The sequence below is a fragment of the Yersinia rohdei ATCC 43380 genome (assembly GCF_000173775.1).
Taxonomy (GTDB): Bacteria; Pseudomonadota; Gammaproteobacteria; order Enterobacterales; family Enterobacteriaceae; genus Yersinia; species Yersinia rohdei.
In genome coordinates this window covers 1-57,151 of sequence record NZ_ACCD01000028.1, presented here as the reverse complement: position 1 = coordinate 57,151, position 57,151 = coordinate 1, and the positions used below count along the sequence as shown (strand labels likewise).

Sequence of the window (57,151 nt, the reverse complement as noted above, 5' to 3'; positions counted from 1 at the left end):
GAAGTCAGTGAGCTCCGATTGATGAGTACCTTGTTGTAGGTAGCCCAGTTGGCTATTTTGAACTTTTGTTTTGCCACGTGATATCGCTGCAGGATCAGGAGTGTGGTGATCTGATCCTGACTACGGTCAAAAGCTCGATTTATTCAATAAAGCCACGCAGTATGTGAGTTTGATAGGGTTTAATGCAACAAAGATTGCTATTGGCCGGAGTGCCATATCCTCACCCTATTTCTAAGTTTGAAATATGGCGAGGATGATGGGCAAAAATAAACTACTCGTGGTGATTAGAACAGATAACGTGCACCTAGCGTGAATTCACTGGAGATCAAATGAGCTTTCATTTGTTCATCTTGCAATCTTCTGGCATTAGTAAAATTATTGTAACCACTTTCCACGTTACCCATATCTACGTAACGGTAACCTAAATCGATACTGAGGTTATTCATCACGGCGTAACTGACCCCAGCCCCTACAGAGTAAGCCAGATTAGTTTGTGTATTTTCCGTATATTGGCGTGATGTATTTCCTTGCCAGCCGCTTGATTCTACTTTAGCTAACCCTAACCCCAAAGTGCCGTAAATTGAAATATCGTAACCCAGTGCATAGTCACGATAAACATTAAGCATTAAGCGCTGTACATCAACTTTATGATGATTATAGCTGGTAGCGAATATGCTGGAACCACTGGTGTATTCACTTTTTTTCTTGAAGACATATTCCCCTTCAGTGCGCCAGCCATTACCAAACTGATAACCCGCAGCAAGAGAACCATTATAGAAATTATGTTTTTCTTCACCACTGACAAACTCCCCCACCCCCGGGCGGCTGCTGGTGTTCATATTTTCCGCAGACTGCCGAGCATGGAGTAATTTTAAAGAACCATAATATCCAGATAATGTATTATCGGCAAAAGCATTAGCAGAAATAGCAGCCAGAGAAGCAACCAGTAAAAAATTTTTAATCATCATGTATTTCTCACTTAAAAAGTATATCCGTCATAGTTTACGTCTCCGCAATATTGGCTGCTTATGACGTAAATAACATAAGGTACTTGGTGATATATTTTAAATATTTGTCTATTAGACAATAATAACACCTGACTTTTAAATAAAAGTTAATACAAAATAGCCAATATAAAACAAATGCACAATTAGAATAGTTACTTAATATCATAGGTATTTTCACCTATAGCGTTAATTTTAAATCTTCATGGGGGGGTATATCGAGGAGTTTACTTAAATGGTTTTACCGCATTCAACTGTCGTCTATAAGATAGAGCCGGAGCGGTAGATTTATCGTAGGCAGAACAGTTTTATCTGTTATCTGCCTAAAGAATAGATAATATAAATTTTACTAACTTGCCTTTGTTAATTCGGCCGGGCCCATTTCAAATTTAAATAGTAACACATATAAAATGAGGGCTAAGATCAGGAGAAATGCAAGATAAAATGATTTAACACCATAATTCACTGATAAAAATGCCCCTAATGCCCCGCCTAAAATAAATGAAAATACCGTGATAATTAATGTCACTTTTTTTTTGCCATTAATATCATTATCAAAAAAACACTTTATTATAGATGTTGTCATCCCGGTGATATAGGTCGAATGTGCATCAATTGATTCAATTTTACTAAAGAATCCATTCTGAATACCCATTGATAAACTTATCAATGCAACACATATTACATCCAAATAACTTGACTCAAATGAATTTTTAATTATCAAGAATGACGTAAAAATACAAAGAATTATGATCAAAACCAATAGTGGGAATGTTGTCAGTTTCTTTGAACCATTAAATAGCACACCTAAAAAAGAGCCGGTGAAAAATAAAGTCAAAGATGTAATTGAAAGAAAGAAAAGGTGAAAATCTAATTTAGAAAGATGAACAAGGCTTAATATGCTATTCCCAGTAAGATGGCCTGTAAACACATTAAATACAACAACTGAGCTAGCATCAACAAAGCCACCATTGAATGCCAATATTATAAAGAAAAATATCTTTTTATTAAAAGAGGACATTTCGTCACCTCCAAGCCTAATAACCCAATGCAAAACATAGCATTAGGTTATTAATTATGACTATTGAATTATCAAATCATTAACTTTCTACACTGCTTCTACCGGTACATAAACTGGCCACCAAGCGGCTTCTCTTACCAGTTCCACATCCGACTGATTGGTATCTACTTTTGACAATCCTTGAGACTGGGCTGTCCTTAATACGTTTAGAGCAACAATACTAGAAGTCACTCTCAGATCTGCATTAGATGGCAGCAAAGAAGCACCTTCAGCACCCAGAGTTGCTTGGCTTGCTACTGCTTCTACAGCGGCAAATATCATTTCATCTGTAATCTTGCTTGCTTTAGAAACGATAGCACCGAAGCCCAATCCCGGATAAAGAGCTGCGTTATTCGCTTGCCCTATTTTATAGGTGATACCTTTATAATTTACATCATCAAAAGGTGCACCTGTTGCTGTAAATACCTTACCATCTGTCCATTCTATTAGATGTTGTGGTGTTGCTTCATGTAATAACGTTGGATTAGATAGAGGGAAAATAATAGGTCTTTCAACATTACTGACCATATCACGGACAATACTTTCTGTGAATGCTCCTGGAGTTGTTGAAGTTCCAATCAACACTGTTGGTTTTACTTTATTAACAACAGCGGCTAAATCGATTATCCCTTTATCGCTATTCTGTTTAATTAAAATGTTTGCCATTTCTGGGAAGCGAGTCCGTGACTCAACAGATATATCAACTTTTGTTCTAGGATAACTTGAGACGTCTGCTATATTTTTTGCATAATCTCTTTGGTAAAATAGCAAATCATCAGTCATATCAGAGGTGATAAGCCCTGGTAAGTCGACTAACCAAATACGTGATATAGCTTCTTCTTTAGAAAGACCACTTTTCATCATTTGGTCGCGTATTTGATCTGCTATCCCACAACCGGCAGTCCCTGAACCAAAAATAACAACACGTTGTTCAGTCCATGGTGTTTTACTTAGCTTAACTGCATTAAGCAAACCGGCTAAAACAATAGCTCCTGTTCCTTGCATATCATCATTAAAGGTTGCAAAGTTATCACGATATTTATTGATAATACGACGCGCATTTGTTGAACCGAAGTCTTCCCAATGCAACACAGCTTCCGGGTAAATATTTCTTACTGCTTTGACATAAGAATCTATAAAATCGTCATAAACTTGGCCTGTAATGCGTTCGTGACGATTCCCAACATAAGCGGGATCATTTAAAAGCTTTTCGTTGTTTGTTCCGACATCTAAAACAACGGGGATCACACTATGAGGATCAACCCCTGCTGCTGCGGTATAAACAGCCAATTTACCTACAGAAATATCGATACCATTAGAACCCCAGTCCCCAATACCTAGAATTTCCTCTGCATCAGTTGTTACCAATAATCTTATTTCTTCAGGCTGTGCGCCAAATGCACGTAGTTTTTCTTCAATAAGTTCAGGTTCATTAATACTAATGAATATACCACGAGGACGAGTTTCAATTTCACTATAGTTTTCTATCGCATCACCAACTACGGGATCATAAACAACAGGAAGCATCTCTAACATATGGCGCTGTAATAAAGCATAAAACAATGTTGAATTATTGTCATGTAACTGCCACATATATACATGTTTCTCAAGATCTGACTTATGTGAGTGATATACGTTATAACTTCTGTTTAATTGAACTTCCATATCACTTGTTATAACTGGAGGGAGAATACCATTTAGCCCCAAACGCTCACGTTCCTCTTTAGTGAAAGAGGAACCTTTATTAAGTGACGGGTCACGTAATACATTATATCCTCTGGCTGTTGTTTGGATTTTTCTTTTGCCATTTTCAACAATAACTTTAGCTTGACGCATATTAACATCCTCTTTAGTTTATGTTCTATATTAAATAAAATTAAGACTTAAGCACCAGACAAACCATTGCCTGTCATAGCGATGGCATTTACATACTTATCAAAATCTTCTTCGCTTATTTTTCCTGAAGAAATAGCTGACTCTTTCAATGTGATATTTTTCTGTATTGCATTCTCTGCAATATGGGCCGAGTTTTGATAACCAATTATAGGTGATAACGCAGTAACTAACATGACACTATCATCTACATATTCTTTGATTTTTTCATTATTCAGAGTAGTTCCTTCAACTGAAAACTCTCTAAATTTCTGGCAACCATCAGCTAAAATCAAAATTGAATGTAGCAAATTATTAATAATAACCGGGCGCATGGCATTTAATTCAAAGTTACCTTGGCTACCAGAAATGGAAATAGCAGTGTCATTCCCCATAACTTGGATGCCTATCATTACAACTGCTTCACATTGGGTAGGGTTTACTTTTCCTGGCATAATCGAAGAACCAGGTTCATTAGAAGGCAAAATGAGTTCACTCAACCCACAACGAGGGCCTGATGCTAACCACCTCATGTCATTGGCTATTTTTATAAGAGAAACGGCTAATCCTTTTATAGCGGAATGAGCACGGACAAGAGCATCAAGAGAACCCTGTGCAGTGAATTTGTTTGGGGCGGTAATAAAAGGTTTTTGTGTAAGCTCGGCTATTTTTGCTGCCACATCTTTTGAGAAACCTTTAGGGGCATTTAATCCTGTACCTACTGCAGTTCCTCCTACAGCCAGCTTATACAAATCGGTTTTACTGCGCTTGATATCATCTAATGAATCTCTTAATTGACCAGCCCAACCATACCACTCCTGGCCAACAGTTAAAGGGACTGCATCTTCTAAGTGAGTGCGTCCAATTTTAACCACATTCATCCATGAAGCTGCTTTACTTTCTATTATGTCTATTAGCTGTTGAATACTTGGGATTAATTTTTCATCAAGGGAAAAAATAACCGCGATATGCATAGCCGTTGGAAAGGTATCATTTGATGATTGGCCCATATTTACATCGTCGTTTGGACCAATAGGGTCTTGAGTACCCAGGGAACCACCTAATAATTGAATCGCACGATTAGAAATAACCTCATTAACATTCATATTTGATTGTGTGCCAGATCCGGTTTGCCACACATAAAGCGGATAATGATCATCTAAATTACCGCTAATTGTTTCATCGGCAGCCTGAATAATTGCATCTTTTTTCCAATCAACTAATCTACCCGCCTCAAAATTAACGAGTGCACAAGCTTTCTTTATATATCCATACGCGTGATAAACATCTTTTGGCATTAAATCATTGCCAATGTTAAAATGCTGTAATGAGCGTTGAGTTTGAGCGCCCCAATAACGATCAGCAGGGACACTAACTTCTCCCATACTATCGAATTCTTGGCGTACACCAGACGAATTAATTCCTATTTTAATATTTTTATCTAGTGTGTGTTTAATTGAGTTATCTGCAGCCATAACAATATCACCTTAATTAAGTAAAGGATTAAAAGCATATGTTAACTACAATATACTAATGTAATCAGTCTGATTTGGTATATGGTATTTATTGTTTATCCAAATATGAAATATAGTCCAAAAAAAATATTTTTCTTAATTTAAGAGTGATTTTTTTAAAAAAAATATAATAAAATGCTGTGACTAACCTGCGGCGAATACTAACATACTGTTAATATTATATTTTTATCAATTATTATGGCCAAGATATAATTCAATTTCATTACAGATATTCAGTCGAATTAATGACAACGAAAGTATTTTTGTCTATTATCTGAGCAGATAATGAACAAAATGGTTCTCTCCGTGATATATCCCAGCATGGCATGTATCCGTCGTTTGATATTTTGCTGCCCCTGATCTAACAGGTTATTTTGACGAATTTTAATACTCCATCCTTTTACTTTTCAGCACTTAGGACAGTTCGGACTAATACTCTTCCCCTTTCAGTTCACCATTTTGTCGGATAAAGGCCGTGAACTGCATCAGCAGGTTGACCCAACCAAGCTGATGAATGATTTTTTTGCCGCAATAACGTTTTTGATGGCTGATAGGAGCAACACCGGCAAGGTTGGTATTACGGCTTTTGTTATGGGGGTGGCGTCGCCAATGCTGCGGCAGTGGCCTATCCCTGCGCGCTCAGCAGATTTGAGCGATTTTCATTCTAATTTACTGATAGAGATCAAGATCTTTAGCCTGCATTATTGATTAAATGCTTATGATTATCATTTGATTTATCATCTACAACTTAATGAGCAGACTATGAATATTGATCTGATGCCATATCATGCCAGGCAAGGGCCGCAGCCTTTTCCCAAGCGATGGGCCACGATGCCGTGGCGCGACAGCCGCCCGCTCCCTGCCGAGTCACTTCAGGATAGCTGGCAATCACTGTTACAACAGCCCCTCCCCCCTAATAAGCGATTGCTTTACTTACATATTCCGTTCTGTGCCACTCACTGCACTTTCTGTGGTTTCTATCAAAATCCTCTGCAACCCGAAAGTACCGCGCGCTATACCGATTATTTGTTGCAGGAGCTGAATATGGAAGCTGCCAGCCCACTGCTACAAGGTGGGCCAATTCATGCAATTTACTTCGGAGGCGGCACACCAAGCGCACTATCAGCAGAACAATTACACCGAATTATCAGCCAGTTGCGTCAGAATTTACCCCTAGCACCCGACTGCGAGATTACTGTCGAGGGGCGAATTTTTAATTTTGATGATGAACGGATTGATGCTTGCCTGGAGGCGGGCGCTAATCGTTTCTCCGTGGGTATTCAAACCTTTAACACTCGTATTCGCCAACGAATGGGACGGAAAGCCGACCGCGACCAGGCCATTCGTTTTCTCACTGATTTAGCTCGCCGGGATCGCGCAGCCGTGGTGTGTGACCTGATGTTCGGTTTACCTCACCAAACACCGGAGACCTGGCAAGAAGATTTGGCCATTGTCCGCCAGCTCCCGCTGGATGGCGTCGACCTGTATGCCCTCAATCTATTGCCCACCACCCCACTGGCCAAATCGGTCGAAAACAATCGGGTGGAACTGCCGACTCTGGCACAGCAATGCGATTTTTACTGTAGTGGTGCTGATAGCCTCGCGCAGGCAGGTTGGCATCAGCTAAGTAATAGCCATTGGGCGCGCACCACTCGTGAACGTAACCTTTATAACCTGTTGATTAAACAAGGGGCTGATTGCCTTGCATTGGGCAGTGGTGCCGGTGGTTCGTTACAAGGGCACGCCTATATGCAGCACCGCAGTTTGGATAATTATTACCGCTCAATTGATAGCGGGCAAAAGCCGCTGATGATGATGACGCAAACCAGTGGCGAGCATCCGTGGCGCGCCAAATTGCAAAGCGGTATTGAGGTCGGCCGCTTAGATCTGAGCGAATTAATCACAAACCCGAATCCATTGATGCCATTAATTGCACAATGGCATCAATGTCATTTACTGAAAGATAATAGCTTTTGCCTACGGCTTACTGATAGCGGACGTTTTTGGGCCAGCAATATGATGCAGGCGCTGCAACAACTTATTCCCTCACTTATTACAACGGAAAATCACTTATGAATACCCCACAGCCTGAAAATACATTGCCACTCGCCGAATTCCTTGCCACTCAACCGGATGGCACCCTAGAGCAAATTGCACAGGATTATCACGTCAGTCTGCTTGAAGTGGTGCGCGCATTGCCGCAGCGAGTATTGGCGGATGCCGAGCAGTTTGACCGCATATGGGACAGCATGACGGAATGGGGCGATGTCACCATCCTGGTGCATACCGCCGATATCATTTTGGAGCACAAAGGGCCATTACCGAGCGGTTTTCATCGTCATGGTTATTTTAATCTTAGGGATAAACAAGGTGTTAGCGGTCATATCAAAGCACAGAACTGCCAGGCAATCGCCCTACTGGAGCGCCCGTTTATGGGCATGGCAACGGCGTCCGTGCAATTTTTTAATCAGCAAGGCGAAGCTATGCTGAAAGTCTATGTTGGCCGTGATGAGCATCGCCAATTACGCGCTGACGGCCTGGCCGCCTTCCATCAATTAGCGCAGCAGCTCAGTGCCGAGCAGCAAGTGCTGCCAGAATCCGCAGAGGAAACGCCATGAAACCTTGGCTAATCTTTGGGGCGGGTCAGGGCGTGGGGGCGCATTTATTGGCACTGGCAAACCAACATGAGAATGCCGCATTACATCCTCGCCCGGTCACTCTCTTGATACGCAATCCGCAGCAAGCACAAGCGTTGCGCAGTAACAATCTGACGGTGGTGTGTGGCGATGCCTGTGACCCACAAAGTGTGTTAGAAGCCTGTCAATTAGCAGGCCCAGAGGCCGCAATCATTTCAACATTAGGTAGTCGCAGCGCTGATTATCAGGGAAACCGCTTGATCGTCGATACCGCCGAGAAACTGGGCTTGAAACGTATGCTTTTGGTTACATCAATCGGCTGCGGTGATAGTTGGTCAACACTGTCCCCCAGAGCCAAAGCCGCTTTTGGTCAGGCGGTACGAGAGAAATCACTGGCCGAGAGTTGGTTACAGACCAGCAACTTGATTTACACCCTAATCCGGCCCGGTGGCTTGTTGGATAAGCCCGCAACAAATAATGCTATACGCCTGCAAACTGAAGCCCACGGTATGGTCACCCGTGAAGATGTGGCTCGTCACCTCAGCCAAATGATCGAAGATCCAACAACCTATTACCAAATCTACGCCTTAATCGAGCCAAAATTAGCTAACTAAATATAAACAGGTTAACAATAAATATTTCTTGATGTAACATCCAAATATGATTGATAATGATTATCATATTGATATTGGTTATCATTACATTACTGATTATATGGATAAACAGTTGAATAAAGTGCCAATGCTGAACGATGAACCGGCTGCCGAACCTCTGGCGGTAAGCAAACCTTTGTCTATTACTAGCGAACAATTGCTGGGAGAGCACAGCGTGGCTTTTATCATCCATCAGGGCGAATGTTATCAACTGCGTCAGACCAAGGCCGGAAAACTGATACTGACAAAATAATTTGTCCTAACCCAATAAATAAAAATCGCCCCGATGTCATTGGCGTGCCCGCAATGCGGCGCTGTCATGGCGAGGGTTAATGCAAGCCACCCAGATTCTCGAATCAAGGCAGCCAGCAACCTATCTATTTGTTTTGCATATAAATTTATTGCATAGAAATTATGGAGAATTGCCGACATGCCACGTTTTACCTCTGACCGCTTCCGCTGGTCTTCACTCAGTTTGGCAATCGCTTGCGCCTTGCCTCTTGCTGCTCAAGCAGCAGATACCACCACCTCAACAAGCAATAAAAAACACACTAACGACACGATGGTGGTCACTGCGACGGGTAATGAGCGCAGCAGTTTTGAAGCACCAATGATGGTGACAGTGATTGAGGGCAACTCCCCCACCAGCGAAACCGCCACTTCGGCGGCTGATATGTTGCGCAAGGTTCCGGGGCTGACAGTCACTGGCAGCGGACGGGTCAATGGCCAGGATGTGACACTGCGAGGTTATGGCAAGCAAGGCGTCCTCACGTTGGTTGATGGTATTCGCCAAGGCACGGATACCGGCCATCTGAACTCAACTTTCCTCGATCCGGCGCTGGTAAAACGTATTGAAGTGGTTCGTGGCCCGTCGGCACTACTGTATGGTAGCGGCGCTTTGGGCGGGGTGATTTCTTACGAAACCGTGGATGCGGCCGATTTACTGTTACCGGGTGAAAATACCGGTTATCGCGTTTACAGCTCCGCGGCTACCGGCGATCACAGCTTTGGTCTGGGAGCCAGTGCATATGGCCGTACTGACGATGTCGATGGCATTCTCTCTTTCGGCACCCGTGATATCGGGAATATCCGCCAGAGTGATGGATTTAACGCACCCAATGATGAAACCATCAGTAATGTGTTAGCAAAAGGGACTTGGCGGATTGACCAGACTCAGTCTTTGAGCGCCAATTTGCGCTATTACGACAACAATGCAATTGAGCCGAAAAACCCGCAAGCCAGCGCCGCGTCCAGCAGTAATGTCCTGACAAACCGCTCGACAATTCAACGCGATGCCCAGCTTAGCTACAATATTAAGCCACTTGACCAGGAATGGTTGAATGCCACGGCGCAAGTGTATTATTCCGAAGTGGAAATCAATGCACAGCCAACAGGCTCGAATGCAGAGGAGCGCAAGCAAACGACCCAAGGCGGTAAGCTGGAAAACCGCACCCGTCTGTTTACAGATAGCTTTGCTTCTCACTTACTGACTTACGGCACTGAAGCCTACAAACAGGAACAAACGCCGGGCGGAGCAACTGAAAGCTTCCCGCATGCCGATATTCGTTTTGGTTCTGGCTGGTTGCAAGATGAAATTACCCTGCGCGACCTGCCAGTTTCGCTCTTGGCCGGTACCCGTTATGACAACTATCGCGGCAGCAGCGACGGCTATGCCGACGTAGATGCGGATAAATGGTCATCACGTGGTGCAGTTAGCATTATGCCAACTGACTGGCTGATGCTGTTCGGTTCTTATGCCCAAGCATTCCGCGCCCCAACGATGGGTGAAATGTACAACGATTCGAAACACTTTTCGATTCCAATCGGCCGAGGCCGGGTTATCACCAACTATTGGGTACCAAATCCAAACCTGAAACCGGAAACCAACGAAACACAGGAATACGGTTTTGGTCTGCGCTTTAACAACCTGTTACTGGCTGATGATGATCTGCAATTCAAAGCCAGCTACTTCGATACCAATGCGAAAGACTATATCAGCACCAAGGTGAACATGACGTCCATGACCACCACCTCGGTGAATATCGATCGGGCCAAAATCTGGGGTTGGGATGCCACTATGAGCTACCAGACATCCTTATTTAACTGGGATCTGGCCTATAACCGCACCCGTGGTAAAGACCAAAACACCAACGCATGGCTCGAATCGATTAACCCGGATACCGTCACCAGCACCTTAGATGTCCCTGTTGCTAACAGCGGCTTTGCGGTGGGCTGGATTGCCACCTTCGCCGATCGCTCCCAACCGTCCAGCACTGGCCAACGCCAAGCGGGTTATGGCGTCAATGACTTCTATGTCAGCTATAAAGGCCAGGAACAGCTGAAAGGCATGACCACCACCGTCGTTCTGGGTAACGCATTTGAGAAAGAATATTACGCGCCGCAGGGCGTACCACAAGATGGCCGTAACGCGAAATTCTTCGTGAGCTATCAGTGGTAGCCGCTAGAAAAAAAGATTGTCTGAAATAACAACTCCGGTAATCCAATTTGTGGATTACCGGATTATCATTTAACGCTGTCACCTGCATATAAAAAATCAATAGAAAGAGGAAGTTATTATGAGCAAGTCTATCTATGAGCAGTATGTTCAAGCCAAAGCCGACAACCCAGGCAAATATGCGCGCGATTTAGCCACCTTAATGGGAATTTCAGAAGCTGAACTCACCCACAGCCGGGTTGGACATGATGCAAAACCTTTACAGGCTGATGCTCGCGCCCTGCTCGCCGCATTGGAAGCTGTCGGTGAAGTCAAAGCTATCACTCGCAACACCTATGCTGTGCATGAGCAAATGGGCCGTTACGAGAATCAACATCTGAATGGTCATGCCGGTTTGATCCTCAATCCACGTGATTTGGATTTACGTTTGTTCCTCAACCAGTGGGCCAGCGCCTTTACTCTGACAGAAGAAACACGCCACGGCGTGCGCCATAGTATTCAGTTCTTCGACCATCAAGGCGATGCATTACATAAAGTGTATGCCACTGAACAAACTGACATGGCAGCTTGGGAAGCATTACTGGCCAAATTCATCAGCCCAGCCAACCCTGCATTGCAGTTAGAACCATCAGCCCCGGCCGATGTCACTGAGCCGACCGCCACAGATGCCGCTGTGGATACCGAATGGCGTGCCATGACCGATGTGCACCAGTTCTTCCAATTACTTAAGCGCCATAACCTCACCCGTCAACAAGCCTTCCGTGCCGTAGGCGATGACCTGGCTTATAAAGTTGATAACAACTCACTGACACAACTGCTGAACATTGCCCAGCAGGATCAGAATGAAATCATGATCTTCGTCGGCAACCGTGGTTGTGTGCAAATCTTCACCGGCATGATTGAAAAAGTCACACCGCACCAAGACTGGATTAATGTTTTCAACAAGCGTTTTACCCTGCATTTGATCGAAACCACCATTGCTGAAAGCTGGATTACACGCAAACCCACCAAAGATGGTTTTGTCACCAGTTTGGAGCTTTTTGCTGCCGATGGCACCCAAATTGCCCAACTTTATGGCCAACGCACTGAAGGGCAGCCAGAACAAAGCCAATGGCGTGAGCAAATTGCCCGCTTAGCTAACAAGGATATCGCCGCATGAGACTAAGGCTGCTGTCACTCCCTTTCATTCTGTCACTGAGCGCCTGCCTGCTGTCGCTGAATTCCTTCGCCGCAGAACGTATTGTCACCATCGGTGGTGATGTAACAGAAATCGCCTATGCACTCGGTGCTGGTGGCGAGATTGTGGCCCGTGACAGTACCAGTCTACAGCCTCAGGCAGTGCAGAAGCTGCCTGATGTTGGTTACATGCGCATGCTGAATGCCGAAGGCATTCTGGCAATGAAGCCCACCATGTTGTTGGTCAGTGAGCTAGCGCAGCCTTCTTTGGTGCTAAAACAAGTCGCTGACAGTGGTGTAAATGTCGTTACCGTCCCCGGACAAACCACACCAGAAAGCGTGGCAGTGAAAATAAATGCCGTTGCCACCGCGCTTAATCAGCAAGAGCAAGGTCAAAAACTGATTACAGACTATCAGCAACGTTTGAGTGCTGTGAATAACACACCGCTACCCGTCAAAGTGCTGTTTGTCATGAGCCACGGCGGCTTAACGCCGATGGCCGCAGGCCAAAATACCGCAGCCGATGCCATGATCCGTGCTGCTGGTGGCAGTAATGCGATGCAAGGATTCAGCCGCTATCGCCCATTATCACAAGAAGGGGTTATCGCCAGCGCACCGGATTTATTACTGATAACCAGTGATGGTGTTAGAGCGCTGGGCGGCAATGAAGGCATCTGGAAATTACCGGGTCTGGCATTGACGCCAGCAGGTAAAAATAAACGCCTGTTAGTCGTGGATGATATGGCATTACTGGGCTTTGGTCTGGAAACACCTCAAGTGCTGGCGCAACTGCGCAAAGGCATGGAACAAGCGCAATGAATTGCCGTGTCCATCCGCGCCTGATGTTAAGTATCTTGCTAATGATTCTGATTATATTAGCGCTAGGCTCGGCCAATATGGGAGCATTAACACTCTCGTTTCGGACCTTATGGCATGCTTCATTAGATGATGCCATGTGGCATATCTGGCTGAATATCCGCCTGCCGCGCGTGCTACTCGCCGTCGTGGTCGGCTGCGCGCTGGCGGTATCCGGTGCCATCATGCAAGGGTTATTTCGCAACCCACTGGCAGATCCCGGATTATTGGGTATCAGTAGCGGTGCCGCTTTGTGTGTTGGGCTGATTATTGTCATGCCATTCAGCTTACCGCCGCTGCTGGCACTTTATAGCCACATGGTGGGAGCCTTTATTGGTAGCCTGGCCATTTCCGCTATTATTTTCACCCTCAGCCGCTGGGGGCATGGCAATTTATCGCGTTTATTGTTGGCTGGTATTGCGATAAATGCCTTATGTGGCGCGGCGGTCGGGGTTTTAACCTATATCAGTGACGACCAGCAATTACGCCAATTCTCCCTATGGAGCATGGGCAGTTTGGGTCAGGCGCAGTGGTCGACACTGCTGGTCGCCACGTCGTTAATTCTGCCTGCTTGTGTGCTCGGCTTGTTGCAAGCGCGCCAGTTGAATCTCTTGCAGTTAGGAGATGAAGAAGCCCATTACCTCGGCGTTAATGTCCGTCAAGCTAAACTCCGCCTGCTGTTAATCAGCGCGATATTGATTGGTGCCGCCGTGGCGGTCAGTGGCGTAATTGGTTTTATCGGGCTGGTCGTACCGCATCTCATCCGCATGCAAATTGGTGCTGATCACCGCTGGTTATTACCTGGGTCTGCACTGGGTGGCGCTTGCCTGTTACTGACCGCAGATACACTGGCTCGAACCTTAGTTGCTCCGGCTGAAATGCCTGTCGGGTTAATAACCAGCCTGCTGGGTGGCCCTTATTTCCTATGGCTGATTTTACGTCAGCGGGAGCAACGCCGTGGATAATAAGACTATGACACCGCCCGCATTGTTAGAAGCCAACCAGCTTTCCTACCACGTGCTAGGGAAGAAACTGATCAATAACGTTTCGCTACACATTGCTAGTGGTGAAATGGTGGCGATAATCGGGCCAAACGGCGCGGGTAAATCCACGCTGCTGCGGCTGCTAACCGGCTATCTTGCTCCCTCTGGTGGCGAGTGCCATTTGCTCGGGAAAAACCTCAATAGTTGGTTGCCGCAAGCATTAGCCCGCACCCGCGCAGTAATGCGTCAATACAGTGATTTGGCGTTTCCATTTAGTGTTAGTGAAGTCATTCAGATGGGCAGAGCACCTTATGCTGCGGCGCAAAATCGGCAAGCACTACAAGAAGTTATGGCACAAACGGATTGCCTGGAACTGGCACAGCGAGACTATCGTATGCTGTCCGGCGGTGAGCAACAACGCGTACAACTTGCCCGAGTACTGGCACAATTGTGGCAACCGGAACCCACGCCGCGCTGGCTATTTCTTGATGAGCCGACATCAGCATTAGATTTATATCATCAACAGCATACCTTGCGCCTACTGCGCCAACTCACCCACCAAGAACCCTTGGCTGTGTGTTGTGTGCTGCATGATTTAAATCTGGCGGCATTGTATGCCGACCGCATTTTACTGTTAGCACAAGGTGAACTGGTCGCCAGTGGTACGCCGGAAGAAGTCCTCAATGCCGAGACACTGACCCGCTGGTATCAAGCCGACTTGGGTATTTCTCGTCATCCAGAAACTGCTTTGCCACAAATTTATCTGCGTCAATAAAGAGAATATTCAGAGAGGCTTAGCCAATAGAGTTTAAAATGACGGGGTGAAAATTAGGCCGTTAAGGTCTTAAAACCACCCCGTTATTTAAACTCAAATAATGTGTTATCGGTGAAAAGAGAGTTAATTGTAGAGTTACCTTGGGTTTGCCAAAATGTGTTTAGCTTACCTGTCAAATTTAGTATGGCATTTCTATCAATCTCAATATTACCATCACCAGCAAACTGCCCTGAACTGCTTATCCAGGCATCATCATCAAGACTAAAAGGCCATTTAAAAATTAGCTAATTAATAACCAAAGTTCACATTTTTATAACCGTTATTATGTTTACCACATATTGTGGCGCGACTAATGTAGCCACCCCAAGTTTATCTGCTCGGCTAGAATCAAGTATTTCAGCCTTATTCAATTATGTTAATTTGAAATTACATCTCTTACTGCTGAGCTGTTTTCTTCTAGCAATTCATAGATAGTCTTACCCACCTTTTGAATTACCCGTTCAATGTCAGTCGTCATCGGTTTGCTGTAGCTAAGGCGCAAGCAATTGCGATATTTCCCCGAGGCTGAGCTAATAAACCCCGCCGCCACCTGAATTCCCTGTGGTAATAAGCATCGATTAAGACGCAGACTATCAAAACCATGGGGTAATTCGACCCATAACATAAAGCTGCCCTGTGGCCGGCTCAGACAAGTACTTGGTGGGAAATATTTCATTACCCAGCCGGTCATAATGTCGCGATTTCGTTGGTATTGCCGGCGCATTCGGCGCAAGTGCTGCATGTAATGCCCTTGCTTGATAAATTCCGCCATCGCTAATTGTGGCAACGAGGCAACACGCCCGGCAGAAATATATTTCATGTGCAATGCTTTATCTAAATAACGTCCTGGGGCAATCCAGCCAATGCGTAAACCCGGTGCGACTGTTTTAGAAAAAGAGCTACACAGCAAGACTCGCCCGTCGTCGTCAAAAGAGGCAATTGTTGGTGGCCGTGGATATTGATAAGCCAGAGCGCCATAAACATCATCTTCTATAATCGCGATGTCATAGCGCTGAGCAAGGGTCAGCAGTGCCTTTTTGCGATCGTCGGGCATGTTGTAACCCAGTGGATTATTACAGGTTGGTGTGAGTTGAACCGCCTTAATTGGCCACTGATCCAAAGCCATTTCTAAGGCCTCCAGACTGATGCCAACCACAGGATCGGTTGGAATTTCAATTACTTTCATTCCCATTCCTTTCAGGGTTTGCATTGCACCATGAAAGCTGGGGGAATCAATCGCGACAATATCGCCGGGCTGACAAACAGCTCCTAACGCAATCGCCAGAGCGCCATGACAACCCGAAGTAATAATAATATTCTCAGCTGATTGATGATTACCACTGTCCAACATCAGACGAGAAATCTGCTCACGTAAAGCCGGCGTGCCATAAATGGAATCGTAATCCATCACGGCTTCACACTGGTGGAGGCTAATACGGCTCAATAAACGGCTAAGTATTTTAAGCCCCGGCCCGGAAAGATCAGGTGAACCAACGCCCAGATGAATAACATTCTCCTGGTCGCTTTTTTGCAGGAATGCCAGCGTATTTTCCCACTGAGATATTTCTACTGGTCGCTGCGCATGAGTGCATGTCGCGGGTAAAGAAGGCAAATTGGAACTGCAACGGACGAAATAGCCTGATTTTGCTCGCGCCTCTATCAACAAGCGCTCTTCCAACTGCCGATAAGCTTGTTGAACTGTACTGATACTGACGCCATGCTCGTCACTCAAAACTCTGACCGAGGGGAGCCGCTCACCGGCGATATAAAGCCCTTCTTGAATCCGTTGGCTAAGAATATCGGCCAGTTGTTGGTAACGAGTCATTTTTATCACCTGATAAATAGAAAGCAGTACAGATGGCGCTGATTATCACCATTCAGTTCATTTATCTCACATCTGTATGGAAATAATAGTTCTATTTTGCATCTGTAATGTTTTTCACCAAAGCTTCATTCTAATGGCTCACCAACTGACGGGGAGTCAACAATGAATAATATAATTGAAGATCAAATAGATGAATGCTGCTCGTCGGCTGCCCTCTCCACCAAAGACCGCCGTAATATTCTTATTCGATGGTGGCTAAAAGCATACAGATATGTGCATTACCAAAATGAGTTGCGAAAAACCGCCAATATAATGGAGCGATTAAGTTCAAATCAATTGAAGGATATCGGTCTGAGTCGTGATGATATCAAGCGAGATTACAGTCGCCCATTTTGGCGCTGAGAGCAAATAATAGGTAACAGTGACCCACCGCTATTGTGGGTCACTGACTTTACAGTGACTTAGTGAGAATGTGTTAATCCATTACACTGACACTGAACTAAATTGACTATCATTTATGGGTATAAATCAGCAGCCAGAAATGCAGATATTCCGGCTTTCAAACTCTATATTTTCAGTTAAATGAAAAGCCACCACGTCGATAATAATCTTAGCGGAGAGTATGTTAAGACACTCTCCGCCCATTTTTATGCGCAGCACCGGCTCATTAGAAATCGTAGCCTACTGTCGCCTGCACTGAGCGCTCTGCACCCCAGTAGCAGTAAGAGGTGCTGTAACAGGCCGCGACGTATTTTTTATCGGTAATATTGTTCACATTCAATTGGATAAATGCCCCTTTCAATGACGCCGCCCACGTGCCTAAATCGGCGCGAACAGAGGTATCTCCCAAGGTATATGAAGGCACGCGTAAGGTATTGGCATCGTCAGCCCACTGCTTGCCAATATAACGGATGCCCGCGCCAATATTGATGCCATAGCCCGCTTCATATTGCGCCCACAGTGATGCCATATTTGACGGAGCTAATACTGGCGTATTGCCGTCATTACCATCAATAGCATCTTTGAATTTCACGCGGTTATAGGTGTAGCCCGCTATCACACTTAGCCGGTCATTAATCTGACTTCTGGCTTCCAACTCCAATCCCTGTGAATTAACCTTTCCCACGGGCACATAATAGGTCGCTGGTACTGCCCGGCTGCCCACATTATTTTGTGTGAGATCGTATAAAGCGGCAGAATAAAGAGAAGTGCTCCCTGGCGGCTGGTACTTAATACCCACTTCATACTGCTCGCTGGTCATTGGTTTTAGCAATTTCTGCTGTTTATCTGGGAATAGACTTGGCGTAATAGCTTGGCTGTAACTGATATACGGAGAAATGCCGCTATCGAAACCGTATAATAATGATGCGCGTCCACTACCATGTTTATCAGTGCGTTCATCACTGCTGTTGGTGGTTTTATTAATATTTTCTGTTTTCATTCGATCATAACGACCAGATAAATTCAGATGCCACTTATCGAGCGTCATTTCATCTTGCAGATAAATCCCACTCTGCTCATAGCGCCGGTTTAAATAGGATGTATTAATGCCGGGGGTGGTCAGCAGATAATCACTATATAGCGTGCTGCCGCCAGAAATACCGGTGTAAGGATTCAATGTGGTGGCAAAAGCACTGTCGCTGCGCAGGTTATTACTGAATTTTTGGAAATCCAGACCCAGCATCACTTGGTGTTTAACCGCCGCCGTCGCAAAATTTGCCGCCAGTTGATTATCAACAGCAAATGCATTGAGTGAGGAATCCTCACCAGAATAATAGCGATTCATTAAGCTGCGGTCGCTATTCCACCCGCCCTGATAAACCTGTTCTAACTGAGTATTAGAATGGGTATAGCTGGCATTTTGACGAAAAGACCAAACGTCATCAAATTTATGTGCAAATTCAGAACTGTAAATTTGCTGCCAACGTTTAAATACATTGTGGTTATCTTCACCATCAAAGAAACCGCGACTTAATTTCTGACCATAAATGCTGCCATCCGCCGGTACCGCGCTGTGGTAACCACCGGAGGGATCTTTTTGCAAATTAGCTCGCAGCAACAGCGAGGTATTTTCATCGGGTTGCCATAATAGTGACGGCGCAATAGCATAACGCTCTTCACGTTGATGGTCATACATGGTGTCACTGTTGTGGGTGATACCCGTCAGTCGAAATGCCCAATGTTCCGCAAGGGCGTCGGTATAATCAAATGCGGCAACTTGGGTATTATTATTGCCCGCAGTCAGGCGGAAATGACCTTCAGAGGTGAACTGCGGTCGCCTGGAAGTCATCATCACCACGCCGCCAGGAATACTTTGACCATATAATGCCGAGGAAGGCCCTTTAATAACGTCGATGCGCTCAAGAAACCAAGGATCCACCTGCAACACATTGTAGCTGCCGCCATCACTCAGCAACCGCAGCCCATCAAGGAAGGTATTGTTCACATCGCCGCCGTGAAAACCTCGTAAAGCGACAGTGTCATAGCGGGTTGCACCACCGGAGAATCCAGTGAAAACACCAGGGGTATAATTCAGTGCCTGGTTAACCGTAGCCGCGTTTTGATCGTCCATTTGCTGGCGAGTAATCACTGACACCGCTTGTGCCGTCAGGATCAGCGGCTGATCGGTTTTCGTTGCCCCTTTGGTGGTTTTTGCAATGTAACCCAAGGTCGGTAAATCTGCTTCATGACCTGCTTTGGCCGTGACTTCTATCCTGTCATCAGCCATGGAAGCTAATGGCATAACCATCGCCAATGAGCATAAAACCGCAGAACGCTTTATTAAAAACGCCGAGAACATAGTTATCTTCCCCAGATAATTATCCCGTAATAACATGAAGTTGTAGGAAATTAGCGATAAGTATCACTCCCTTACAGCTTCATGTCCGCAGGGTTAAAGGCATATAAGATTGATAGTTTTTAATCAGCATCCATTGCTATTTATGCAGCGAAAGTATTCAACCCATGCGCCGCAGATTCTGAGTCCATAAGTTCAGCGCATAATTTATTAAATGATACTGATAATTACAATGATAATTATTATCTTTATTGTTTGATTCAAGGCAGAGATTATCAGAGTAAGATGATTCAGTAACTCGCGGTATGTGCCACAATGACTGCCAGACCAGCTTTAACAGCATACCTACACACTCATTAATAGGTTAATTGTGGCACTCACTTTCGGGCTAACCGGTTTTATGAAAAAGAATGGGCTTTTTGTTTCACGGCGAAATTATTCCCTACGAAATCCGCTACAAGCATATTTGCGACTAACATATCTGCTGCTCACGTTTATTTTTACTGCAACAGTAAATACCGCCTTTGCAACAACGGCTGACTCGGCTGAAAATACGGAACAGCCCGCCAAGCCAGCGGTTTCCGTACAATTAATTAGCCTGCAAAAACAGCTAGATAAACTCAAGCAGAATGTGTCTGTCAGTAAATCTGATAACCAGTTAAATGGGCTAAACGAAACCGCATTAGCGCTAATTCACGATGCCGACATATTGCTTGCAGACTTAAAACCCAAGCTCGAAGAACTACAAACACAGCTGGATGTTTTAGGCCCGCCACCTGCCGCCGGTTCTCTGGCAGAAACGCCGATAGTGGCGCAGCAGCGCAGGGTATTGAATACCCGCAAAGCCCAGTTGGATGGTCAAAATGAACAAGCGCAGGCCATTAAAACCAATGCAGAAAATCTGGCAACACAAATTGCCACCTTGCGACGTACCGCACTGAAATCACAAATCGCCTTGAATTCCGGCAGTATATTGGGTGCCAATTTCTGGATGCCAATCATTGACCCCAATGCCGATGACGACCATAAATTAAAAGATTTCATACAGGAACTTGACGATACTTGGCATGCCGCCTGGGAGCCAGAATGGCGCTTGGGCACCAGCATGTATCTGCTACTGGCGCTGCTTATCAGTGTGTTTGGCTTTAAACTTCTGGATAATCTGACCGCCTGGTTTTGCACTAAAGGCCTGCCACCTGGCCCGCTACGCCGCAGTTTTATGGCCTCTGCAACCACACTTTATACCGTGTTAATTACGGTTACTGTGGCGCAATGTATCACTCTGGCCTTTACCCGCATGCCAGATATATCACTGCTGGTATTAGGTTTTGCTCAGGCCTTTGTTCAGCTCATGTTCTTCTCTGCTCTGGTGGCGGGCCTCGGGCGGGCATTTTTATCCAATCAGCGCCCCTCATGGCGTTTACCCGCCATTGCTGATGAAGTGGCGGCCTCGCTGAAACTGTTTCCGCCCCTCTTAGCCAGCTGTATTATGATTTTTGGTACCATTGATTATATTAATAATATGATTGATATCAGCGTATCAGGGGCCATTTTTGGTAACGGTATTTCGGCGCTATTAATGGCACTTACCGCGACTATTATCCCATTACGGGCTAACCGTATACGGCGTAATTTGATAGCCAAGGGCGAAAGGCCTGAAGCCTATTCCACACTCGCTGGTCTGCTTCATTTTGCTATCAGGGTTACCGCCATAGCCATCTTGCTTTCGTTACTGGTGGGCTATATTGCTCTGGCAAAATTCTTAAGTTACAAACTGGTCTGGATCTGTCTGGTACTGGCTTGTTTATATTTACTTATCCACCTCTGCGTTGATTTGGCAGAAAGTATTTTTTCCCCCACCAACCGCGCTGGCAAAGCCATTAAGCAATCACTGAATATTGACGATCGCCATTTAGCCCAAGCCGCCACGTTATTATCCGCCACCAGCAAGGTATTGCTGATATTGCTGGCGATTATCGCCCTGCTCAATGGCACCTTTGGCTCGACGACGCCTATTTCATTGCTGCAAAAAGCGGTGGAATTATTAAGCGGTGAGGGGCTGGAAAAGCTAAATATCGTCCCAGCCAATTTAGTCAATGCCGTGATTTGCTTGCTGGTCGGGTTATATGTGCTTAAAGCCGCACGAAGCTGGCTAAATAATGAATTTTTGCCGAAAACCCAGATGGATTCAGGGATAAAAACCTCGGCCGTTACTCTATTTAGTAATATTGGTTATGTGCTGGTGATTCTACTGACCTTATCGGTGCTTGGCATTCAGTGGAATAAATTGGCCTGGATTGTCAGTGCGCTGTCTGTGGGTATCGGTTTCGGCTTACAAGAAATTGTGAAGAACTTTATTTCCGGCATTATTTTGCTCACCGAGCGGCCAGTTAAAGTCGGGGATTTGATCAGTATCAGCGGTGTTGAGGGTGATATTCGCCGCATTAATGTTCGCGCCACCGAAATCCAACTAAGTGACCGCTCAACCGTTATTGTGCCAAACTCTCAGTTGATTTCGCAGAATGTGCGCAATGCCACTATGGCGAATGCACAAGGGGTGGTGACCATTGCCCTGACATTCCCATTGGATTTAGATATTGAATTGGCACAGGCGCTGTTAATCGAAGCTTATCAAGAACATGAATCGATACTCGACACCCCTGAGCCGTCGGTGAAATTCAGTCAGTTAAGTCCAGATGGCATTGTGCTGAGTGTGACTGGCTTAGTTCCTAGCCCACGTATGGTCAGCAACACAAAAAGTGAGTTGTTATTCAGTATATTAAAAAAACTTCGTGCGGCGGGTGTTTCTCTGGCGGTGGCGACGCCGGCTAAAACGATGGCAGTCGCAAACTAATATCTGAGTGGGCCATAAGTATTATTAGAACAATAATAATCTTAATGGCCCGCCCAATATTTATTACACCAATCTCAAATAAATCTGCTCTAATTACGCCCTATTTCAGCGCTGAATCAAATAGCGGATTGTCGGGCCATCCTGCTGAATATCTAGCACTTTATACCCATAGTTTCGGGCATCCAGTGGAATGTTATTAATTGATTGCGGGCAATCACTAATGACTTCCAGAATTTCACCGGGTTGCAATTGCGGCATAGCCTCCAAGGTCGCCACCGCAGGATAAGGGCAGGGTTCGCCGACCATATCCAAACGATAATCTGGCACGATAGCGCCATGAGTTGATGAAGACGTGTCTGACGACGGGTTATTTACCGGAATCTGGCTCATGAGAGCTCCTTAGTCAGGGTGGCGGTGGCCATTTTTTGTTTGCGGAAGAAATGCTTTTCCCACCACAACATGGCCGCAAAGGCGATGGCCAGCATCAGGTAAGTGACTAACAACCCGCCCATTGGCCCGAAGGTTTCCAACAAATTAACTTTGTCATAATTGGTCGCCAATACTGGGGCAAAATCATCCCAATAATATGCCAGTAGGGTGGCACCAATAATGTTGCCCAGCCCTACCCACCAATAGTGAATTTGCCCTTCCACGGCGCGATACATCCAGCCCGTTTCGCAGCCACCTGCCAGCACAATACCAAAACCAAATAACAAACCGCCAATCACCGCATTTGGCCCGGCCCACAAAATCTTAGGTGCTACGCCCAGTTGGACATAGCTAAAAATACCAATGGTGCTGACCGCCATTCCCAGAATAATCGCCTTTGCCATATGAGTGCGCCCGGTTATCCATAGGTCGCGAAATGCGGAGGTAAAGCAGATTTGCGCCCGCTCAATCAGCAAACCAAAACCAATCCCGCACAACATGGCAATACCCAGTTTTGGATGGCGGAATAGCTCAATTAATGACCAGCTTAGTGCCAGAACAAATACCACCATACCAAGACGAAAACGCCGGGCCGCTCTGGCTGGATGCTGTGTCAGAGGCGAGGCCGCAGTGACTTTTTGTAATTTCACCGGGATCCGAAATAGCGGCAACAGTGTAAATTTGGCACCAAAATAGGAGCCCGCCGCCGTCGCGAGGGCGAAGAACCAAGCATGCAGTGAAAACTGTGGAATACCAGTAAAGAAAGCCGCCAGGTTACAGCCCATTGCCAGACGAGCACCAAAACCGGCAATAATTCCCCCCGCCAATGCCTGCGCAATGCGGATCCCATGTTGCGGTTTACGCAATTTCACATTATTGGCCCACAGCGCGGCGGCGATACACCCGGCAAACATCCCGATTATCATCATGCCATCGATGCGATCCAATGGCGTTCCTTCCAGTCCGATAACTTTAAAGTAACCCCACTCTTGCGGATGCGCGCCAAGCAGTTGCATCAGGTGGCCACCCCAGCGAGTGAACTCCCCCGTAACTGCCCAAAAAGTGCCGGTCAAACCAAAATAATAGGTCGAGAGAATACCGGCGGCGATGACCGCAGGTAGCGGTGCCCAAAAGCGCACCAGATATTGAGATTTAAACATTTGCCAGCTCACACTGACACCTCCAAAATATGTGTTGTCACTGGCAATATCAGCGCTATACGCAGCAACGAGAAAATAGGCCTAATTATAATAAGCTAATTATTTCGTTAATAGCATGTGAGAATTTATAAACAGTTAACGGGGTAAACAGCGCACAAAGTGGCGGGCGGGATACCGTCAAGCTGTCTCATCGTCTGATTGTTGATAATCCAGTGACATGGCCATACGCAAAATGGCAGCAACGGGTTCAAATAAAGGTTCTGGGATAGTATCGCCACAGGCCACATCGCGGTGCAATGCCCGTGCCAGGGTAATGTTTTCAATCACCGGTACCCCCTGCTGTTCTGCCAATTTGATAATCAAAGCCGCCCTTTCACCTGCACCTTTTTCAATGACCACCGGCAGCGGGGCATCGTCCGCGTGATAAAACAAGCACACAGCAAAATGGGTAGGATTGCGCACCACCGCAGTGGAGCGCTGGACATTCTTAGCAAAACTGCCACTTTGCACTTCATGTTGTAACTGCCGCCGCTTCTGTTTTATCTCAGGGTCGCCATCACTGTCTTTATGTTCCCGTTTGATATCCTCACGAGACATTTTCAATTGTTTCATGGTGTTATAGCGCTGAAAGGAATAATCCAACAGAGAAAACACGACATAACAGGCCAGCAAGGCCCCCAATAGCCAACTCATTAATGTGGCAAATACCGGTATGGCGCAGCTACTGCCGCAATAGGTTAGATAACCAAAAGAAGTGGCGTAATGCATTAATAAATAGCCAAAAATCAGGGTCAACACCCCAACTTTTAATAATGATTTGGTCAGTTCAAATAGGCTGCGCATTGAAAAAAGCTGTTTGGCATTATTAATGGGATTGATATGTTCGCCTTTAAACTCGACCGCCTTGGTTGCCAATAATGGCCCGACCTGCGCAACACAGGAAAGGATCGTCACTAAAATTAATGCGCCGCCCAGTATTCCTACAATATGAAACAGTACCGCCACACACTCCCCGCCAATATGCGCCAGCGCCATTATAAGTGGTTGTGGTAATTGCTCAATTGCGCTGCGAAAGAGTGCGCCAATCTGTTCAATAAGGGTATTGCCGGTCACTAGAAAGTAAGCCACCAGCACCAACAACTGCGCCCCAGAGGTTATCTCAACACTTTTAATTACCTGCCCTTTTTCCCGCGCCTCCTTAATGCGCTTTGCGGTGGGCTGTTCATTCTTTTCACTGCTCTCGGCGCTCATCGGCAGCCCCATTTATCAATGGAATCAGAGCATTTATCTTCTCTTCATTCTGGGTAATTCCCGCCAAATAGTGATGCAGGGCATAAGGTAAGCTAATCACTAACAAAAACAGTGCCAAGGCACTTTTAATGGGCATCGCCAGAAAGAAAACATTCAGTTGCTGAGACGAGCGGTTGATTAATCCTAAAGATAAGTCCGCCAAAACCATCACCAATAATGCGGGCAATGCAAAGCTCAAGCAGAGTTCATACATCAACTGCCACTCATTTTGTAGAAATTGCAGCATTGCCGATGAGGGCTGGATAATCGTGCCCGCAGGTAAGATATCGTAAGAGCTATAAAGGGCTGATAAGACCAGATTGAATCCGCCAGAAATCAAAAATAATACAGTTAATAGCTGGGTAAACAGCACGCCAAAAATAGAGGATTCCATCCCCATGCTGGGGTTGAATAATGTGGACATGGTGGCACCGCGCAAGGTGTCAATCATAAAGCCCGCCATATCAATGGCCCAGAATGGGATGGCGGCGACAAAACCAATCATCACCCCAATCAATAACTCCATACATAACACCCAGAACCATGCAGTGAGGGTATCCTGCGCCACTAATGAGGTGGGGGAAAATAGCGGGGTGACCGGCAGGGCAATGGCAAAGACCAGGCCATTGCGCAATAAGCTGCTGCCCAAGCTGCGGGCAGTAAACAGAGGCAATATCAATAACATGCCATAAGGGCGCATCATCGCCAGCCCCAAAGCCCCTAACCAATGCAGTGCATCTTCCATCTTAAGACCGCATGCTGGTAATTTGCAAAAAGGTCTGCTGGGTATAATTCAGCAATGTTGTGCCCATCCAATGATAGGTAAGCAATAAAGTGGCTGATACCGCCAGTAATTTAATCAAAAACTGTAATGTTTGATCTTGGATTTGGGTGAGCGCCTGTAACAGGCTGACAATTAATCCGACGGCAGAGGCCACCACCACTACCGGCATTGATAGCAGCAAAACTATCCATAACAATTGGGTCGCCAGATGAACAACAATGGCATTGCTCATTGGGATTTCCTTGATTGCTGATTCATAAGTAAGACCCCACTAGTTGCCCCAGCAACAGCCCCCATCCATCAATCAAGATGAAAATCAACAATTTAAAGGGGAGAGAAATCGTGATGGGGGACACCATCATCATGCCCATTGCCAGCAAAATATTGGACACAATCAAATCAATCGCCACAAAAGGCAGATACAGCAGCAGGCCGATTTTAAATGCCTCTGTCAGTTGGCTGAGGGTAAATGCGGGCATTAATATCAAGAGCGAATTAGATTTAATGGTGTCTCGATAGCGCTCAGGCCACTTGGTTTGGACGATATCATTGAAAAATTTGGCCTGCTCCACATCCGTATTCCGCTGCAAAAAATCACGATATGGTTCCAGAGCATGCTCATCAATATGGTGCAATAAAGCCCCTATTTCATTGGGCAGCGGCTCATCTTGCAGGCGCGCATGCACATCTAAACCGACCGGGGCCATGATAAAAATGGTGAGCACTAAGGCCAAACCGTAAATAGCAATATTGGGCGGAACTTGCTGCACACCCAGTGCATTGCGCAATAAGGAAAAAACAATGGACAGCTTAAGAAATGATGTCCCCATCACCATCAGCAGTGGCAGCAATGACAGAATAAAAAGCAGGACAATCAATTGAGAGGATGAGTTCAGTAACTCCATAATCTATTCCGCAAAAGGCTGGCCGGTGGGTGATAAATGATACCGACAGTATTTATCTCTTCTCCTTTATGCGCTATCAGGTATAGACCTGAACAATGTAAGCCTTATGATTTTATGCGGAAAACCAGTGGGATACCGAGATAAACCCGCCGCCGTGTTAAGGGCGCGGGGTAAGCCATTGATCAATTCTCACCAACAACTCCCCCTCACAACTTAACAAACTGCCGCTCCCAACCGATTGCCCATGCAGGCGGATATTGACCTCACCGTAGAGGTGGGTTTGGCATGCTAATGTTTGTCCGACAGCTAACTGTGTTAACTCCCCCATCGGCAAGCTCAGGCGGCCAATTTCCATCACCAAGGTTTGCGGTAGGTTATCGAGCATCACCTTTTGTGGATTTTTTTCTACCAGTGCGATATCCAGTTCCAGTAACTGGTCGATATCGTCATTCACCTGTTGAATTGTCATTTTATTTCCATCCTCCAGTTTGATATACATCTGCGGTGCGGCCATTTGCCATAACCAACAGTTTCCTTGTTCCAGTTCAGCAGCCCGACTGATGCGCAGCCCATCCCCTGGGGTAATTTGCTGTAATTGATGCAGTGATAAACGGCTCCAACCCACCACCAAACTGGCTTGCCAGAGTAATTCTTGCTGATTGGCCTGCTCGCTTTCCCAGTGAGCTACCGTTTCGGCTAATGCGGCCAGTGGCCAGCCCAATAGCGCCCCACGGAGCTGTTGGCCTTCAAGCTCAAAAGTCAGCACCACCGCCCATTGGTTCAGCAGTGTCATCGGCTGTGGCGCGGGTTCGTCAATCACCAGTTCCGGTAACAGGGGCAGTAGCGGGCTGATGGCCCAATGGGCCACGGCGGTAACTAATTCAGCCGCCAGAAGCTGGCGGTCAGCGGTTGCCAATGAAGATGCCAGCCAGCTATCCCAACAGGGCTGAGATAACCAAAAACCGCACTCTTCTCCGGTGAGTTTTTTCTCTGTGTTACCCAGCGCTACCGTGCTGCGGTGCTCAACATAGTGCAGTGGCAGATAAACCCCCGCGCCTTCGGCCTGCATCAAGGTGACAGTCACTCCTGCACGATGCCGCCCAGCGCCAATAATGGTGCTGAGGTGGCGCATTTCAGCCGATATTCTCCCCAGCATGGGTCACCTCCAGCACACAAGGAAAACCTAATTGATGCAGTTGCCGCTGCCAGCGCACCTGTATTCGTTGTAAACGTTCGATAAGTTCAGCGCTGGCGTGACTAAGAACAATATGCAAACCATGAGCCGCAAAACTGACTTGAATCTGAGCGCCACACAGTGGCCCACTGGCGAGCCGATAAGTTTGCATCAAATGACCCTCACTGCTGGCCGCCATTGTATGGGCCATATCCTGCATAGGGGATAAACGAGGAGCAAGATAGCGCGCAAATTGCTGTTTTTGCTGTTCATTACCTGAATGCTGAGATTGATTTTCCTTAAAATTGCTAACCCTAAGCAGCGGTATCGCACCTTCAATATTGATTCGGCTCATTTTTGATTAGCATCCGTAGTTTTTCCTGTTCGCGCTGATTAATCCTTAGCAGCGCCTGTTGCGACTCAATATCAGCCAGTTGTTGTAACCTCTGGCTCGTCAACTCACCGAGTGACTTTTGCAGCTCGCGCTCCGTCTGATACATCTCATGCTGTAAGACTCGCTGTTTATCTGCCTCTTCTGGCGTCAATTTGCCGCGCCACTGTATAAGCTGCTGTAAATGAACACATAACTGTTGGCGTTGATGACGAATATTCACCAATTGCTGTTCCTGTTGCTGATATTTCAGCCGCAGGCACACTAATTGCTGGCGCAACCGGCGCTCTTTGCGTTGCCGCAGTGCCAGCAGCCGCGACAAAATATCGGCACTGGCATTGGCTACCCGAGCGCGTGAGCGAGTTGGGTTAGAGTATGATTGAGGTCGGCGGCGGTTTGGCCCGATGATAGTGAATGCTCCTGTTGTAAAAAGGCCCGGATCGCGGGGTAACGCGCCAGCGCTTCATCGGCCTGTAAGTCTTGCCCTTCCTGATATTCCCCCACCCGCACCAGCAGTTCTATCTCCTGATAACAAGACTGCATGCGGCGGAGCTTTTGTGCCAAGGCCAGATGCGCAACACTGGCAATTTGCGGCATGATACGGCTAATACTCGCGGCAATATCAATAGCCGGATAATGACCAGCCCCCGCCAGTTGCCGGGATAACACCAGATGCCCGTCGAGCAAAGAGCGCACCTCATCCGCCACCGGCTCATTCATGTCATCACCCTCAACCAGAACCGTGTAAAAGGCGGTGATGCTGCCCTGCGCGCTGTTGCCCGCCCGCTCAAGCAACCGGGGCAAGGCGGCAAAAACACTGGCGGGAAAACTGCCCATTGCCGGGATCTCGCCCGCTGCCAGCCCAATTTCACGGGCCGCCCTGGCATAGCGGGTGAGTGAGTCCGCCATTAACAGCACTTTTAGCCCGCATTCACGGAAATATTCGGCCACAGTGGTGGCGGTATAAATACCTTTTAGCCGCTCCAGCGCAGGGCGATCAGAGGTCGCCACCACAATTACCGTGCGGGCGCGGGCCTCTGGAGTGAGCACTTGCTCCAGAAATTCCCGCACTTCACGACCACGCTCACCAATCAGCGCCAACACCGTGATATCTGCGCTACAACCCGCGCAAAGCATGCCCAACAGACTACTTTTCCCCACCCCTGCGGCGGCAAAAATGCCGATTCGCTGCCCCTCACCACAGCTTAGAACACCATCAATGGCGCGGATGCCGGTGGTCAGTAAGTGCTGCACCGGCTGGCGGGTTAAGGGGTCTGGTGGCGAGTTATCCAGCTCACGCCAATAGCCTGTAAGCGCCGGGCCGCTGTCGATGGGCACGCCCAGACCATCGAGTACCCGCCCCATCAAATCTGGCCCGACTCTGATACGGTGCGCATGCCCAAGCGGCCTCACCCATTCACCGCTGCGCAAACCGGTGGAGGACGCAAAAGGGGATAACAACGCGGTTTGCTGCTCAATGGCGACCACTTCCGCCAACATGTCTACCGAGCCGATATGGCATAATTCCCCCAGTGCCACACCGGGCAAATGGGCGCTTATCAACGTCGGCCCAACATCCAATATCGGCCCACAAGATTCGATGCCCTTCGGCGGGGATGCGGGCATACGCAATTGCTGCTGCAACTGGGTATTTAATCTTGCAATATCAGGTAGTTTCATCAAGTTCATCCCCGATAAGCTCAATCGTCCCCGCCACCTTAATACTCATTTCATCGCCCAGCTCCTGCCAAGACAGCACCGGTAGCGCAAAAATATCCCGCTCTACGATTTTGCGCAGAAAACGCCGCACATCAATGGTGGTCAGCAGCACCACATCATTATTTTCAGCATACGCGCTTTTTATTTTGCTCAGGATCAAGCGGGAATGTTTGTCCCCCAAGGCAGAATAAGTGCCCGCCGAGGTTTGGCGCACAGACTCACGAATCAGATTTTCAGCCCCTTCCCCCAGCCGTAATACCGGTAACCAGGTTTTATTGTTACTGAATCGGCTACAAACATGGCGACGTAAGGCGATACGGACATACTCGGTCAGCATCACGCAGTCTTTTTCTTTCGGAGCCCACACCACCAGCGCGCCAAAAATGGTGCGTAAATCACGGATAGAGACATCCTCTTCCACCAGCCGTTGCAGTATTTCCGCCACTTTACCGACTGGCATCTGGCGCTGTAGCTCTTTCACCAACTCGCCATAGCGCCCTTCCATTGCATCCATTAGGTAGCGAGTTTCCTGTACACCAATAAACTCAGCGGTATGTCGCTCAAGCACTCTGGTTAAGCAATGAATGACTCGCTGATGCCCTTGAGCATAAGGGATCCCCAAGGTGCTAGCATGGTGGCCCTGCTCAGCGGCCAGCCACTCAAAAGTGCCCATTTTCATCCCCAAAGCTTGGCTGCGGGTCTCTAATTGGGTACTGGGTTGAGTCAGTAACAAGTCACCGGCGGGTAAAGTCAGCTGTAACACTTGCTCCTGATAAATCTGAATCGATAATGTATTCTCCGGCAAAGCAGGATCACAGCGGATAATCACCTCGGGCAATGGCACCCCCAGGTGTTCAAACCAACGCCAGCGCAAGCCGTCAATGTCGCGCCCCAAATGAGGATGACGCAAATTGGTGGCACAGCACAGCATCATCGGCACCGCCCCCGGAGTCATGCTATTACTGGGCGCAGGCATATCCTCGCCACTATTATTAACCCCGTTCTGCTGCTGTTTTTTGCGGCGAAGTAACAAGGCAGGGGTGGCAACCAGCGCCGCCAAGGTGATAAAAATCAGAAAAGGAAAGCCCGGTATCACCGCAAACACGGTCAGTATGGCGGCCGCTAACCATAAAGCATCCGGTTGATGCCCCACCTGCGTTGCCAAGTCTTTTGCCAGACTTTGCTTCTCACTGCCCGGAACGCGGGTCACAATGATTCCGGCGGTAATAGAGATAAGTAATGACGGGATTTGAGCACATAAACCATCCCCGACGGATAACACCGCGTAGGTGACCATCGCCTCTTCAGCGGACATGTCATGCTGCGTCACACCAATAATGATGCCGCCAATAATATTCACCAGAATGACAATTATCCCGGCGATGGCATCCCCTTTAACAAACTTCATCGCCCCGTCCATCGCACCAAACAGGCGGCTTTCTTTTTGTACCCGCTCGCGCAAGCGCCCTGCTTCGGCGGAGTCAATCACCCCTGCGCGCATGTCTCCGTCAATACTCATTTGCTTACCGGGCATGCCATCCAGAGAGAAGCGAGCGCTCACTTCGGCAACACGTTCCGAGCCTTTGGTAATCACAATAAACTGCACAATAGTGATTATCGTGAAAATAATCAGCCCCACAGCCAGATTCCCACCGACCACAAATTGGCCGAAAGCTTCGACAATCTCACCGGCGTCATGCTGTAACAGAACTAACCGCGTGGTGCTGATAGTCAGCGCTAACCGATAAAGTGTGGTGATAAGTAATAGTGACGGGAAAACCGAGAATTCGAGCGGATCGCGCAGATAAATTGAGATCATCAGCAAGATGACGGAAAAAGCGAGATTGATAGCAATCAGCACATCCACCATCACCGTGGGCAATGGCAGGATCATCATAAAGATAGCCACCAGCAGCATGATGGCCAAAAAGACATCTTGCCGCGCAGTTATCATCGTCAATACACGGGTAAATACAGAGGCTTTCATCGGTATTCTCCCGGCAAACGGCGGAGTAAGGCACATTGCTGCTGATAAAGTTGATACCAAAACTCAGCCCCCGAGAAGGCCGGAGGAGAGCAACTGACCATAATGCCCAGTTGCAATAAATAGATGCGCTGTGGGACACCATTAAAGCGCTCTAGCTGCCAGCATTGCTGGAGCTGCAATAAATCCTCATGCTGATAATGGCGATGTTGCAAACCGCAGGTCAGCTGCAACCGCTCATTACGCCATTCCAGAAAAACCAGCCGCTGCCCTATTACCCATTGCATGCGAGGTGCCAGGCTGGAGTAGGATAACCCCGCCATTCGGGTAAATAGTTGTAGGTTACGGGTGACGACTAAATCCATTTCCATAACCCGTATCCCATTGATATGACTCATTGATAAGCCTACAAGGGGAATAATAAGGAATCACCCGCCCAACCACTATCAGGCCTTGACCTGATTCAAGGGGTTAGACTTCCAGCAATACCTCTAAGATTTGTGTTTGCTGTTCCGGATCATTGAAACAGTCCACTGGCATAAGTTTGAATAACTCATAGAAACGACGAATAAAACTGCGGCGCGCCCCCATATCTAACCCGACAAGGGCCTCAATGCGCGGTTGTAACCAGTTACTGAATAACCAAGGTTGGCCGACCACCGCCAGCACTTCACTTAAAATCACATCCCCTGCCACGCCACAGGCATTTCCCATCCGGCTACAATGGTCTTCCAGCCCCAAAAACATCAATAAACGGCGAAGCTGATAAAGTGTGGATGCCAGCCGCTCGCCGTGCTTAGGCGGGGGCTGGCAGGCTAAATCAAAGGCCATCGCGCGCATCAGCACCCGGATTCGTTGCTGGCGCTGCGGCCAACGGCTGACTTGAGTAAACCACTCTGCCACTGACATTCCGCTGTGATAAATACTCTGTGCAAACAGCTGCTTGACGGCCCCCAGCTCCGTGCTTTCTTTGGTGCCTAGCTCTAGCAAACCAAATAATTCAACTTCCCAGCCGTCATTTTCCAGTAGCGGTTCAAGCAATTGCGACAAACTGCGGCGGCGTAACGGGTTAGTTTTGCTGTCTGCCAGTAAAGTCGCCAACAGCAATATTTGCTGCCCTACGGATAATTCCCCTTGACGTAATTTGTTGGCAAGCAAGGAAATATCCAGATCCAGCGGGATGCTCCGTGGCAGCAGGGTGTCCGCGGTTTTAGATATCTGGGCAATTAATTTCACCAAAAATTGCTGGCGGTGCTGGCTGCGCTCTTCAGCTTCAATAGATTTTTGATCTTTCAACCGGGAACCAAGGCTAAGCCCAATCCCTTCCATGGTTTCCTCAAGTGCAGTTTGCCGAACTTCAGACAAGGCCACACTGGCCAGTTCCATCACTGAATGGGCCGGTGTTATTTCGCCATGAGCCGCAGCCCCCCCCAAGGGCGTGCCGTGTACCGCAAAAGCTTCAGGGACATTATTGACATTTATCATGGGTGAGCTCCTGTTGCGGCGGTGACTCTTGTAACCACAGGATAAGTTGCGATAAATGGCGCTGAAGAGACAGGGTGAGTTGCAGCATCGGGGAACCTAATTGCGCCTGATCTTCGGCCATATTTTCATCGGCCACACACTGCACTCGCGCCCCAAGGGCAGCGGCGATGGCAGGTAATTGCTGCGGATGCACCCGCAACACCAGCCCATTGTGCTGTGCCATTTTCGCCACCTCAGCCCCCATCCGATGAATCAGAATCTGGCTGACCGACTGTTGGCCAGCCCAATGAGTAATCACCGACCCAATCGCTACCAAAATATGCTCGCGGGCCTGCATAACCAATGAAGATTCCAATTGCTCAGCCGCCACCAGCCAACCCACATGCTGCGCCAACACTTGTGTTTCTATGGTGTCGCGAGCTTGCTGTAGCAGGTCATCAGCCTGTTGCTGTGCTTGCGCTAATAGCGCGTCTCGCTCAATTTCAGTGGCTTGCCGCATTGCAGCCGCCTGCACCTTTGCTTCAGCAAGAATATCCCGACTTTGGGCCATTTGCTGTAACTGCGCCGCCGGGATAACCCTGCCCGCCGGTAATGAATATTCAAACTTTTCTACTGGAAGATGAAAGAGATTCACAGCAAACGCTCCAGCCGGGTTAACCAACTATCAACCGCAATAGCTAACGCCGATGACAAAAATAATGCCCGTGGTTGAGGAGGTAATGAAATAGAAATTGCGCGCCACACCAAACAGTGATGACGAACTTGCTGCGCCAAACTATGCCCCAGCTGTAAAGCCACTGCGGGCAGTTGCTCTGGGCTCAGCCTCACCGGGCGCTGGCCGCGATAGCCCATCCCCATCAGTTGCTGGATATCCGCTTCACTCAACCATGATGACAGCGCCTGCCGATAACCACGAAGACGCAAATAATCATCACACTGCAAATAAACCAAGCCCAGCGCCAGGCAGCGGGCGGCCAGCCGCTCTGGCCCAACTATTTGGCATTGTTGATGCGGACTCAATACTGCGGGCAATGAATGTGGCGGAAAGTTTCGCAACCGATTCAGCGCACGGTTTAACACCGAATCCACTACCTGACTGCGGCCATAGCCGTAATTTTCGGCCCTGACCCCCGCCGCCGCCAACCATAGCGGATGAGCAAATTGCGCCGGCTGCCAGGCTAATTGGTGCAAATAGCGAATATCGGCGGTTAGCGGCATTGTCATCCCATCCCCCTAGAGCTGATGAATTAGCGGCGTAAATAGCGCACCAGGCACGCCGTCGACAACCCGATTAACAATGCCAGTAACAAACCCAAGACTATCTGCAAGGTTCCGGCATGGCGTAATAACCATTGCACACTGGCTTGCGACCTACTTTGTGTCGTGGCGGTAGTGGCACTGAAACGAAAATTCGCCGACTGCATCACCACACTGATTTGTGAGTAATTAATGCCGGGGATCCCATCGTGGATCAGGTTCTTAATTTGGGTTTGATAACTCAGCAAATTGACCTCGGGTGAATACTTGATAAACACCGAGGCGGCATTAGGCACACTGTTTTTACCATCAGTGGGCGCGGGCATGGCGATGGAAACATTGGCGCGAATCACCCCATCCATATGGCTCAACATGCTTTCCAATTGTTGCTCTTTCAAATAAACCATCTTGGCCTGCTCTTGCCCTGGTGACGTAACTAACTGGTTAGAGGGGAATAATTCATCTACCGTAGCAAATTTCTGACGAGGAAAACCATTCTGGCGCAACAGCTCTACCGCATTAATAAACTGACTTTTATCGACACTTAACCCAACCGTGCCCCCCTTTTCAGCCTGTTTCTCCGCCTTGATTTGATGCAACATCAACAACGCCAGCATCTGGTTGGCCTCCTCTTCTGAAAGCCCGCTATATAACGCCATACCGCAGCCAGAAAGGGAGATGACCAACAGTAAGAGTGCCATTGTGCGCAGCACATGTTTCATTGCATGTTGACCAATTTATTGATGTTCTGCCCCATCACGCCTGCAACTTTAGCCGTTAAATCTATCGCTAATGTGGCCTGCATCCATTCGGACTGCATGGACAGCAACAGGTCTGGTTGTATCATGGCTGTTGCCGCGTCAACGGGTTGCATTAGCTGAGCAAATTTAGCCACTTGCTCTGCGTCGGCAACAGGTTTAGCCGGCGTCATTTGGCTGGTCGCGGCCTTAATGGCATCGATCTCAATTTGCATCCTGTAGCCCCTTATTCATAAATAATGCTCTTAGTTAGCCCGCTATCTTGCCCAGCTACGGTTTTATCCCTCTATTTCCACCGACGAAATCCCTTGTTGCAGTAACGCCAGCATGGCCTGCGCCTCTTCTGAGGTTGAAGTTGCCAACAGTGCCAATGCTGCTGTTTGTTCATTAAGTCCGAACCGCAATATGGCCTCACAAATCAAACAAACTTGAGTATCCGGAATTAATTGAGGCAGAACATTGAGAATATTACGGGACTCCTCCAGCAAACTGTGGTTAACCCCCGCCAAAGCGGCCTCAACCACTAATTGACGGCACTCTCTGGTAAGCAAAATCATATTTTGGCAATAATCCCGCTGGTCATATCCTTAATATTCTTCATCAATGCACTACTAAAATTGATATAAGCTGAATACTGCTGCATAGCGAATTGCATCTTTAACATGTGCTCGGGATCGGAAGGATTACCGGATGCCATCTGACTTTGAAAATCCTGCCCCATCTTATTGATATGTTGCGTCAGACCATTAATTAACCCATTAATATCCATAGGTTTCCCTTATTCCATTAATGACCGCATTTGTGACGGACACTGCTGAAAACGACGACGAAAACTATCGGAAAAATGCGCGTGATTACTAAAACCACACTCCATAGCAATATCTGCTACCCGTAATCGTGTGGATAGCAGCAGCTCACAACCTTTTTTCAGACGTTGATCCAATAGCCACTGTTTGGTAGACATCCCGAACTTTTCATAAAACAGAAAATTTAATTTACGCGGTGAAATACCTAACTCATCGGCATAACGTGAAACAGTCCACGGATTCAGGCGATTCTTCTCAAAAAATTCCAGTAATTCGTTATTAGTGCCAACAATGGATTCTAATAACTTAGAGAAGTAAATAGAATCCACACCCAAACAATAAAGATAAAGAAACCGCAATGATGCGTTACGATCAATATCAATTAACTTCTCAGTAGCTAAAATAACATCATCGCTGGTGGGCAATATTTTGTAATGCTCATTTACCTGTGGTGGCAAACGAAACTTATTCGATTGCACCATTTTACTGGCCAAGTCCTGATATATAGGTAACAGGTCTATGGAATGACACAAAATCGAGATGAAATTACTTTGTGAAAAAGAAGACACGGTAGCCTGCTCATTGGCAACAACTAAACTCCCCGCAGGCACATTGTGACATATCCTTTCACTACGTAATATTCCCTCCTGCCGAAACAAAATAAACTGTATTGATTTCATAATATCCCTTTGAGTGCCGAAATCATTATATAAGAATGGCAAATAACACAATAAAGAGATATCCGGTTTAAACCTTAAAGCTACTTATGCTAGCGCCTGGTGAGGCCTTCCTGATGCTATTATTTCGCGATCCAGTTCAGTTAACATTGCCAGGCAACCATTAAGCTGAGATATTTGCTCGACAACTTTTTTTTCATTCGTATTTAACTCTGCTGTCGCGGCCTCTTTTTCATCATTATGATTGCCAACCCAAATACCCAGTGCTCCGCTAGTAATAATACTTAGCATTGATGACAATATTGGCACGTAATTTTTGGCAAGCAAACACACACTATTTTGAATGGCAGGTTGAATTGCAACACCTATTACACCTAAAGAAACCACCAACCCCACACGAATAACATATGAAGCGAATCGCGCGATTTTTTTAGCGTTCATGTGAGAGGCTTGGCAATGTTTTGCCAAGATAAACACTGCCTGTTGAATGGCATCACTGCCCATTTCCAGCTCATCTTTATTGTTACTGACATTATTCCAGTTATGATAGGCGCAGGCGAGATTAGATACTGATAACATCAAGTTCAACCCGGTAATTATTGCAATGGGTGCTGTGACTCCTCCACTACAAATACTGACAGCAACACTCACCGAAAATGAAGCAAGAGAAACCGCGACTTCAATCACATTGAGGAAAAATTGTTTTTTGGCCAACTTAACTCTGATGCCTTTTAATTCATTTAATTCGCTTTCTTGAGCATCCAATATTTTATTAACAGCCACCCTGGTTTCTTCGGTTTTTTTAATTTTAAGATTGACCATAAATTCACCGGGAATAGCTAATTCAGGCTTTTCACCAATGGTTATTTTCTCATATTCTATTACAGGAAGACTATGTCCGGGGGATAATTTTTGACTCCTAGTTATTTGGCACATAGGTATCCACCTTAAATATTGATCAGATAAACTTTATTGTCTGTTTCAAATTCTGCCTAACAATTGACTGGCCTTTTCCGCAGTTGGTGCATATTCAGGGCTAAAATAACTCATTTCAATGGCTGTTTGTAATGCTTCTCTGGCATCGGCACCTTTATCCAATGCCAGTAAACAAATCGCCATTTGGTAGACCGGCTCAGGGTCTTGTGCCTCTATCAGTAGGGCGCAAGCATAAGCACTTAGCGCCAATGCAAATTCCTGCTGCATTTGCATTGCACCGGCCAAGGCTAAATGAAATTGTGGGACTAATGGGCAGTATAGTGTTAGCCAGGTAAATTCTGCCGTGGCAGCAACATAATCATCCACCAGCCAAGCCTGATAACCACGGGTATATCTGCGCTGTACCTCAAGTAAGGTTATATCTTGATTGTCACTTACTCTTTGCCGGTTAATAATCCCTTTACTCTTTAAAGAGTCAGTTATTTTATTGCAAATGGCCAGCACATTATTGAGATTATAATCGCCCATGCTATCCCTTAACTTATTTAACAGAACTCACATCAAATAGCAGCCAATCATCACCCTCTATATTCCTGCTGAACGCGCCTTTGGTTATTAGTATTTTAATCATCCGACTGCGTATTAATTGCAATTTAGCATTAGCGACATTATCAATAATCATCATTCGGACAATTGATAGCTCCGCACTACTCTTGCCCAGACTATAGATAAAATTAAATAGCTTTAAAAAATCGCCAGGTAGTCCATTACTATGGAGTGACTCTATGTGGCAAATTATAAGCTCACTGTCCGTGACACGAAAAATCATCCGATAACCGAAAAGGCAAAACTCATGGCCTAATTCTATCTTACTATTTTCAAAATAGGCTATGTTAACCACATAGCCGTTATTGATTAAGTATTGTGTGACACTCAGATAATTAGTATTCATATCTCATAGTTTCACAGTCATGGCGATTTGGCCTATCATGTTATTGATAGTATTACCCAAATCTTTCATATTATTCCGGGCTTCATTTGTCTTATCGAAAAGCTCACTGATATTCTTATTATAAGACTGTGCGCCACTGTTTTGTAAATCGCTGGACATGCGCAGTAAGTCCGAGTTGCGAGCCATATCTCCTTCAACTAACTTACCGCTCCCTGTACTTAATTGCCCAAACGCATTACTGGCATGTGATGCGATATCACCGAATTCAATACTGGCCCCAGCACCAATACCACCAACAACACCAGAAATAATAGAGCAAGCGCCACTAGCAATGGCACCGGAAGCCGTTTTATCAATAGCCTCTCGTCTATTACTCATCGAACTTACTTGTATCTTCCAACCTAACTCTTGTTGCTTTTGATTATAAGTATTCATCAAATTGCGCATTTTTTTAAACAATACATTCATTTGAAAAATTACATCGGATAAATAAGACATAATATCTTTAATACCCCCCCCAGACTCTGACGCGCCTGAGTTAGAGACCGGAGCTTGCTCTGATATTGCCATTTTATCATTAACAGTTATATTCATAATAGCCTCGCTATACTAATGAACCAGCAATTGCCACTTGCAGCATACCGCTCTGCTGGATGTTATCTTTTAATTTTCCCAAGAGTTCTTGTGCATCTTGGGAGTTTGCTTTGAGTTGTTTAAGCTGGTGCTGCTTATTTCTTTCGACCCACTCATCCATATATTGAGTAAATTCCTGATCCATAATTAGCTGTTCGATCTCTTTTCTCAAACCTGCGCTTTGCACTGCTAATTGGCCATTATTAATTTGCACTGCCGCACTGCTGCATTTTTGTATAATCATTAATGGTGAAGAACAAACCTCTTTTAGGGCACCGGTAACACACTCCTTCGCCCCTTTGCCCATAGCCCGGCCAGCATTGATAGCACGAGCGACTTGATACAAGTCAATCGCCATAGCAAAACACTCAAAAGAGAGCTGAACTTTAGATGCTACATCAATGATTCCTTGGAATTTTTCCTTTGAGGCACCCAATAGCATTGCCGTCTCTGCTGCCGCTTTCAATAAGCCTGCCGTGCCCGCCGCCAAGTAAGCCACACCTGAAGCTATGGCAACAGGATTACCGGTTAACACCCCTTCGGCGACTTTTAGTGCGCCATAAACCACCTCGACGGCACCAATAATCCAATCCAATACTGCATTGAAAATCCCTGCTTTTCTGGCTTTATCGGCCTGCTCAACAGCTTTATCAATTTGTTGTTGGTATTCAGCCACGCGCTTATCACGCAAAAAAATCTGAACATCTGAAGCCCGCTCCATCTGCTTGCCCATTGATTTGCACAAATCAGAGAACACTCCAAGACTCAGATTGCCGGCCATCGACATGATCAGTTGCATATCAGTGCTGCCCAGTCGGTCAAGGGATAATCGGCTTTTTCCCTGCTCGTTTGCAGCACTTTGGGGTAAAGAGGTTAGCAAGCGATCGAGTGCCCCTTGAGCCTCTTTTTGTGTCACTCGCGGTGAGTTTATATTGCTATCCGCAGAGGGCGGTAACCTGGCAATACCGCGCCAGTCGGGCATTTTGGTCGAAGTTAGCGCAGGGGAAAGTGCTGGAATCTCCGTTGCCCAATCAGCCAAAACTGCCGTTTTAATTCCAATAGCCTCAGACATGGGGCACCTCCAGTAATAAGGCTGCCAGACCCCGTTCGGCTTGTAGTTGCTCTTGAACCCATTGTGGATGTGAATTGCACCAGCTCAATGCTCTGCGGAAGGCTTTTTCTGCATAATCCGTATTACCACAAGCCAGATAACATTCACCCGCAGAGCAGGCAGGACGGGGATCATCGAGCTGAATTTGTCCCGCACGGCTAAAGCAATAAATTGCCTGATGAAAATCAGCAGTTTGTTGGTAGCACAGACCCAAGGTCAGCCAATATGAGAAATTCCAATGATCCAGTCGTACTAATAGATTTAACAACCGTTTAGCACCGTCATACTCGCCGCCTTGACACAGCTGCACGGTGTATTCATATACTAAAGCTAAATCTTGCGGATCCATTTTGGCTAACATCTGCAAGGAACCGCCCCGTCGCATAAAGTTAGTGACTGCATCACTCGGTTGAATATTCATCTCACGCCATCCTTACTGCCATAACTTGATTAGCAAAGATTGCGGGCAATCGTCATCAACATATCTTTTAAACCTGACTGCAATGTGCTGATGTTATTGGCGCAAACGTTATAACTTTGCATGACTTTCTGTAGCTGTAATTGATCCTGACTCATAGTGTCTGTCGCGCGGTTTTTCTCATTATCTAATGCTGCTTTCACTGCTTGTAATTGCCCTTTATCCAGATCTGGCCCCTTATCTTTTAAATATTCATCAATACTCTTGCCGCTAACGGTAATACCATGCTCTCGCATAAAATTGATGATTGAATCTGACAATGGCTTTTTCGTTTTATCATCGCCCTTGGCCGCTTCCGCAATAATCTCATCAACCTGGTTAGAGATATCTTGAGCATCTGTGGCATATTTTGAGCGGGCCTGCATAGCATTGAAATTGGTACTGGCCAGGTTAGAAAGCACATCAAGAAATGAATATAAAACCTGTAACCCCATGCTAAATATATCATGAGCGTCTTTGCTGACATCGGGTGAACTGTTCTGTATAACATTATTATCAGAAGGATTAGTCATATTGACTGGAAGGCGGCTTTGTATATCAACTTGAGTATTCGTTGGCATATAGATACTCCCACATTGTTATTTAAATAATATTTAATTAAATCCCACTATGTATTTTCTACTGTATTAACATTTTTAATTTGTGTTTCTAATTGTTTAAAGTCTATTTTAATCTGTGAAACACTGGCCATTAATTTATCTTTTTCTTGTTTAAAACCATGAGAAAAAGCCGCATCCAGCCGTGATAGTGTCTCCCTGGCTTGGCTGTCATACTCTGCACGAGCATTAAGTAATTCAATATGTTGCTGGAACTCTTTGAGTTTTTTTACATCAGACTGAAGTCTGCTATATCGCCCTTGCAAGTCACCCAACATAGTTTGAACGGGATTATTGTCATCCATATATTTCTCCTTATCTATTCATGTGGCTTTTGATTGATTCTGGCTTATTGCTTATCTCCTGTCTTTTATATTTACACCATTATTTTAAGGAATCGCCAACTACATATTTTCAATATCCATAACGCACAACCAAGGTTTCTATTATCTTTTCAGCACTCGTCAATGCCAGTGCCATATCATTAAGTTTTTTAAAACTATCCGGTGTTTGCTGTAAAGATAATTGATGTATAACCCGTAATTTTTCTTTTATGAGTAATGTTTTTTTCTGTTGAATCAAGATGGAGTTACACTTAATACTATCTTCTAGCTCTGTAATATGTTGCATTTCTTAGCTACCTTTACTTAAAAATTCATCGGTATTTGTATTAAATTGTTGGTTTTTAGCAGTGAAATGCCTTTTTCTGAAATAAAAATAACTTTATAACCATTTTCCAGTACCGTTCCTTGCTGTAAGCGGGCCCCATTAGCCAGCTGTATAAATTTTGCATGGTTATTTCCGCCATAACTAACTATTGCAGCGGGAAGAAGTTGAGCGGTTTGGTCTGAAACAGGGATATTCTGATATTGCACGGGTAATGCGCCAGATTCTTTCTGAGTTAACTGCGCCAGCATCTGACTCAGTTTCTGTTTTTGATCGGGCGAAAGCACACCACTAATGACAATATCTTTACGACTTTGCATCATGCTTAGATAACCTAATAAATTGAGTTTTCTTAAGCTCTCAACTAAGCGAATCATTTGTCCATCATGAGGATTAATAACCGTCCAACCTGTTAATCCAGCGACTGTTGTCAGTGCTTTCTGAACATTCAGCCATTGCTCTCCCATTTCAATGGAACCATAAAGAGTGATATTTCCTGGAGAAATTCCGGCACGAACCTCAATATCCTGATAACCATATTGGTGTAATATATCGCTAACACTGCTAATCAAGTGATCATCGCAGACAAGCTTATTGCGAAACACAACCTGATGCTGCACCAAGAAATTTTGCAACTGAGTCACTGCCGATGATGACGAACAGTGCCCACTTAATATCACACTACCTTCTGATGACCAATCCGCTGTTACTCCCGCCAATACAGGCTGTTTCAATTGCTCGGATAATTGTGTTGGAATATCGGGGGGCAGGTAAGAAAATAACCGATTAGATTGCTGTGAGAACCAAAATATAAAGACAAATAGCAGTAACAAGAAGATTAATGTCACCATTGAGAGCCATAATAATACACGCCCCCTCGAACGAGGTGATAATATTATGCTATTGAGAGCATCAGCCTCTTCACCAAGAACCAATATTAACCCGGCAACTTCAATTACTTGTCGCAAAGGAATTGGATGCTGTAAATCATGCCTACAGCCATTAACCCACACCTTCCCTGATGCCCGTAATAGAATTTTATTTTCACTGATTACCAAGGTTAATACTTGCCCCTGAGGTAATGGTAATAGCACATCACAGCCTTGCTCCCCCAGAGTAAACTCGCCCTCCGGCAAGCTCAGCTCACGCCCATTAAGTTCACCACTCATTAAACGGAGCTTAAATCCTAATGCCATGTTATTCCCTCGCGTCAACCGGTACGGCTTTGATTAGAAATAGCCGGACAACACTATGAGATTGCTTTTCGGTACTACGAAACAATCCACCCAATAAGGGAATATCACCCAATAATGGAATCTTGTTTTGTGATTCAATTTGTTTATCTTGAATGAATCCCCCCAAGAGTAAACTTTGTCCTACACGTAGGGTAGCTTGTGTTGAAATATCAGAATTTTGTATTTGCGGTAAAGGCTCGCTACTAATAAGAGAGACCTGCTGTTGACCATCCTGAATATTAAGGTTAAGCAGGACTTCTTTTACTCCATCAGCATCAATCATTCTGGGTGTCACTCGTAATAATGAGCCTGATGTTACTGACTCTAGTTTTGCCACCTTATCACCCTGCAATTTGGTGTAAAATGTAACGTTTTTATCTAATACTGCTTGAATATTATTTAAGGTAACGACAGAAGGCCGGGATAACACTCTGGCTCTGGAGTTCTTTTGTAAGGCATTCAAACGCACCATAAAGTTTCCGGTATCGCCAATTACCGTAGAGAATCCATCACTATTACCTTTGGCTAATCCACGGTTAAATGAAATTCCCATTCCACCAATGGAGGTAGATGCTGACCAATCGATGCCAAGCTGACTTATATCACCTGCATCAACATCAATAATAGTCACCGAAATCTCTATTTGAACGGGGCGCTGATCCAATTGTGAAATCAAACTGCTGTAGAGCGGCATATTAGCTTGGCGATCACGAATAATAACGGCATTCTGCCGGGGGTCAGCGGAGAAAAGTGGCATGTTGATATGAGCATCCTCTTGCCCCTCCGTGCCAGCTAAAGGTAAATTATTGCCAGCACTCATCTCGCGCAACACGCTAACCAGGCCGGGTAATTTCACTTGTTGATCACGATACTGATAGTTAGAGTCAGCTGCAGAAGCATATTTTAACTGGAAAACTTTCACGGTTTCTTTATTTTGAGTCTGTTTACGAACTTGTGAAGACAGCATTTTGCTTAACCGAGTCACTCGCTCAATACAGATTGGGACACCTGTAACTTCAATAGCGTTAAGGCGAGAAATAGACTTCACAGCACAATTTTTACCCGCAGGCACATCACTTTGTTGTAAATATTTAATTAATGTGGCTACAGGCAGCCCATCGGGCGAGATAAATTCCTTTTTGATGGATTGAGTTTTGTAGAAGTAGAGTATCTCTCCATCGTAATACCACGTAATATTATATAAGCTGGCTAATTCAGACAGAATTTTTTCTGGCGTTTTATCTTGCATATTACCGCTGAATTTTTCATTTATTTCTGGACTAACCACAATGGATATACCGTAATTCATGCCTAAATCTTTCAATAAATCTGAAACTGTTATACCGCGACTATAAATAAAAAATGGCTCACCTTGCCAAGGTATACTTTGCCCATAGGCCAGTGGCATAAAAAACAGTAACATCAAGCCCGCAATCTTTTTCATAAGATAGCCTTACTGACGCTATTTTTATATTGACTTGAGCTACGCAAACCAGATGAACTCATGGTGGTGACTAATGAATTGAAATGTTGATTAACAGCATGAATTTGCTCTAATTTAGCCCCTAACTTACGACGACTATCTTCTACTGAATCTCTATCATTGATAGTATGCCGACACCAAAGCCACCAATAGCCATCATTAAGTTGTAAAGCAAAATCCTGCGTATCTTCCAGCGCCACCAGCATAAGAGTGATATAGCGAATAACTGCATCAGATATCATTTTTTTTTCTATAAAAACAAGCCCGACGCAAATAGAATGGTGATAATCTGCTGCTTTCGCAGGGATTCCATTGAGCATAAAGCGCACAATATTTGTATCTGATAAACTAATATCCTTGATTAACGGCTGCATTTTTAATATTTCCAACATCGGCAGTGACTCCTGCAATATCACGTTTTAATTATCCTCTGTAATTTAATATTCGTTATAAGGTGAAAACCTTATTTAATTTTTTTTCTAGAATTAAATGAATCTATAACAGATAGCGATCAAATCAGTGTAATTCTTGATATCAAATTATGGCTGTGGCGTACTACAGAAAAAAGTCAGGTGACTATATGGAAAATTCATCATCACTCGTCACTCGATTGACACTATTACTGGGCATAACGTTAACGGCCATTTGGTTAATTTCAATTGCTACGACGGCATTCTTTTCATATGAAGATACACGCCAGCGATTAATAAATGAATTAACACTTATGGCATCATTACGCGCAGATTTAAGTAACTACCAATTTGAGGGCGCAGAAAGAGATGCGAGCTCGCTGATTAGCCGCCAGAGCCATTACCAAACGAGCTGGCGATTCGCGATGCCCTTGCAGGAGAATAATGCCGATATCAATATTCCTTTTAATTCAGTAAGTTGTCATACGCTGCAAGATAAGCATGACCTTCAGGTAACACAAGCTTATGCGACTTCGGGCCAAACCTATTATCTTGATAGTTTTACAATTAACCAAAAAGAAGGGATTACCATATTCAAACCACAGCAAGTATCCAGAGAATATTTAAATCAGCGGCGCAAGGAATTACTTTTATTACCCATATTCCCAACACACAATAATATTTTTTGGGGTATGCCTACTTATGCGCCACAAAGTGGTTGGCATGTCTCTGTTGCCACCTGTGACCAAGCGGGCTCATTAACAGGATTTTCATTAAAACTAAATGAACTCGTAGACAATAATCAGCCGATAGAACAACGAGATATTAATTTATGGCTGGATAAACAGGGTGATTTGCTACCTTTTTCTAAAAATAATATACCTTCAAATCAATTACATGAAATTCTTAGTCAGCTTAAACAGATCCAATTACATGATGGCTGGCAACAAACGCCGGATTACCTAGTATTACGAACCCAGCTAACAGGCCCCGGTTGGCAACAATTAGTTATTTATCCACGAATAGGTTTTGCCTGGGAAGCCGCCAAGCCCGCATTACATCAAATTCCCTTTGCTTTTGCTATTTTGCTGTTGCTCACATTGATCTTGTTTTTATTATTACGGTACTACCTGGCCATCCCTTTATGGAATTTCGTCAATATTATTGGCGCCACTGGCCCACAGGCGATGGAACCCCGCCTACCTATAAAACGGATGGATGAATTAGGGCAGATTGCTCGCGCGTATAACAACTTATTGGATGCGTTGAATGAGCAGTACGACACACTGGAAATGAAAGTAAAGGAACGCACACTGGCACTGGCAAAATCGAAACAAGCCGCAGAGCAGGCGAATCATCGCAAGAGTGAACATTTAACGACAATAAGCCATGAAATCCGAACCCCTCTGAATGGGGCTTTGGGTGCAATCGAATTATTACAAAATACGCCGTTAACATCTGCCCAACAGCGATTAGCGGAAACTGCCCGCCAGTGCTCATATTCATTACTGGCAATAATCAATAACCTGTTAGATTTCTCACGTATTGAATCGGGCCAATTAGCATTAGCTCAAGAGAGAACTGCTTTATTGCCTTTATTAGATCAGGCCATGCTAACTATTCACAGCCAGGTATCAAATAAACCCATCAGCCTTTCTACTTACGTCAGTGCAGAAGTACCGCTGGAACTTGAACTGGATAGTCAGCGACTAAAACAGATTCTGATTAATTTATTGGGTAATGCCGTTAAGTTTACACAGCAAGGCAATATTAGCCTCAATGTAGAACATAAAGACCAGCAGCTCTGCTTTATGGTTGAAGATACTGGTTGTGGCATTGATTTACAGCATCAACAGACGATATTCCACCCTTTTATCCAGACCAGCGATCATGGACAAGGAACGGGCTTGGGGCTGACTATTGCAGATAATCTGGCAAGAATGATGGGCGGGAATATTACACTCCATAGCCAACCTAATAAAGGTAGTCGCTTCACATTAATTCTTCCATTATGTGGGACTGTGCCTGCAAAACTTTTTAAGGGTGAATTCGCGGCACCTCAATCTTTACACATTCAATTATCTACCTGGGGTATTAACTGCCTACCAAGCAATAATAAATCGTTAAATCTGCCTCCAGCATTTTTATCTGATAAAGAATTATGTTATCTGCCAGGCCGCTTATATACCAAAGTTAAAAATTATCTGGACGATAAGAGCCCGCCGAACCTGCATCAACAAGTAATAAAACAGCATCTCCCGGTACAACCTTGGCAGATGAATATATTGTTGGTCGATGATGCAGAAACTAATCGTGATATTACGGGCATGATGTTGCGACAATTAGGGCATCAGGTCACTTTGGCCGAGAGTGGCGAAACCGCACTGCATATCGGGCTGGCTCAACGTTTTGACTTGGTACTGATGGATATCCGCATGCCAAATATGGATGGGCTGACAACAACCCGCCATTGGCGTAATGATGCAATGAATCGGGATAATCGTTGCATGATAACGGCATTGAGTGCCAATGCTAGCTCAGATGAAAAAATAAAGGCTTATCAGGCGGGAATAAATAATTATCTTCCTAAACCCGTTTCTTTCTGTCAATTGGCTGAAGTATTGGATCTTACCGCGCAATTTCAGCTAGAACGTGGCATTACTCTTTCCCCACAGATATCAATACCTAAGCCATTATTAAATCTGGAGGATGAGGAGCTTCGTCTTAAATTGTCTCAATCATTACAGGAATTACTGCAACAGATCAGAAACTCTCTTACTCATGTCCCCACATTATCAGACCACCTACACACCCTCAAAGGCTGTGCAGGACAAGCAGGGTTAGATGCATTACAAGACGCAGTTATTGAGTTGGAAATAGCAATAGAAACCCAAGAAATCATTACACAACAAGATATTACCCGCCTAGAAGATCTAATCCACGGGCTATTTTAATCATGGAGTCTTTGCGGCTCTATTTAAACCATCAGGTATAGGGAATAACTTTATGAATACAAAATTATTGATTGTCGACGACCATGAACTCATTATTAATGGCATTAGAAATATGCTACAGCCTTACCCTCGCTATCAAATTGTTGGCCAGGCTGAAAATGGCCTGGATGTCTATAACTTATGCCGTCAAACAGAACCTCACCTGGTTATTATAGATTTAGGACTACCGGGAATGGATGGTCTGGATGTCATTATTCAGCTTCTTCGTCGCTGGCCAACCATGAAAATCCTGGCATTGACTGCTCGCCATGAAGAACATTATGCCAGCAAAACATTGAGCCACGGCGCACTGGGTTATGTGCTGAAAAAAAGTCCACAGCAGATCCTGATGGCCGCTATCCAAACAGTATCCGTCGGCAAGAGCTATATTGACCCGGCACTGAATAGTGATTTGGTCAATAAACTGGCTAAAGGTACTGATGATAAGCAACCCGTCCTGACCCCACGAGAGCGGCAGATTTTAAAACTTATCACCGAAGGTTCCTGTAATCGTATTATTGCTGAGCAACTTTCTATCAGCCAAAAAACCGTTGAAACCCATCGTCTTAATATGATGAAGAAGCTGGATGTACACAAAGTCGCAGAACTGATTCACTGGTCATATCGCTTGGGCTTAAATCAATAATGTTATTTAATTACCCTCGCGCTAATTGCTTATGATAACTATCAATAAAAAACCCCCTGTGAATATCACTCCAACAGGGGGTTTTGACTGATAGCTTAACGATTAATTTTCAATTAGCGTTTGTTTGGGCGCAAATAAAGCTTTCTCATATTCTTTGGCTTTTTTGCTATCAAACTGATGTTCCCATTTGGCGACAACCAGCACAGCTAATGCATTTCCCACCACATTCAGTGCAGTGCGCGCCATATCCAAAATACGGTCTACACCGGCAATAAAGGCCAATCCTTCCAGTGGAATACCCACACTGCCTAATGTTGCCAACAAGACCACAAAAGAGACCCCCGGAACACCGGCAATACCTTTAGAGGTCACCATCAAGGTCAGAACCAGAATAATTTCCTGCCCAATGGACAGTTCGATGCCATATAACTGGGCAATAAATATCGCCGCAATACTTTGATATAGAGTGGAGCCATCGAGATTAAATGAATAACCTGTTGGGACGACAAAACTAGTAATAGAATTAGGTGCGCCGTAAGCTTCCATTTTTTCAATTATTCGTGGCAACACTGTTTCAGAGCTGGCGGTTGAATAGGCCAGAATCAGCTCGTCTTTTAGGATCCGAATCAATACCCAAATACGTAATTTACACAGTCTGGCTACAGTGCCCAGAACAACCAAAGCAAAGAAAATAATGGCGAAGTACACCAGAATAACCAGCTTGCCAAGTGGAATAAGTGAGGCAAAGCCAAAGTTGGCTACCGTCACTGAGATTAAGCCAAACACCCCGATAGGCGCATAACGCATAATCATGTGGGTAACTTTGAACATGCTTTCAGAAACAGCTTTAAACACTTTTAACAGCGGCTCTTTGGTTTCTTTGGGCAATGAGGACAACCCTAAACCGAACAACACTGAGAAGAAAATGATGGGTAACATATCGCCTTTCGCCATCGAGGCAAAAACGTTGGCGGGGATCAATGACAAGATAGTGCTCACCAGACTGTGGCTACCACTTTGTACTTGTTCTGTGGTTTTTTCATATTGAGAAATATCTACGACAGTCAATGCTGACATATCAATGCCGTGCCCAGGCTGGAACACGTTCGCTAGAGTAATCCCGACAATAATGGCAATGGTGGTGATAACTTCGAAATAAATAATGGTTTTCAGGCCAATGCGACCTAGTTTCTTCGCATCACCGACCCCTGCAATGCCGACGACCAAGGTTGAAATAACGATCGGCACAACAATCATTTTAATTAAGCGAATAAAAATATCGCCAGCAGGACTTAAAACATTACTAACTAACCATTCTCTTGATTCAATTTGGTTATGCAGAATAGCACCGACCAAAATACCTAATACCAGCGCAATGAGAATTTGCCAGGCCAAACTTATTTTTACACTTTTCATACCCTAAAAATCCCTCAAAGCATTCCATGAAATGCAAGTTACCAAGCATCTCAAATAGAATACTTAATCATTAAATACGGGGCTATAGTTGATAAAACCGATGGTTCAGCCTCCCGCCAGCCGACCACCTTATAAATCAGTATCATTTATGGGCACAGCTCTGCAAGCCTTGTTTGCACCAGGCCCCTATGACAACAGCGAAAAACCCGAGCAAATAAAAACATTACTCCATAGTAAACATTTGTTATTAAAGTAGTAAATATCAACCACGTGAAATAATAGCTTAACCCGACAGTGGAAAAAATGAGCGAAATTAAATGAGGAGACAAACACTTATTATGTTCTGTTTTATGGCCCATTTTGTTTGTAATTTGTTAAATAATTTTGGAATAATTATCTGCTCATTTTGGCTATTTCGCAACCAAAACTCATTTTTAAACAAATAAGAGCAAAGAAAAAAAGCATTAAAATGAATATTTATGCCAATGTGGCTTTCATACTACACATATATTCCAAGTTAGAATATATATCGCATTTTAATTACAAAAAGACATTAAAAATATCTTTTATATAATTAGGCACAATTCATTACTTTTAAGTTAACTCGATATATTGAATTACATTAATCACGTCACGTTAATGTTTTTGGTTGCGAAGCTTTATCAATATCCTGTCTTCATCCTAAAAATGAGCTGATGAGCACATTTCCTTTCCTTTATTGCATCACTAAATAGCGCCTCTCCTATCATTAAGATATCGATTCACCACGCAACGCAATAAGTAAGTCTCTAAATCAACATCTTTTATGCGTGATCTGCCGCCCAAAAAAGAAACAAAACAGTCTCCCGCACTATAATTAACCTTTGATTGACATATTATTAACAATCTCAAGGAGAACTATTATGAGCCAAATACATAAACACCCTATTCCCGCTGCAATTGCAGAGCATGCCCTGATCAATCCAGAACAATATCACCAATATTATCAACAGTCTGTGCAGGATCCGGATAAATTTTGGGGCGAGCATGGCAAGATTATTGATTGGATTAAGCCGTATAAAACGGTGAAAAATACCTCTTTTGACCCCGGCCATGTAAGTATTCGCTGGTTTGAAGATGGCACACTGAATCTTGCAGCCAACTGCCTTGACCGCCATCTGGCAGAACGCGGTGATCAAACTGCGATTATCTGGGAAGGCGATGACCCGACTCAGTCCAAAACTGTGACCTACAAACAGCTTCATCATGATGTATGCCAGTTCGCCAATGTGCTGAAAAAACTGGGTATTAAGAAAGGCGATGTGGTTGCGATTTATATGCCAATGGTGCCAGAAGCTGCCGTCGCGATGTTAGCTTGTGCGCGTATTGGTGCGGTTCACTCAGTGATTTTTGGTGGCTTCTCTCCTGACGCCGTAGCTGGCCGCATTATCGACTCTAACTCAAAACTGGTGATTACTGCCGATGAAGGCATTCGTGCTGGTCGTGCAATTCCACTGAAAAAAAATGTCGATGAAGCCCTGAAAAATCCTGCTATTACCAGCATCAAAAATGTTGTGGTTTTCCAACGGACTGGTAATGCCAGTTATTGGAAAGATGGACGAGACTTATGGTGGCATGACTTAGTTAAAGATGCCTCTTCCGACTGCCCCCCGGAAGAAATGAATGCAGAAGATCCCTTATTCATCCTTTATACCTCCGGCTCCACCGGTAAACCCAAAGGCGTGGTGCATACCACCGGCGGCTATTTGGTTTATGCCGCGCTGACCTTTAAATACGTGTTTGATTACCACCCAGGTGATATCTACTGGTGCACCGCGGATGTCGGCTGGGTTACCGGGCACAGTTATCTGCTGTATGGTCCACTGGCTTGTGGGGCAATTACCCTGATGTTTGAAGGTGTACCTAACTACCCTGGCGTCAATCGTTTAGGTCAGGTTATTGATAAGCATCAGGTTAATATTTTGTATACCGCACCGACGGCTATCCGCGCCTTAATGGCCGAGGGTGATAAAGCCATCGAAGGCACCAAACGCACTTCGCTGCGCCTCATGGGGTCGGTCGGTGAACCTATCAACCCAGAAGCTTGGGAATGGTATTACAACAAAATCGGCAACAGTAACTGCCCAATTGTTGATACTTGGTGGCAAACCGAAACTGGCGGTTTCATGATAACCCCGCTGCCCGGCGCAACTGAACTGAAAGCCGGTTCTGCCACTCGCCCATTCTTCGGCGTGCAACCAGCATTAGTAGACAACTTGGGTAACCCACAAGAAGGTATGGCCGAAGGTAATTTGGTGATAACCGACTCGTGGCCAGGCCAGGCCAGAACACTGTTTGGTGATCACGACCGCTTTGAGCAAACTTACTTTTCGACTTTCAAAGGCATGTATTTCAGTGGTGATGGCGCACGCCGTGACGAAGATGGCTACTACTGGATAACTGGCCGAGTTGATGATGTGCTGAACGTTTCCGGTCATCGCTTGGGCACAGCTGAAATCGAGTCTGCGCTGGTATCTCATCCAAAAATTGCTGAAGCCGCAGTAGTTGGGGTTCCACACAATATCAAAGGGCAGGCAATTTATGCCTATATCACCTTGAATCATGGTGAAGAGCCAACACCAGAGCTGTATACCGAGGTGCGTAATTGGGTACGCAAAGAAATTGGCCCCATCGCAACACCGGATATTTTGCACTGGACGGATTCACTACCAAAAACCCGCTCGGGCAAAATCATGCGCCGGATCCTACGTAAAATTGCCGCTGGCGATACCAGCAACTTAGGGGATACCTCAACCCTTGCCGATCCGGGTGTCGTAGACAAATTACTGGAAGAAAAACAATCAATGCAAGCACCGTCGTAAATTGTGCCGCCTATGGGCGGCAACCTTAATTAATGCCTCAAAGGAGAGACTCTGATGAATGACAACATTTATCAAGAGATTGAAAATAACCCGCGCTTCAAAGAGTTAGTGCAAAAGCGCGGGCGCTTTGCCTGGCTCTTGTCGCTGATTACCCTGGCGCTGTATGTCAGTTTTATTTTCCTTATTGCTTTCGAACCACAATGGCTCGGCACCCCGCTCTATGCAGGTTCCAGCATCACTCGCGGCATTCCTGTTGGTGTGGGGCTCATTTTAATTTCTTTTATTCTTACCGGCATTTACGTTATCCGTGCTAATGGCGAGTTTGACCGTCTGACGGCAGAAATTCTTCGTGAGGTGAAGCAATGAAGACGCGTCATTGGCCCATACTTTCCTTACTGGCTCTGCCTATGCTGTCACAAGCTGATGCCATTACCGGCGAAGTCCATCGTCAGCCACTAAACATTCAAGCAATTATTATGTTTGTGCTATTTGTCGGTGCAACGCTTTATATTACTTATTGGGCATCAAAACGTACCCGCTCCCGACAAGACTATTACACCGCAGGCGGGCGTATAACGGGTTTCCAAAATGGTTTGGCGATCGCCGGTGACTTTATGTCTGCGGCATCATTTCTCGGTATTTCCGCATTGGTCTATACCTCGGGTTACGATGGTCTGATTTACTCCATCGGATTCCTTATCGGGTGGCCAATCATCCTATTTTTAATCGCTGAACGTCTACGTAACTTGGGCCGCTATACCTTTGCCGATGTGGCATCGTACCGATTGAAACAAAGACCTATCCGCACTTTATCAGCCTGTGGATCCTTAGTGGTTGTGGCCTTATATCTCATCGCTCAAATGGTCGGTGCCGGTAAACTGATTCAGTTACTCTTCGGCTTGAACTACCACGTTGCCGTGATATTAGTGGGCATTCTGATGGTGCTGTACGTCTTATTTGGTGGCATGTTAGCCACTACATGGGTACAGATTATCAAGGCGGTATTATTGCTGGCCGGTGCTTCATTTATGGCCTTAATGGTAATGAAGTCAGTAAACTTTAACTTCAATACCCTATTCAGCGAAGCCGTGAAAGTTCATCCTAAAGGCCTTTCCATCATGAGCCCTGGGGGATTGGTATCTGACCCCATATCCGCACTGTCTCTGGGCTTAGCATTAATGTTTGGTACTGCCGGGTTGCCACATATTTTAATGCGCTTCTTCACGGTAAGTGACGCCAAAGAAGCCCGTAAAAGTGTGTTCTATGCCACTGGTTTTATAGGTTATTTTTACATACTGACCTTTATTATCGGGTTTGGTGCGATCCTGTTGGTCGGCCCGAATCCCGCATTTAAAGATGCTGCCGGTGCCTTATTGGGTGGTAACAATATGGCGGCAGTCCATCTGGCGGATGCCGTAGGGGGAAGCTTCTTCCTGGGCTTCATCTCCGCCGTTGCCTTTGCGACCATCCTTGCAGTGGTTGCTGGCCTGACGTTAGCCGGCGCATCTGCGGTTTCTCATGACCTTTACGCCAGTGTGATTAAGAAGGGCAAAGCTCACGAGCGCGATGAGTTAAGAGTTTCAAAAATCACTGTCGTGATTTTAGGATTCGTGGCTATCGGCTTAGGTATTTTGTTTGAGAAACAAAACATTGCATTCATGGTCGGTTTGGCATTCTCCATTGCCGCCAGTTGTAACTTCCCTATCATTTTCATCTCGATGTATTGGTCAAGACTGACCACGCGTGGTGCCATGATTGGCGGCTGGTTGGGGTTACTGACCGCAGTAATCTTGATGATTTTAGGCCCAACTATCTGGGTGACTATTTTGGGGCATGCAAAACCAATCTATCCATACGAGTACCCGGCACTGTTCTCAATGATAGTGGCATTCGTCGGGATTTGGTTCTTCTCCATTACCGATAACTCAGAAGAAGGCCAGCAAGAACGCCTGCGCTTCAAAGCACAATTTGTTCGTTCACAAACTGGCTTGGGTGCCTCTCAGAGCAGCTCTCACTGATTGCACTACACAAGCAAAAGGCCCTTAGGGGCCTTTTTTTATGGCTTTAACCAACTGTCTAACCACGGAAAAACCACATCTTGCTGCTCTCGATAAAATACATGCCCCAATGCCGGCCAATTACGCGTCACTAGCCGGGACTCCGCATTCTGTGAGCGCCAGATTGCATGAACTTTGTTATATGCCTGTTCTACAGCATCTGACGGAAACAACTTATCTTTTCCACCATTAAAAAGTAACATCGGCTTGGGTGCTGCTAAACTGGCGATATCAGGAAAATCTAACTTGTCAGCAATACCGGGGTGAAGCATATAAAAAGCTGACTGCCCACGAAGCACATTATTACCTGGGGTCATCAAACCTTGATAGTTGCCAAACCAAGATATGGCGGCGGTTGCTGCCACTTTATCTGACAGCCCAGCAAGTTGCCAGGCACGGTAGGCCCCCATAGAAAAGCCCAAGACACCAATACGTTGCGGATCAACCGAAGGCAATGTTGCCAAAAAATCAACAGTTCGCATATCCTCATAAGCCATAGTGCCTGCTAATGAGCGGCCCAGATTAAAGAAATTGCTGGCTAAAGCTTGTTGCTGCTCATAGCTTATCGGGCCTCTATCACCCCAGCCAATGGCATCAATGGATAACACTACATAACCACGCTTTGCTAATTCATCACCAATGAACCTGCCACTGAAGAATTTATCCGACCAATCCTGCGCCGAAGCCAGCTGCTTACTGTCTCCCCATGGGCGGATCATTTTCTCTTTACCAATATCAAATTTAGAACCGTGGTCATGCAGTAAAACCATGGCTGCATGTGGCCCCTTAGTTTTTGGTGTTAATAGCAAACCTTGCACACGGCTTTCATCGGTGATGTTAAATGCGATTTTTTCAGCGATATAACTGCCGCGATCTTGTTGATCCACTCTCTCGGCGGAGAAGGCAATGGTTGAATCAGGTGTGAGCAAAGCCTGGCGTAGAATTTTTCTGGTATTACTTTTCCACAATGAAAAATCAGTATATTTTCCTGCCAGCCATGAACTTTGATAAGCCATTTTCTTTTTAAGCTGTGGATAAAATACCGGCAAATTACTTTCAGTTATGGCTTCTTTTTGGTATGTCACCGGACTTGCCTGAGCAGTTGTGCAGCTAAAGATAGCAACCAATACTGCTGTTGATGCAAAAAGACCCGCATTCATTTAAACCTCATAATCAAAACATGGTTTCAATTTCAGATTAAATGATTCTATGGAAATAGCGTTTTTTTTCTGTGGGAGAGGTTGTAGAAATGGCAAAAACTTCAATGTGAAGGTCATCAGTAGAGCATTTTCATGATGAAAATAACCTTTTTTTCGCCAAAACCGCATACTTGACACTGTTGGCTGACTCACTAAAACCAT

General features: G+C 45.5%; 57 protein-coding genes and 1 pseudogene. 17 read left to right on the top strand and 41 right to left on the bottom strand.

The genetic code is table 11. The features are described 5' to 3' along the window. Positions 1-284 precede the first annotated feature (284 nt). The 4 genes from YROHD0001_RS03290 to fumC all read right to left on the bottom strand — a co-directional run bounded on the left by YROHD0001_RS03290 (position 285) and on the right by fumC (position 5,411). Positions 285-968 (bottom strand): outer membrane protein, encoded by a 684-nt coding sequence (locus tag YROHD0001_RS03290; RefSeq protein ID WP_004716080.1) that lies wholly within the window; start codon positions 966-968, stop codon positions 285-287. 385 nt (positions 969-1,353) lie between these two features. Next, positions 1,354-2,025 (bottom strand): YoaK family protein, encoded by a 672-nt coding sequence (locus tag YROHD0001_RS0118500; protein ID WP_032817777.1) that lies wholly within the window; start codon positions 2,023-2,025, stop codon positions 1,354-1,356. A gap of 87 nt (positions 2,026-2,112) precedes the next feature. After that, entirely contained in the window at positions 2,113-3,900 is a 1,788-nt protein-coding gene (locus YROHD0001_RS03295; protein ID WP_004716077.1) for an NAD-dependent malic enzyme, read from the bottom strand. Between the two features lie 47 nt (positions 3,901-3,947). Further along, positions 3,948-5,411 carry a class II fumarate hydratase gene (gene fumC / locus YROHD0001_RS03300; protein WP_004716076.1) on the bottom strand — a complete coding sequence of 488 codons (1,464 nt, stop codon included), beginning with the start codon at positions 5,409-5,411 and terminating at the stop codon, positions 3,948-3,950. Positions 5,412-5,915: 504 nt separating this feature from the next. Between fumC and YROHD0001_RS03305 the strand changes: the two are divergent. From YROHD0001_RS03305 to YROHD0001_RS03350, 10 genes and pseudogenes are all read left to right on the top strand, one after another. After that, positions 5,916-6,082, top strand: a pseudogene (locus YROHD0001_RS03305) (dienelactone hydrolase family protein); the annotation flags it as partial. A 130-nt stretch (positions 6,083-6,212) separates the two neighbouring features. Then, complete coding sequence (hutW, locus tag YROHD0001_RS03310) at positions 6,213-7,526, top strand: heme anaerobic degradation radical SAM methyltransferase ChuW/HutW (RefSeq protein ID WP_032817775.1); 1,314 nt, start codon at positions 6,213-6,215, stop codon at positions 7,524-7,526. Continuing rightward, the gene (gene hutX, locus YROHD0001_RS03315) at positions 7,523-8,068 is read left to right on the top strand and encodes a heme utilization cystosolic carrier protein HutX (RefSeq protein WP_032817773.1); all 546 of its coding nucleotides are present in this window, start codon (positions 7,523-7,525) and stop codon (positions 8,066-8,068) included. Before hutW ends, hutX begins: the two co-directional genes overlap by 4 nt. Continuing rightward, entirely contained in the window at positions 8,065-8,700 is a 636-nt protein-coding gene (locus YROHD0001_RS03320) for an SDR family oxidoreductase (protein ID WP_032817771.1), read from the top strand. The genes hutX and YROHD0001_RS03320 overlap by 4 nt, the downstream gene beginning before the upstream one ends. Positions 8,701-8,746: 46 nt before the next feature. Then, entirely contained in the window at positions 8,747-8,992 is a 246-nt protein-coding gene (gene hemP, locus YROHD0001_RS03325; protein WP_004716069.1) for a hemin uptake protein HemP, read from the top strand. Between the two features lie 177 nt (positions 8,993-9,169). Next, the gene (locus YROHD0001_RS03330) at positions 9,170-11,197 is read left to right on the top strand and encodes a TonB-dependent hemoglobin/transferrin/lactoferrin family receptor (protein ID WP_004716068.1); all 2,028 of its coding nucleotides are present in this window, start codon (positions 9,170-9,172) and stop codon (positions 11,195-11,197) included. Positions 11,198-11,315: 118 nt separating this feature from the next. Continuing rightward, entirely contained in the window at positions 11,316-12,353 is a 1,038-nt protein-coding gene (locus YROHD0001_RS03335; protein ID WP_004716066.1) for a hemin-degrading factor, read from the top strand. Then, the gene (locus tag YROHD0001_RS03340) at positions 12,350-13,189 is read left to right on the top strand and encodes a heme/hemin ABC transporter substrate-binding protein (RefSeq protein WP_032817769.1); all 840 of its coding nucleotides are present in this window, start codon (positions 12,350-12,352) and stop codon (positions 13,187-13,189) included. The genes YROHD0001_RS03335 and YROHD0001_RS03340 overlap by 4 nt, the downstream gene beginning before the upstream one ends. Next, positions 13,186-14,190, top strand: a complete 1,005-nt coding sequence (locus tag YROHD0001_RS03345; RefSeq protein ID WP_032817766.1) for a FecCD family ABC transporter permease — start codon at positions 13,186-13,188, stop codon at positions 14,188-14,190. Before YROHD0001_RS03340 ends, YROHD0001_RS03345 begins: the two co-directional genes overlap by 4 nt. Before the next feature lie 7 nt (positions 14,191-14,197). Further along, complete coding sequence (locus tag YROHD0001_RS03350) at positions 14,198-14,983, top strand: heme ABC transporter ATP-binding protein (protein WP_004716062.1); 786 nt, start codon at positions 14,198-14,200, stop codon at positions 14,981-14,983. A 415-nt stretch (positions 14,984-15,398) separates the two neighbouring features. Here YROHD0001_RS03350 and YROHD0001_RS03355 read toward each other — a convergent pair whose 3' ends face one another. Beyond that, positions 15,399-16,847 carry an aminotransferase-like domain-containing protein gene (locus YROHD0001_RS03355; protein ID WP_032817764.1) on the bottom strand — a complete coding sequence of 483 codons (1,449 nt, stop codon included), beginning with the start codon at positions 16,845-16,847 and terminating at the stop codon, positions 15,399-15,401. A 162-nt stretch (positions 16,848-17,009) separates the two neighbouring features. On the opposite strand from YROHD0001_RS03355, the gene YROHD0001_RS0118495 reads away from it, so the two are divergent. Beyond that, positions 17,010-17,249 carry a DUF1127 domain-containing protein gene (locus YROHD0001_RS0118495; RefSeq protein WP_032817762.1) on the top strand — a complete coding sequence of 80 codons (240 nt, stop codon included), beginning with the start codon at positions 17,010-17,012 and terminating at the stop codon, positions 17,247-17,249. Positions 17,250-17,514: 265 nt separating this feature from the next. Here YROHD0001_RS0118495 and YROHD0001_RS03360 read toward each other — a convergent pair whose 3' ends face one another. Continuing rightward, on the bottom strand, positions 17,515-19,647 hold the full coding sequence (locus YROHD0001_RS03360; protein ID WP_032817759.1) for a TonB-dependent siderophore receptor: 2,133 nt from the start codon (positions 19,645-19,647) through the stop codon (positions 17,515-17,517). Between the two features lie 397 nt (positions 19,648-20,044). Between YROHD0001_RS03360 and YROHD0001_RS03365 the strand changes: the two genes are divergently transcribed. Then, positions 20,045-22,498 carry a DUF3772 domain-containing protein gene (locus YROHD0001_RS03365; RefSeq protein WP_032817782.1) on the top strand — a complete coding sequence of 818 codons (2,454 nt, stop codon included), beginning with the start codon at positions 20,045-20,047 and terminating at the stop codon, positions 22,496-22,498. Positions 22,499-22,603: 105 nt separating this feature from the next. Here YROHD0001_RS03365 and yedF read toward each other — a convergent pair whose 3' ends face one another. The 32 genes from yedF to YROHD0001_RS03510 all read right to left on the bottom strand — a co-directional run bounded on the left by yedF (position 22,604) and on the right by YROHD0001_RS03510 (position 45,799). After that, positions 22,604-22,888 (bottom strand): sulfurtransferase-like selenium metabolism protein YedF, encoded by a 285-nt coding sequence (yedF, locus tag YROHD0001_RS03370; RefSeq protein ID WP_042542329.1) that lies wholly within the window; start codon positions 22,886-22,888, stop codon positions 22,604-22,606. Continuing rightward, complete coding sequence (gene yedE / locus YROHD0001_RS03375; RefSeq protein ID WP_032817754.1) at positions 22,885-24,099, bottom strand: selenium metabolism membrane protein YedE/FdhT; 1,215 nt, start codon at positions 24,097-24,099, stop codon at positions 22,885-22,887. The genes yedF and yedE overlap by 4 nt, the downstream gene beginning before the upstream one ends. 165 nt (positions 24,100-24,264) lie before the next feature. Beyond that, entirely contained in the window at positions 24,265-25,338 is a 1,074-nt protein-coding gene (locus YROHD0001_RS03380; protein WP_032817751.1) for an EscU/YscU/HrcU family type III secretion system export apparatus switch protein, read from the bottom strand. Beyond that, the gene (gene sctT / locus YROHD0001_RS03385) at positions 25,319-26,122 is read right to left on the bottom strand and encodes a type III secretion system export apparatus subunit SctT (protein ID WP_004716052.1); all 804 of its coding nucleotides are present in this window, start codon (positions 26,120-26,122) and stop codon (positions 25,319-25,321) included. Before sctT ends, YROHD0001_RS03380 begins: the two co-directional genes overlap by 20 nt. Position 26,123: 1 nt before the next feature. Further along, positions 26,124-26,393, bottom strand: a complete 270-nt coding sequence (locus YROHD0001_RS03390; protein WP_004716051.1) for an EscS/YscS/HrcS family type III secretion system export apparatus protein — start codon at positions 26,391-26,393, stop codon at positions 26,124-26,126. A gap of 22 nt (positions 26,394-26,415) precedes the next feature. Further along, on the bottom strand, positions 26,416-27,066 hold the full coding sequence (gene sctR, locus YROHD0001_RS03395; RefSeq protein ID WP_004716050.1) for a type III secretion system export apparatus subunit SctR: 651 nt from the start codon (positions 27,064-27,066) through the stop codon (positions 26,416-26,418). Positions 27,067-27,223: 157 nt separating this feature from the next. Further along, on the bottom strand, positions 27,224-28,222 hold the full coding sequence (locus YROHD0001_RS03400; RefSeq protein ID WP_032817748.1) for a YscQ/HrcQ family type III secretion apparatus protein: 999 nt from the start codon (positions 28,220-28,222) through the stop codon (positions 27,224-27,226). Continuing rightward, positions 28,200-28,595 carry a hypothetical protein gene (locus YROHD0001_RS0118485; RefSeq protein WP_032817746.1) on the bottom strand — a complete coding sequence of 132 codons (396 nt, stop codon included), beginning with the start codon at positions 28,593-28,595 and terminating at the stop codon, positions 28,200-28,202. Before YROHD0001_RS0118485 ends, YROHD0001_RS03400 begins: the two co-directional genes overlap by 23 nt. Continuing rightward, the gene (locus YROHD0001_RS03405; RefSeq protein WP_004716047.1) at positions 28,576-28,953 is read right to left on the bottom strand and encodes a hypothetical protein; all 378 of its coding nucleotides are present in this window, start codon (positions 28,951-28,953) and stop codon (positions 28,576-28,578) included. The genes YROHD0001_RS0118485 and YROHD0001_RS03405 overlap by 20 nt, the downstream gene beginning before the upstream one ends. 20 nt (positions 28,954-28,973) lie before the next feature. After that, positions 28,974-30,311 (bottom strand): EscN/YscN/HrcN family type III secretion system ATPase, encoded by a 1,338-nt coding sequence (locus YROHD0001_RS03410; RefSeq protein ID WP_032817744.1) that lies wholly within the window; start codon positions 30,309-30,311, stop codon positions 28,974-28,976. Continuing rightward, complete coding sequence (locus YROHD0001_RS03415; protein WP_032817741.1) at positions 30,298-32,337, bottom strand: EscV/YscV/HrcV family type III secretion system export apparatus protein; 2,040 nt, start codon at positions 32,335-32,337, stop codon at positions 30,298-30,300. The genes YROHD0001_RS03410 and YROHD0001_RS03415 overlap by 14 nt, the downstream gene beginning before the upstream one ends. After that, the gene (locus tag YROHD0001_RS03420) at positions 32,334-32,705 is read right to left on the bottom strand and encodes a hypothetical protein (protein WP_004716044.1); all 372 of its coding nucleotides are present in this window, start codon (positions 32,703-32,705) and stop codon (positions 32,334-32,336) included. The genes YROHD0001_RS03415 and YROHD0001_RS03420 overlap by 4 nt, the downstream gene beginning before the upstream one ends. A 100-nt stretch (positions 32,706-32,805) precedes the next feature. Beyond that, positions 32,806-33,819, bottom strand: a complete 1,014-nt coding sequence (locus YROHD0001_RS03425; RefSeq protein WP_032817739.1) for a TyeA family type III secretion system gatekeeper subunit — start codon at positions 33,817-33,819, stop codon at positions 32,806-32,808. After that, positions 33,803-34,453: a type III secretion system stator protein SctL gene (gene sctL / locus YROHD0001_RS03430; RefSeq protein WP_032817737.1), complete on the bottom strand. Its 651-nt coding sequence runs from the start codon at positions 34,451-34,453 to the stop codon at positions 33,803-33,805. Before sctL ends, YROHD0001_RS03425 begins: the two co-directional genes overlap by 17 nt. Beyond that, positions 34,450-35,043, bottom strand: coding sequence for a type III secretion system domain-containing protein (locus YROHD0001_RS03435; protein WP_032817734.1), 594 nt, complete (start codon positions 35,041-35,043; stop codon positions 34,450-34,452). Before YROHD0001_RS03435 ends, sctL begins: the two co-directional genes overlap by 4 nt. Before the next feature lie 23 nt (positions 35,044-35,066). Beyond that, positions 35,067-35,798 carry an EscJ/YscJ/HrcJ family type III secretion inner membrane ring protein SsaJ gene (gene ssaJ / locus YROHD0001_RS03440; protein ID WP_032817732.1) on the bottom strand — a complete coding sequence of 244 codons (732 nt, stop codon included), beginning with the start codon at positions 35,796-35,798 and terminating at the stop codon, positions 35,067-35,069. Then, entirely contained in the window at positions 35,795-36,049 is a 255-nt protein-coding gene (gene sctI, locus YROHD0001_RS03445; protein ID WP_004716039.1) for a type III secretion system inner rod subunit SctI, read from the bottom strand. The genes ssaJ and sctI overlap by 4 nt, the downstream gene beginning before the upstream one ends. Before the next feature lie 63 nt (positions 36,050-36,112). Next, complete coding sequence (locus YROHD0001_RS03450) at positions 36,113-36,391, bottom strand: EscG/YscG/SsaH family type III secretion system needle protein co-chaperone (RefSeq protein WP_032817729.1); 279 nt, start codon at positions 36,389-36,391, stop codon at positions 36,113-36,115. Further along, complete coding sequence (gene sctF, locus YROHD0001_RS03455; protein ID WP_004716037.1) at positions 36,388-36,603, bottom strand: type III secretion system needle filament subunit SctF; 216 nt, start codon at positions 36,601-36,603, stop codon at positions 36,388-36,390. Before sctF ends, YROHD0001_RS03450 begins: the two co-directional genes overlap by 4 nt. Before the next feature lie 9 nt (positions 36,604-36,612). After that, complete coding sequence (locus tag YROHD0001_RS03460) at positions 36,613-37,320, bottom strand: helix-turn-helix transcriptional regulator (RefSeq protein ID WP_032817726.1); 708 nt, start codon at positions 37,318-37,320, stop codon at positions 36,613-36,615. A gap of 84 nt (positions 37,321-37,404) precedes the next feature. After that, positions 37,405-38,253, bottom strand: coding sequence for a hypothetical protein (locus tag YROHD0001_RS03465; protein ID WP_004716034.1), 849 nt, complete (start codon positions 38,251-38,253; stop codon positions 37,405-37,407). Positions 38,254-38,298: 45 nt separating this feature from the next. After that, positions 38,299-38,781 (bottom strand): tetratricopeptide repeat protein, encoded by a 483-nt coding sequence (locus tag YROHD0001_RS03470; protein ID WP_004716033.1) that lies wholly within the window; start codon positions 38,779-38,781, stop codon positions 38,299-38,301. 13 nt (positions 38,782-38,794) lie between these two features. Next, positions 38,795-39,205 carry a type III secretion system effector protein SseE gene (sseE, locus tag YROHD0001_RS0118480; protein ID WP_032817724.1) on the bottom strand — a complete coding sequence of 137 codons (411 nt, stop codon included), beginning with the start codon at positions 39,203-39,205 and terminating at the stop codon, positions 38,795-38,797. 3 nt (positions 39,206-39,208) lie between these two features. Then, positions 39,209-39,799, bottom strand: a complete 591-nt coding sequence (gene sseD, locus YROHD0001_RS03475; RefSeq protein WP_004716030.1) for a type III secretion system translocon protein SseD — start codon at positions 39,797-39,799, stop codon at positions 39,209-39,211. A gap of 10 nt (positions 39,800-39,809) precedes the next feature. Continuing rightward, positions 39,810-40,910 carry a type III secretion system translocon subunit SseC family protein gene (gene sctE, locus YROHD0001_RS03480; RefSeq protein WP_032817722.1) on the bottom strand — a complete coding sequence of 367 codons (1,101 nt, stop codon included), beginning with the start codon at positions 40,908-40,910 and terminating at the stop codon, positions 39,810-39,812. Continuing rightward, positions 40,903-41,370, bottom strand: a complete 468-nt coding sequence (locus YROHD0001_RS03485; RefSeq protein WP_004716027.1) for a SycD/LcrH family type III secretion system chaperone — start codon at positions 41,368-41,370, stop codon at positions 40,903-40,905. Before YROHD0001_RS03485 ends, sctE begins: the two co-directional genes overlap by 8 nt. A 29-nt stretch (positions 41,371-41,399) precedes the next feature. Next, positions 41,400-41,987: a type III secretion system translocon protein SseB gene (gene sseB / locus YROHD0001_RS03490; RefSeq protein WP_004716026.1), complete on the bottom strand. Its 588-nt coding sequence runs from the start codon at positions 41,985-41,987 to the stop codon at positions 41,400-41,402. A 47-nt stretch (positions 41,988-42,034) separates the two neighbouring features. Continuing rightward, positions 42,035-42,328 (bottom strand): chromosome partitioning protein ParA, encoded by a 294-nt coding sequence (locus tag YROHD0001_RS03495; protein WP_032817720.1) that lies wholly within the window; start codon positions 42,326-42,328, stop codon positions 42,035-42,037. 109 nt (positions 42,329-42,437) lie between these two features. Then, entirely contained in the window at positions 42,438-42,653 is a 216-nt protein-coding gene (locus tag YROHD0001_RS0118475) for an EscE/YscE/SsaE family type III secretion system needle protein co-chaperone (RefSeq protein ID WP_032817718.1), read from the bottom strand. 17 nt (positions 42,654-42,670) lie between these two features. Continuing rightward, the gene (sctD, locus tag YROHD0001_RS03500; protein ID WP_004716023.1) at positions 42,671-43,885 is read right to left on the bottom strand and encodes a type III secretion system inner membrane ring subunit SctD; all 1,215 of its coding nucleotides are present in this window, start codon (positions 43,883-43,885) and stop codon (positions 42,671-42,673) included. Between the two features lies 1 nt (position 43,886). Continuing rightward, on the bottom strand, positions 43,887-45,368 hold the full coding sequence (locus YROHD0001_RS03505; RefSeq protein WP_032817716.1) for an EscC/YscC/HrcC family type III secretion system outer membrane ring protein: 1,482 nt from the start codon (positions 45,366-45,368) through the stop codon (positions 43,887-43,889). Further along, positions 45,365-45,799 (bottom strand): hypothetical protein, encoded by a 435-nt coding sequence (locus YROHD0001_RS03510; RefSeq protein ID WP_032817714.1) that lies wholly within the window; start codon positions 45,797-45,799, stop codon positions 45,365-45,367. The genes YROHD0001_RS03505 and YROHD0001_RS03510 overlap by 4 nt, the downstream gene beginning before the upstream one ends. Before the next feature lie 188 nt (positions 45,800-45,987). Between YROHD0001_RS03510 and YROHD0001_RS03515 the strand changes: the two genes are divergently transcribed. Together YROHD0001_RS03515 and YROHD0001_RS03520 are read left to right on the top strand one after the other, a co-directional pair. After that, positions 45,988-48,771, top strand: a complete 2,784-nt coding sequence (locus YROHD0001_RS03515; protein ID WP_004716020.1) for a two component system sensor kinase — start codon at positions 45,988-45,990, stop codon at positions 48,769-48,771. A 52-nt stretch (positions 48,772-48,823) separates the two neighbouring features. Next, positions 48,824-49,456 carry a two component system response regulator gene (locus YROHD0001_RS03520; protein WP_004716018.1) on the top strand — a complete coding sequence of 211 codons (633 nt, stop codon included), beginning with the start codon at positions 48,824-48,826 and terminating at the stop codon, positions 49,454-49,456. A 102-nt stretch (positions 49,457-49,558) separates the two neighbouring features. Here the strand turns inward: YROHD0001_RS03520 and gltP are convergent, their stop codons facing one another. Further along, complete coding sequence (gene gltP, locus YROHD0001_RS03525; protein ID WP_004716017.1) at positions 49,559-50,872, bottom strand: glutamate/aspartate:proton symporter GltP; 1,314 nt, start codon at positions 50,870-50,872, stop codon at positions 49,559-49,561. 902 nt (positions 50,873-51,774) lie between these two features. Here gltP and acs point away from each other — a divergent pair. From acs to actP, 3 genes are read left to right on the top strand one after another with little or no spacing between them, the layout of a single operon-like run. After that, positions 51,775-53,733 carry an acetate--CoA ligase gene (gene acs / locus YROHD0001_RS03530; protein WP_004716013.1) on the top strand — a complete coding sequence of 653 codons (1,959 nt, stop codon included), beginning with the start codon at positions 51,775-51,777 and terminating at the stop codon, positions 53,731-53,733. 54 nt (positions 53,734-53,787) lie between these two features. After that, positions 53,788-54,099, top strand: coding sequence for a DUF485 domain-containing protein (locus YROHD0001_RS03535; protein ID WP_004716011.1), 312 nt, complete (start codon positions 53,788-53,790; stop codon positions 54,097-54,099). Continuing rightward, the gene (gene actP / locus YROHD0001_RS03540; RefSeq protein WP_032817712.1) at positions 54,096-55,751 is read left to right on the top strand and encodes a cation/acetate symporter ActP; all 1,656 of its coding nucleotides are present in this window, start codon (positions 54,096-54,098) and stop codon (positions 55,749-55,751) included. Before YROHD0001_RS03535 ends, actP begins: the two co-directional genes overlap by 4 nt. 38 nt (positions 55,752-55,789) lie before the next feature. On the opposite strand, the gene YROHD0001_RS03545 is transcribed toward actP, so the two are convergent. Both YROHD0001_RS03545 and YROHD0001_RS20675 read right to left on the bottom strand, forming a co-directional pair. Next, positions 55,790-56,950, bottom strand: coding sequence for a dienelactone hydrolase family protein (locus tag YROHD0001_RS03545; RefSeq protein WP_004716009.1), 1,161 nt, complete (start codon positions 56,948-56,950; stop codon positions 55,790-55,792). Next, positions 56,951-57,151: hypothetical protein (locus YROHD0001_RS20675; protein WP_032817709.1), on the bottom strand; the 201-nt coding region annotated here is incomplete at its 5' end. It lies immediately after the preceding gene.

Bases quoted from the DNA above. Each gene is read 5' to 3' on its own strand.
- YROHD0001_RS03380 (WP_032817751.1), bottom strand. From the start codon at position 25,338: ATGAGCGCCGAGAGCAGTGAAAAGAATGAACAGCCCACCGCAAAGCGC.
- YROHD0001_RS03470 (WP_004716033.1), bottom strand. From the start codon at position 38,781: ATGGGCGATTATAATCTCAATAATGTGCTGGCCATTTGCAATAAAATA.
- hutX (WP_032817773.1), top strand. From the start codon at position 7,523: ATGAATACCCCACAGCCTGAAAATACATTGCCACTCGCCGAATTCCTT.
- YROHD0001_RS03435 (WP_032817734.1), bottom strand. From the start codon at position 35,043: ATGACAATGCCGCTAACCGCCGATATTCGCTATTTGCACCAATTAGCC.
- YROHD0001_RS03545 (WP_004716009.1), bottom strand. From the start codon at position 56,950: ATGAATGCGGGTCTTTTTGCATCAACAGCAGTATTGGTTGCTATCTTT.
- sctE (WP_032817722.1), bottom strand. From the start codon at position 40,910: ATGTCTGAGGCTATTGGAATTAAAACGGCAGTTTTGGCTGATTGGGCA.
- YROHD0001_RS03450 (WP_032817729.1), bottom strand. From the start codon at position 36,391: ATGATTTTGCTTACCAGAGAGTGCCGTCAATTAGTGGTTGAGGCCGCT.
- fumC (WP_004716076.1), bottom strand. From the start codon at position 5,411: ATGGCTGCAGATAACTCAATTAAACACACACTAGATAAAAATATTAAA.
- YROHD0001_RS03365 (WP_032817782.1), top strand. From the start codon at position 20,045: ATGAAAAAGAATGGGCTTTTTGTTTCACGGCGAAATTATTCCCTACGA.
- YROHD0001_RS03535 (WP_004716011.1), top strand. From the start codon at position 53,788: ATGAATGACAACATTTATCAAGAGATTGAAAATAACCCGCGCTTCAAA.
- sctD (WP_004716023.1), bottom strand. From the start codon at position 43,885: ATGGCATTAGGATTTAAGCTCCGTTTAATGAGTGGTGAACTTAATGGG.
- YROHD0001_RS03345 (WP_032817766.1), top strand. From the start codon at position 13,186: ATGAATTGCCGTGTCCATCCGCGCCTGATGTTAAGTATCTTGCTAATG.
- YROHD0001_RS03320 (WP_032817771.1), top strand. From the start codon at position 8,065: ATGAAACCTTGGCTAATCTTTGGGGCGGGTCAGGGCGTGGGGGCGCAT.
- YROHD0001_RS03295 (WP_004716077.1), bottom strand. From the start codon at position 3,900: ATGCGTCAAGCTAAAGTTATTGTTGAAAATGGCAAAAGAAAAATCCAA.
- YROHD0001_RS03465 (WP_004716034.1), bottom strand. From the start codon at position 38,253: ATGTGCCAAATAACTAGGAGTCAAAAATTATCCCCCGGACATAGTCTT.
- YROHD0001_RS03360 (WP_032817759.1), bottom strand. From the start codon at position 19,647: ATGTTCTCGGCGTTTTTAATAAAGCGTTCTGCGGTTTTATGCTCATTG.
- acs (WP_004716013.1), top strand. From the start codon at position 51,775: ATGAGCCAAATACATAAACACCCTATTCCCGCTGCAATTGCAGAGCAT.
- yedF (WP_042542329.1), bottom strand. From the start codon at position 22,888: ATGAGCCAGATTCCGGTAAATAACCCGTCGTCAGACACGTCTTCATCA.
- gltP (WP_004716017.1), bottom strand. From the start codon at position 50,872: ATGAAAAGTGTAAAAATAAGTTTGGCCTGGCAAATTCTCATTGCGCTG.
- sseD (WP_004716030.1), bottom strand. From the start codon at position 39,799: ATGAATATAACTGTTAATGATAAAATGGCAATATCAGAGCAAGCTCCG.
- sctT (WP_004716052.1), bottom strand. From the start codon at position 26,122: ATGGAAGATGCACTGCATTGGTTAGGGGCTTTGGGGCTGGCGATGATG.
- YROHD0001_RS03505 (WP_032817716.1), bottom strand. From the start codon at position 45,368: ATGAAAAAGATTGCGGGCTTGATGTTACTGTTTTTTATGCCACTGGCC.
- YROHD0001_RS03410 (WP_032817744.1), bottom strand. From the start codon at position 30,311: ATGAAACTACCTGATATTGCAAGATTAAATACCCAGTTGCAGCAGCAA.
- YROHD0001_RS03400 (WP_032817748.1), bottom strand. From the start codon at position 28,222: ATGCTGGGGAGAATATCGGCTGAAATGCGCCACCTCAGCACCATTATT.
- ssaJ (WP_032817732.1), bottom strand. From the start codon at position 35,798: ATGAAACATGTGCTGCGCACAATGGCACTCTTACTGTTGGTCATCTCC.
- YROHD0001_RS03485 (WP_004716027.1), bottom strand. From the start codon at position 41,370: ATGAATATTCAACCGAGTGATGCAGTCACTAACTTTATGCGACGGGGC.
- YROHD0001_RS03415 (WP_032817741.1), bottom strand. From the start codon at position 32,337: ATGAAAGCCTCTGTATTTACCCGTGTATTGACGATGATAACTGCGCGG.
- sctI (WP_004716039.1), bottom strand. From the start codon at position 36,049: ATGCAAATTGAGATCGATGCCATTAAGGCCGCGACCAGCCAAATGACG.
- YROHD0001_RS03350 (WP_004716062.1), top strand. From the start codon at position 14,198: ATGACACCGCCCGCATTGTTAGAAGCCAACCAGCTTTCCTACCACGTG.
- YROHD0001_RS03290 (WP_004716080.1), bottom strand. From the start codon at position 968: ATGATGATTAAAAATTTTTTACTGGTTGCTTCTCTGGCTGCTATTTCT.
- YROHD0001_RS03355 (WP_032817764.1), bottom strand. From the start codon at position 16,847: ATGACTCGTTACCAACAACTGGCCGATATTCTTAGCCAACGGATTCAA.
- sseB (WP_004716026.1), bottom strand. From the start codon at position 41,987: ATGCCAACGAATACTCAAGTTGATATACAAAGCCGCCTTCCAGTCAAT.
- YROHD0001_RS03495 (WP_032817720.1), bottom strand. From the start codon at position 42,328: ATGGATGACAATAATCCCGTTCAAACTATGTTGGGTGACTTGCAAGGG.
- actP (WP_032817712.1), top strand. From the start codon at position 54,096: ATGAAGACGCGTCATTGGCCCATACTTTCCTTACTGGCTCTGCCTATG.
- YROHD0001_RS03330 (WP_004716068.1), top strand. From the start codon at position 9,170: ATGCCACGTTTTACCTCTGACCGCTTCCGCTGGTCTTCACTCAGTTTG.
- sseE (WP_032817724.1), bottom strand. From the start codon at position 39,205: ATGAATACTAATTATCTGAGTGTCACACAATACTTAATCAATAACGGC.
- YROHD0001_RS0118485 (WP_032817746.1), bottom strand. From the start codon at position 28,595: ATGAGCCGAATCAATATTGAAGGTGCGATACCGCTGCTTAGGGTTAGC.
- YROHD0001_RS03420 (WP_004716044.1), bottom strand. From the start codon at position 32,705: ATGGAAATGGATTTAGTCGTCACCCGTAACCTACAACTATTTACCCGA.
- hutW (WP_032817775.1), top strand. From the start codon at position 6,213: ATGAATATTGATCTGATGCCATATCATGCCAGGCAAGGGCCGCAGCCT.
- YROHD0001_RS0118475 (WP_032817718.1), bottom strand. From the start codon at position 42,653: ATGCAACATATTACAGAGCTAGAAGATAGTATTAAGTGTAACTCCATC.
- YROHD0001_RS03510 (WP_032817714.1), bottom strand. From the start codon at position 45,799: ATGTTGGAAATATTAAAAATGCAGCCGTTAATCAAGGATATTAGTTTA.
- sctF (WP_004716037.1), bottom strand. From the start codon at position 36,603: ATGGATATTAATGGGTTAATTAATGGTCTGACGCAACATATCAATAAG.
- YROHD0001_RS03520 (WP_004716018.1), top strand. From the start codon at position 48,824: ATGAATACAAAATTATTGATTGTCGACGACCATGAACTCATTATTAAT.
- YROHD0001_RS03340 (WP_032817769.1), top strand. From the start codon at position 12,350: ATGAGACTAAGGCTGCTGTCACTCCCTTTCATTCTGTCACTGAGCGCC.
- hemP (WP_004716069.1), top strand. From the start codon at position 8,747: ATGATTGATAATGATTATCATATTGATATTGGTTATCATTACATTACT.
- YROHD0001_RS03515 (WP_004716020.1), top strand. From the start codon at position 45,988: ATGGAAAATTCATCATCACTCGTCACTCGATTGACACTATTACTGGGC.
- YROHD0001_RS03335 (WP_004716066.1), top strand. From the start codon at position 11,316: ATGAGCAAGTCTATCTATGAGCAGTATGTTCAAGCCAAAGCCGACAAC.
- YROHD0001_RS03390 (WP_004716051.1), bottom strand. From the start codon at position 26,393: ATGAGCAATGCCATTGTTGTTCATCTGGCGACCCAATTGTTATGGATA.
- YROHD0001_RS0118495 (WP_032817762.1), top strand. From the start codon at position 17,010: ATGAATAATATAATTGAAGATCAAATAGATGAATGCTGCTCGTCGGCT.
- sctR (WP_004716050.1), bottom strand. From the start codon at position 27,066: ATGGAGTTACTGAACTCATCCTCTCAATTGATTGTCCTGCTTTTTATT.
- YROHD0001_RS03460 (WP_032817726.1), bottom strand. From the start codon at position 37,320: ATGAAATCAATACAGTTTATTTTGTTTCGGCAGGAGGGAATATTACGT.
- YROHD0001_RS0118500 (WP_032817777.1), bottom strand. From the start codon at position 2,025: ATGTCCTCTTTTAATAAAAAGATATTTTTCTTTATAATATTGGCATTC.
- YROHD0001_RS03425 (WP_032817739.1), bottom strand. From the start codon at position 33,819: ATGATAAATGTCAATAATGTCCCTGAAGCTTTTGCGGTACACGGCACG.